Source organism: Eubacterium sp. 1001713B170207_170306_E7, from assembly GCF_015547515.1.
Taxonomy (GTDB): domain Bacteria; phylum Bacillota; class Clostridia; order Eubacteriales; family Eubacteriaceae; genus Eubacterium.
In genome coordinates, this window is the sequence record NZ_JADMVE010000004.1 from 342,966 (window position 1) to 400,636 (window position 57,671).

44 protein-coding genes (2 of these 44 cut by a window edge) are annotated in these 57,671 nt (G+C 47.9%); 10 read left to right on the forward strand and 34 right to left on the reverse strand.

The annotated features are described in order from the left end of the window. A protein-coding gene (locus tag I2B62_RS12230) for a sigma 54-interacting transcriptional regulator (protein ID WP_195269349.1) crosses the window boundary here: on the forward strand, positions 1-863 show its 3' portion. 583 nt of this gene lie to the left of the window's left edge; only the last 863 of its 1,446 coding nucleotides appear in the window; its start codon lies off the left edge, out of view; the stop codon is at positions 861-863. Positions 864-922: 59 nt separating this feature from the next. Here I2B62_RS12230 and I2B62_RS12235 read toward each other — a convergent pair whose 3' ends face one another. From I2B62_RS12235 to I2B62_RS12280, 10 genes are all read right to left on the reverse strand, one after another. After that, positions 923-1,987 carry an alpha/beta hydrolase gene (locus tag I2B62_RS12235; protein WP_195269350.1) on the reverse strand — a complete coding sequence of 355 codons (1,065 nt, stop codon included), beginning with the start codon at positions 1,985-1,987 and terminating at the stop codon, positions 923-925. A 15-nt stretch (positions 1,988-2,002) separates the two neighbouring features. Further along, a complete protein-coding gene (locus I2B62_RS12240; protein WP_195269351.1) occupies positions 2,003-2,725 on the reverse strand; it encodes an alpha/beta hydrolase in 723 nt (240 codons plus the stop codon). Then, on the reverse strand, positions 2,712-4,427 hold the full coding sequence (locus tag I2B62_RS12245; protein ID WP_195269352.1) for a phosphatidylglycerol lysyltransferase domain-containing protein: 1,716 nt from the start codon (positions 4,425-4,427) through the stop codon (positions 2,712-2,714). Before I2B62_RS12245 ends, I2B62_RS12240 begins: the two co-directional genes overlap by 14 nt. Further along, positions 4,424-4,870, reverse strand: coding sequence for a hypothetical protein (locus tag I2B62_RS12250; protein ID WP_195269353.1), 447 nt, complete (start codon positions 4,868-4,870; stop codon positions 4,424-4,426). The genes I2B62_RS12245 and I2B62_RS12250 overlap by 4 nt, the downstream gene beginning before the upstream one ends. A gap of 188 nt (positions 4,871-5,058) precedes the next feature. Continuing rightward, positions 5,059-6,072 (reverse strand): tetratricopeptide repeat protein, encoded by a 1,014-nt coding sequence (locus I2B62_RS12255; protein WP_195269354.1) that lies wholly within the window; start codon positions 6,070-6,072, stop codon positions 5,059-5,061. A gap of 144 nt (positions 6,073-6,216) precedes the next feature. Next, complete coding sequence (locus tag I2B62_RS12260; protein ID WP_195269355.1) at positions 6,217-6,756, reverse strand: Uma2 family endonuclease; 540 nt, start codon at positions 6,754-6,756, stop codon at positions 6,217-6,219. Positions 6,757-7,075: 319 nt separating this feature from the next. After that, positions 7,076-7,915, reverse strand: a complete 840-nt coding sequence (locus I2B62_RS12265; RefSeq protein WP_195269356.1) for a GTP pyrophosphokinase family protein — start codon at positions 7,913-7,915, stop codon at positions 7,076-7,078. Between the two features lie 78 nt (positions 7,916-7,993). Beyond that, complete coding sequence (locus I2B62_RS12270; protein WP_195269357.1) at positions 7,994-8,962, reverse strand: TIGR01212 family radical SAM protein; 969 nt, start codon at positions 8,960-8,962, stop codon at positions 7,994-7,996. Positions 8,963-9,043: 81 nt separating this feature from the next. After that, a complete protein-coding gene (locus tag I2B62_RS12275) occupies positions 9,044-9,454 on the reverse strand; it encodes a hypothetical protein (RefSeq protein WP_195269358.1) in 411 nt (136 codons plus the stop codon). Between the two features lie 282 nt (positions 9,455-9,736). Further along, positions 9,737-13,207 (reverse strand): S8 family serine peptidase, encoded by a 3,471-nt coding sequence (locus I2B62_RS12280; RefSeq protein ID WP_195269359.1) that lies wholly within the window; start codon positions 13,205-13,207, stop codon positions 9,737-9,739. A gap of 277 nt (positions 13,208-13,484) precedes the next feature. Between I2B62_RS12280 and I2B62_RS12285 the strand changes: the two genes are divergently transcribed. Further along, entirely contained in the window at positions 13,485-14,261 is a 777-nt protein-coding gene (locus I2B62_RS12285) for a PP2C family protein-serine/threonine phosphatase (protein ID WP_243259508.1), read from the forward strand. A 132-nt stretch (positions 14,262-14,393) separates the two neighbouring features. Beyond that, a complete protein-coding gene (locus I2B62_RS12290) occupies positions 14,394-15,551 on the forward strand; it encodes a glycosyltransferase (RefSeq protein WP_195269360.1) in 1,158 nt (385 codons plus the stop codon). A 243-nt stretch (positions 15,552-15,794) separates the two neighbouring features. Here I2B62_RS12290 and I2B62_RS12295 read toward each other — a convergent pair whose 3' ends face one another. Next, positions 15,795-16,685: an alpha/beta hydrolase gene (locus tag I2B62_RS12295; RefSeq protein ID WP_195269361.1), complete on the reverse strand. Its 891-nt coding sequence runs from the start codon at positions 16,683-16,685 to the stop codon at positions 15,795-15,797. Positions 16,686-16,851: 166 nt separating this feature from the next. Here I2B62_RS12295 and I2B62_RS12300 point away from each other — a divergent pair, with 166 nt between their 5' ends. Then, complete coding sequence (locus I2B62_RS12300) at positions 16,852-17,379, forward strand: TetR/AcrR family transcriptional regulator (RefSeq protein WP_195269362.1); 528 nt, start codon at positions 16,852-16,854, stop codon at positions 17,377-17,379. Positions 17,380-17,466: 87 nt separating this feature from the next. Here the strand turns inward: I2B62_RS12300 and I2B62_RS12305 are convergent, their stop codons facing one another. The 9 genes from I2B62_RS12305 to I2B62_RS12345 all read right to left on the reverse strand — a co-directional run bounded on the left by I2B62_RS12305 (position 17,467) and on the right by I2B62_RS12345 (position 27,925). Beyond that, a complete protein-coding gene (locus I2B62_RS12305; protein ID WP_195269363.1) occupies positions 17,467-20,739 on the reverse strand; it encodes a response regulator in 3,273 nt (1,090 codons plus the stop codon). A gap of 27 nt (positions 20,740-20,766) precedes the next feature. Continuing rightward, complete coding sequence (locus I2B62_RS12310) at positions 20,767-21,159, reverse strand: LysR family transcriptional regulator (RefSeq protein WP_195269364.1); 393 nt, start codon at positions 21,157-21,159, stop codon at positions 20,767-20,769. 132 nt (positions 21,160-21,291) lie between these two features. Further along, positions 21,292-22,233, reverse strand: a complete 942-nt coding sequence (locus tag I2B62_RS12315; protein ID WP_195269365.1) for a DMT family transporter — start codon at positions 22,231-22,233, stop codon at positions 21,292-21,294. A 9-nt stretch (positions 22,234-22,242) separates the two neighbouring features. Further along, positions 22,243-23,682: a trimethylamine methyltransferase family protein gene (locus I2B62_RS12320; protein ID WP_195269366.1), complete on the reverse strand. Its 1,440-nt coding sequence runs from the start codon at positions 23,680-23,682 to the stop codon at positions 22,243-22,245. Positions 23,683-23,693: 11 nt separating this feature from the next. Beyond that, entirely contained in the window at positions 23,694-24,320 is a 627-nt protein-coding gene (locus I2B62_RS12325; RefSeq protein ID WP_195269367.1) for a corrinoid protein, read from the reverse strand. 29 nt (positions 24,321-24,349) lie between these two features. Then, on the reverse strand, positions 24,350-25,147 hold the full coding sequence (locus tag I2B62_RS12330) for a dihydropteroate synthase (RefSeq protein ID WP_195269368.1): 798 nt from the start codon (positions 25,145-25,147) through the stop codon (positions 24,350-24,352). A 145-nt stretch (positions 25,148-25,292) separates the two neighbouring features. Further along, a complete protein-coding gene (locus I2B62_RS12335) occupies positions 25,293-25,940 on the reverse strand; it encodes a cobalamin-dependent protein (protein ID WP_195269369.1) in 648 nt (215 codons plus the stop codon). Between the two features lie 29 nt (positions 25,941-25,969). Continuing rightward, complete coding sequence (locus I2B62_RS12340) at positions 25,970-27,232, reverse strand: PocR ligand-binding domain-containing protein (protein WP_195269370.1); 1,263 nt, start codon at positions 27,230-27,232, stop codon at positions 25,970-25,972. Positions 27,233-27,325: 93 nt separating this feature from the next. Beyond that, positions 27,326-27,925 (reverse strand): D-Ala-D-Ala carboxypeptidase family metallohydrolase, encoded by a 600-nt coding sequence (locus I2B62_RS12345; protein WP_195269371.1) that lies wholly within the window; start codon positions 27,923-27,925, stop codon positions 27,326-27,328. A 147-nt stretch (positions 27,926-28,072) separates the two neighbouring features. Between I2B62_RS12345 and I2B62_RS12350 the strand changes: the two genes are divergently transcribed. Beyond that, positions 28,073-28,945 (forward strand): DMT family transporter, encoded by an 873-nt coding sequence (locus I2B62_RS12350; protein ID WP_195269372.1) that lies wholly within the window; start codon positions 28,073-28,075, stop codon positions 28,943-28,945. 43 nt (positions 28,946-28,988) lie between these two features. On the opposite strand, the gene I2B62_RS12355 is transcribed toward I2B62_RS12350, so the two are convergent. The 14 genes from I2B62_RS12355 to I2B62_RS12420 all read right to left on the reverse strand — a co-directional run bounded on the left by I2B62_RS12355 (position 28,989) and on the right by I2B62_RS12420 (position 50,180). After that, positions 28,989-29,225 carry a DUF2922 domain-containing protein gene (locus I2B62_RS12355; RefSeq protein WP_195269373.1) on the reverse strand — a complete coding sequence of 79 codons (237 nt, stop codon included), beginning with the start codon at positions 29,223-29,225 and terminating at the stop codon, positions 28,989-28,991. A 14-nt stretch (positions 29,226-29,239) separates the two neighbouring features. Further along, a complete protein-coding gene (locus I2B62_RS12360) occupies positions 29,240-29,467 on the reverse strand; it encodes a hypothetical protein (RefSeq protein WP_195269374.1) in 228 nt (75 codons plus the stop codon). An 86-nt stretch (positions 29,468-29,553) separates the two neighbouring features. Then, the gene (locus tag I2B62_RS12365; RefSeq protein WP_195269375.1) at positions 29,554-30,198 is read right to left on the reverse strand and encodes a sigma-70 family RNA polymerase sigma factor; all 645 of its coding nucleotides are present in this window, start codon (positions 30,196-30,198) and stop codon (positions 29,554-29,556) included. Positions 30,199-30,356: 158 nt separating this feature from the next. Further along, positions 30,357-30,761 (reverse strand): hypothetical protein, encoded by a 405-nt coding sequence (locus I2B62_RS12370; RefSeq protein WP_195269376.1) that lies wholly within the window; start codon positions 30,759-30,761, stop codon positions 30,357-30,359. A gap of 8 nt (positions 30,762-30,769) precedes the next feature. Next, a complete protein-coding gene (locus I2B62_RS12375) occupies positions 30,770-31,537 on the reverse strand; it encodes a phage antirepressor KilAC domain-containing protein (protein ID WP_195269377.1) in 768 nt (255 codons plus the stop codon). A 280-nt stretch (positions 31,538-31,817) separates the two neighbouring features. Continuing rightward, positions 31,818-32,372, reverse strand: coding sequence for a hypothetical protein (locus I2B62_RS12380; protein ID WP_195269378.1), 555 nt, complete (start codon positions 32,370-32,372; stop codon positions 31,818-31,820). A 148-nt stretch (positions 32,373-32,520) separates the two neighbouring features. Continuing rightward, positions 32,521-33,732, reverse strand: coding sequence for a nucleotidyltransferase family protein (locus tag I2B62_RS12385; protein ID WP_195269379.1), 1,212 nt, complete (start codon positions 33,730-33,732; stop codon positions 32,521-32,523). Next, positions 33,729-35,432 (reverse strand): ABC transporter ATP-binding protein, encoded by a 1,704-nt coding sequence (locus tag I2B62_RS12390; RefSeq protein WP_195269380.1) that lies wholly within the window; start codon positions 35,430-35,432, stop codon positions 33,729-33,731. Before I2B62_RS12390 ends, I2B62_RS12385 begins: the two co-directional genes overlap by 4 nt. A gap of 103 nt (positions 35,433-35,535) precedes the next feature. Next, positions 35,536-35,973: a S24/S26 family peptidase gene (locus I2B62_RS12395; RefSeq protein ID WP_243259510.1), complete on the reverse strand. Its 438-nt coding sequence runs from the start codon at positions 35,971-35,973 to the stop codon at positions 35,536-35,538. A 10-nt stretch (positions 35,974-35,983) separates the two neighbouring features. Further along, positions 35,984-37,033, reverse strand: coding sequence for a radical SAM protein (locus tag I2B62_RS12400; protein WP_195269381.1), 1,050 nt, complete (start codon positions 37,031-37,033; stop codon positions 35,984-35,986). Then, positions 37,033-37,296, reverse strand: a complete 264-nt coding sequence (locus tag I2B62_RS12405) for a PqqD family protein (RefSeq protein WP_195269382.1) — start codon at positions 37,294-37,296, stop codon at positions 37,033-37,035. The genes I2B62_RS12400 and I2B62_RS12405 overlap by 1 nt, the downstream gene beginning before the upstream one ends. Position 37,297: 1 nt before the next feature. Further along, positions 37,298-38,170, reverse strand: a complete 873-nt coding sequence (locus tag I2B62_RS12410) for a hypothetical protein (protein WP_195269383.1) — start codon at positions 38,168-38,170, stop codon at positions 37,298-37,300. Positions 38,171-38,363: 193 nt separating this feature from the next. Continuing rightward, complete coding sequence (locus I2B62_RS12415) at positions 38,364-48,605, reverse strand: right-handed parallel beta-helix repeat-containing protein (RefSeq protein ID WP_195269384.1); 10,242 nt, start codon at positions 48,603-48,605, stop codon at positions 38,364-38,366. Between the two features lie 345 nt (positions 48,606-48,950). After that, entirely contained in the window at positions 48,951-50,180 is a 1,230-nt protein-coding gene (locus I2B62_RS12420) for a site-specific integrase (protein ID WP_195269385.1), read from the reverse strand. Positions 50,181-50,686: 506 nt separating this feature from the next. Between I2B62_RS12420 and I2B62_RS12425 the strand changes: the two genes are divergently transcribed. From I2B62_RS12425 to I2B62_RS12445, 5 genes are all read left to right on the forward strand, one after another. Beyond that, a complete protein-coding gene (locus I2B62_RS12425) occupies positions 50,687-52,135 on the forward strand; it encodes a sigma 54-interacting transcriptional regulator (RefSeq protein ID WP_195269386.1) in 1,449 nt (482 codons plus the stop codon). Between the two features lie 249 nt (positions 52,136-52,384). Beyond that, entirely contained in the window at positions 52,385-53,812 is a 1,428-nt protein-coding gene (locus tag I2B62_RS12430; RefSeq protein ID WP_195269387.1) for a trimethylamine methyltransferase family protein, read from the forward strand. A 17-nt stretch (positions 53,813-53,829) separates the two neighbouring features. After that, positions 53,830-55,119: an MFS transporter gene (locus I2B62_RS12435; protein WP_195269388.1), complete on the forward strand. Its 1,290-nt coding sequence runs from the start codon at positions 53,830-53,832 to the stop codon at positions 55,117-55,119. Further along, positions 55,116-56,558, forward strand: a complete 1,443-nt coding sequence (locus I2B62_RS12440; protein WP_195269389.1) for a trimethylamine methyltransferase family protein — start codon at positions 55,116-55,118, stop codon at positions 56,556-56,558. Before I2B62_RS12435 ends, I2B62_RS12440 begins: the two co-directional genes overlap by 4 nt. A gap of 93 nt (positions 56,559-56,651) precedes the next feature. Beyond that, positions 56,652-57,671, forward strand: the 5' portion of a protein-coding gene (locus tag I2B62_RS12445; protein WP_195269390.1) for a BCCT family transporter. The gene runs 513 nt beyond the window's last position; only the first 1,020 of its 1,533 coding nucleotides appear in the window; its start codon is at positions 56,652-56,654; its stop codon lies beyond the right edge, outside the window.

Sequence of the window (57,671 nt, forward strand, 5' to 3'; positions counted from 1 at the left end):
GTAAGGAAGTCTTTGCCCAGAGTATTCACAATGACAGCAGCCGCTCCGACCACCCTTTTGTGGCCATCAACTGCTCTGCCATTCCCGAAAATCTTCTGGAAAGCACACTTTTCGGTACGGTCAAGGGCTCCTTTACCGGCGCAACGGACGCAAAGGGTCTTCTGGAAACCGCTCGCGGCGGCACGCTGTTTTTGGATGAAATCAACTCCATGAACATGAACCTTCAGTCCAAGCTGCTGCGTGTGCTGGAAACCAAACGCTACCGCAAGGTGGGCGGCAACAAAGAACTGGACATGGATGTCCGGGTGCTGAGCGCCCTGAACCAGGATCCGCTGGAGGCTGTGGATGAAGGCCGGCTGCGCTCTGACCTCTACTACCGTCTTGCAGTTTTCTCCATCACACTTCCCAGCCTGAGCGAACGGCGCTCTGATATTATGGAGCTGGTGCAGTCCTTTCTCTCCTCCGAGGCCGTGGCAATGGGCAAAAGCCTGTATCAGGTTTCGGACGAGGCGGCCGACATACTTCTCGGCCACGACTGGCCCGGGAACATCCGTGAGCTCAAGCACACGGTCACCCACGCCATCTACATGGCCCAATACCAGGATACCGTGCTGACGACCGAACTGCTGCCGTCATACATCAAAAAAAACCACACTGAAAAGAAGCTCTATGACAAATTCCTGGCCGACCGTGAAAATGATACCGACCTGAAGTCAACCCTCAGCCGCATCGAAAAGCAGATTCTGTCCGAGGTGCTGACAAAGAATGACTTTAACATCAGCAAAAGTGCCAAGGAGCTGGGGATCTCAAGACAGAATCTTCAGTACAAGCTCAAGGTCTATCAAATCAAACAAAACGGCTGAAAGCAGCCTTAAAACGCAAAAAAGAGGTATACGCCAAAACAGTGTATACCTCTTTTTTTCTATTTCGCAAAGTCAATGATGGCCTGATTCACCGCATCAAACCCTGTATTGGTGGGCAGATGGGCGCACTCCGGTATGGAAACGTAGGTGACATTGTCCCGTTCCCGGGCCAGCTGCCGGAAAAAATCTGCAGGCGCGTAGATATCATCTTCGGCCTGAAGCACCAGCAGCGGCACATCCAGGGTGCGCATCGCTTCCTTTTCATCAACCTCATAGATTTGGCGCTTCAGATTTTTGTAAGCTCCGCCACCGTATATCGAGGCGTAATAGGCCCTGTAAATATCCATCAGGCTGTAATCCGGACTGTAAAACACGCGTGTGAAATAGGCCAGCAGTCTCGTGTTGTTCAGAAGCTCTCTCCAGTAGACCATACGGCTGGTCTTAAACGTCACCAGCTCCTCGAGAACAGCCATGGAGTCGGCATCATCCTTCGGGTAGTTTTCTTCCAGCTTTTTCCGCTCGCCTGCGGACAGGTCTGCGGTGAGCAGCGACTGATAAGCCAGCTCCCGCGCGTCCCGCATACTGGTAATGGGCCCCAGGCTGATGACCCCGGCCAGCTCGTCGCCGATGGTTTTCGCCGCCTCGATGCTCAGGATGGTCCCGTTTGAATAGCCGAACAGGTAAACCGGGCGGTCCGGATATTCGGCCTTAACTGCCCGAACCAGGTCGCAGGTCATGGTGACCTGGTCCTCCAGGGTCACGCGCTCCGGGTCCGGGGCAAAGTTTTTCCCGCAGCCCCATAAATCCCAGTATACCACAATAAAATTCCGGGACAACTCCGGAGTGTCGCCGCGGTAGCCGGTTCCGTAAATAATGGGCGACTGGGGGCCGCCGTGAAGCATAATCAGCACCGGTAAATCCGCGTCTCTGCCCTCGATCAGCACACTCTGCTCCTCACCGCCGAGATTCATGGTCTCCAGGCGGCTGACCGCATTGGCGGAGACTGCCTCCTGGTAAATTCTGTGCTGGGCCACTACCCTCAGCCCCAGCAGCAGCCCCGCAATGACCAGAAGGACCAGCGCGGCGCGGCCCATCATCTTTTTGATTTTCTTTTTATCTTTCATTTTATCAAAATCCTCCTACAGGCCGCAGGATTCTAAAAAATCGAGAATCTGCTTCATATAGGTGCCGGTCCGCCGAAACAGCGACATGTGCCCGGCGCCCTTTAAGAGCACCAGATCCGCGCCGGGAATGGCCGCCTCCATTTGCCGGGAATGCTTTGATTTTACCAGGTCCCGGGTTCCCGCCAGCAGCAGCACCGGAAGGTCAATCCGGCTCAAAGCCTCCTCGGTCAGCCGTGGCGACCAGCACATCAGGCCATAGCGCTGGGCGCGGCTGCCCACAGGCAGGCCCAGCCTTTCCATAAAATGCCAGAACCGGTAGGCCAGCCGAATAAACAAGCGCGGCAGCGAACGCATGCCGCCGGGATAGGTATTCCCGCTGACGGCCACCAGCGCAAGTACCCGCTCCGGCTTTTGGGCCGCCAGCTCAAGCGCGATATTGGCGCCGTCACTGAAGCCAAAGAGCACCGCCCGTGCCAGCCCCAGATGGTCCATCACCGCCAGCACATCGCCGGCCATAAGCTCTGTGGTCAGCCTTGGGCCGCCGCTTCCTGAGCGGCCATGGCCCCGGCTGTCAATGAGAATCAGCTGGTATTCTGGCAGAAAATATTCAATCAGGCTGTCAAAATCACCCTGATCACCGCCGTTGCCGTGAAGCAAAACCACGGGGACGCCGTCCCCCAGAACATGATAGTAAATGGCCGCCTCCCGGGAAGCGACCCAGCCGTCAAGGTCCCTCATCGGCCTTTTCTTTATTCATCTTTCCGTGGACAAAAGCCTTTGCGTAATCAATCACACCCTGCGGGTTCTGAATTTTAACGATGGCGTAGGCCATTTTCGGCGTCATGATTTTAGGCATATAGGCAAAATATCCGGGCACCCAGAGCGGATTATACTTTGATTTGGCCCGGTAAAGCTCTTTAAAGCCGTAAACCTCATTCAGATTTTCATACACAAAATTCAGCAGGCGGATGGTCGTGCTGTCAGCTTTTCCCTCTTCGGAGAGATTGGCCAGAGGCGCCAGCCCCATGGTTGCCCAGTGAATCCCCTCTGCCTGGAAGGTTTTAAAGGCCTCCGTCATGATCAGCTCGTTGACGCCCCGGGCAGCGTCCTCGGTTCTCCGCGTGACATCTGCATAGTAGCCGTCCATGCCCGCAAAGGGAGTGAATACAATAAAGCCGACAATTTTGCCCTCGGCGTTCTCGGCGTAAAAATAGCGCTTATCCATGGGATTTTCCAGACCGACACCGCCCAGCGTAAAGGACAGCTCACCGCTGTTTTTATCCTTCAGCCAGTCCTTTGAAACAGAATCAAAGGCGGTCTCAATGGCTTCATCTCTTTTTTCGAGGGGATGGTACTCACGCACGGTCACGCCCGCCTTGGTGGCCTTGTTGACATTGGCCCGCACCTTGGCGATTTTTCCGCCCTGCAGAGTGAAATCGGTCAGGTCGAACCGGGCCTCCTCGCCGCACTTAATGCTGCCAAACCCCATTTCCTGATAGACCTTCAGATAATGGTCGGTGATGCCGAGAAAAACCAGGCTGAAGGCATTGCCTTTACAGAAATCCCGGAATTCCTCGAGCAGCTTCGGAAAATCCGAATCGGCACAGATAGGATCTCCGCCGACCACCACCACATCGTCCACCGTGCCGTAGGCCACCACCCCGTCCACTTCTTTCCCGAAATAAAGGGTTTTATCGTCCTCAAGGGTGAGATAGGACAGAGGATTCTGGCCGTATTTTTTTACCAGCGCCCGGGCGTGCTCCAGGTCGCTGCTGGTTGTCATTCTTTTTTCAAGGAAGGGCTTCACCCCGAAGCCGATGGCCACAAACACACAGATCCAGCTGAACCAGATCACAAAGGTGTTAAACTCAGCGTGAGACGCGACGCCCGTATTCTGGAAGGTCCCAAGCACAAAGATGGTGCGGTAGGTCTGGACCAGGCACTGGACAAAGCTCAGCCCGCCCGACGGATCGAAAATATTCTGATCGTCAAAATAGATGGACGCCGCGCTCAGAAAGATGGCGTAAATGCCCATAAACACAAAGACCAGACCGACCTTCATGGCCTTGCGGTCCGACGCGCGGTTAAAATCCCGGGCTGTCACCAGCAGTATCAGCAGTACCAGGGCTTCGATGATGATAAAAACAAGCGATCTGGGACGGTAGCCCCTGACAATATGTCCCGCCAGGTTCACCCCCAGCAGCACGAGCGTAATAACCCAGGCAATCCGCTTTCTTTTATACAGGTTGTAGGTGGTTACCAGCAGTACCACGGCCAGCACCCGCTGTACCAGCTTGCGGCTGTTGATGACATTGCTGATAAACTGCTCCAGCGCCTGATTGGGGATAAAGCTGAACACCAGCATCGCAAAGGCCAGCATAAAGGTCAGCGCGATAGCGGTATTGACGATTCTGTTATGATTTTTCAGCGCTGTATTCATGCCTGTCCCTCCACTTTTTTGTCCAAGACCCTGCCGTTGACCACAACAGCGGCCATGTAAAATACCGGAACAACCGCGACGATAAAGTCAATAGGGTCAAGGGTATCCACCACGAACAGAAATGCGTAGTACATAACCAGCACCACGAGTGTCCACAGTCCGGCCCGGAAGCAGCGTTTCAGACCCTCTCTATCCTTGGCGGCGCTGCGAAAGCCCCAGATGCCAGCCAGAAAGCTCTCGATGGCAAGCACCAGGCTGAAGACGCCCATTGTCATCAGCAGCTCAGAAATCTGCTTGGCGCCCAGCTCCACATCCAGGACGGCCAGCCGCATAACCGCAAAGCCGCCAATTTCCAGAAAGGCCGTGAGCAGCATGGCGAGCCCATACAGGATCACCAGCACCGAGGCTGCCTTTTGAAGGGTGATACTTTTTTTCTTTGTCATTTTTCGCTCCTGTTCATTCTTATTTTGTCGCTCTCATTATATCAGATAAAGATCCTCAAAAGAGCCTCAAACCAAAGCCTGGCCTTTTCCCCGCCGTTAAAAAGAGGGGTATACGCCCAAAGAACGTATACCCCCATAGCTTTATATCTTCTTACATTTTGACGGGACATCCGTCCTTTATGGTGTCTTTACTGGTTTCCCGCCTTTTCGATGAGCGATTCGGCTTTTTCAAAATCGACCTTCAGGCCCGCATGTCCCTGAAGATAGAGATCGCCCAGAAGCTCCAGCGCGTCCGGAACCCCAAAATGAGCCGCGGCCTTAACCCAGTCCACCACTGTTTTCACATTATTGGTGGCAAAGCGGTCCTCCGGTGCCTGGCAGATTTCATACTGGCAGTAAATACTGCCCATCTCGATGCCCTTGTTCAACCATTTTTTAGCCCGGAACATCCCGGTTTTTCCGCTGACGTAACGGCCGTAATATCGGTATAGCGCGTAGGCTGCCTCGGTAAAGCCTGCATTCATGGCTTCGTGGTACAGCTCGCAGGACTCAGCGTTGAGGTTGACCCCCGTCTCCGAGCAGGTCATGTACTCATGGGCCATGCCGGCATAGAAGAACGCCGCGCCGTTTCCAGATTCCGTCGCTTTTTTGAACCAGTACAGGCCCTCTTCTGCGCCGACCCTGGTACCCCAGCCCAGAAAATACATTTTTCCAAGCAGCACCTGGGCCGAGATATCACCGCTTGCAGCCAGATCCGATACGTTTTTGAACACCTTCGCACCGTGGCTGAAAAGCAGCCTCTCAAAGCCCTCCCGGTCTTTTGGGTCCGGCAGGGTATTATAGTGAATGGCTTCTGCATTTAGTTCATTCTGAAAGCTTGCCCTGAGTACATGAACGTAGCGGTCCTTAAACAGGACACAGAGCGTCTTGTAATCACTTTCCAACGTTTCCAGAATTTTTTCATTGTCCCACTGGCATCCGATCATCTCATCCAGATTATGGCCGATGACCTGCCCTTCAAGATAGTAGGCAGAATTGACTAACCGCCAGAAGTAGCTGTAGCTTTTGCTTTCCGGATCATAGACCACACGGGCGTAGTCCAGTAATCGCTTGTATAATCCTATGACTGCTTCACTGTAGATTTCAACCCATTCATCCATCGTATAAGTGACCAGTACATCTTTTTTTTCTTCAGCCGCCATTTGCAAACTCCTTAAATTTTCCATACTATACGCATTATTCTATATATTATATCAATTTTTTTCTAAAACGGATACATTTTTCAGGAAACTTAATAAAAATTAATGAATTCATTGAAAGTAAAAAAAGAGCCTTTTAGAAGCTCTTTATTCTTCCTCGGAACGGTCCTTGAATATTTCCGAGTAAGAAATAAAATAATCCTTATAGACGGTTATCTTGATCCTCTGCGGGCTGTCGTATACCGTGGGAATCCATGGGTTTTTCACAAAATTATAGGAAAGAATCGCCTGCTTAACCGGATCGATCACCCAGTATTCCTTCACACCGGCCGCCATATAAATGTTCATTTTCTCAAGATAAGCGATTTCCATGTTTTCTTTGGACGCGATTTCCACCACCCAAGCAGGAAAGCTCTCGTCCTTGATCTGCATGGCGATCTCCGGTCTCAAAATGGTGTTTGGCAGCACCTCCGCGTCGATCACGAGCGGGTCGTGGGGCATGGCCAGCTTATCCAGAGGTCTGTGGGTCAGCACATACCGGCTGGAAGCAGCGTGCAGATAGCGTACGATATCCTTATGCGCTTCATTAAGCTCTGGTTTCTCATAGGCCACACCGTTAATAATCTCAGAGTTTTCCCCCCTCAGGGCGTCCTCGTTGCCTTTTTCCAATCTTAATAGTCTTGTCATATTGATTCGCTCCTTAGTATTCATACCTTGCTGAATTATTATCATTTCGGTTTATTCATTATAGCACTTTCTACCAAACTATTATACCAAATTATGGACGGTTTTAACATTAAATGTTGCTGAAGTCTGATTTTGGCATTCGCTTTCTTATGGCTCACCCGCTCACGTGATTTTTTGCTTTTTTAAGGAACACAAAATCCATAAAAATCTTTTTATCCTTACAGGAGAATTTTTATGGATTTTGCGTTAGCTTCGTTATCGCTCACCCGCTCACGCTCCATGTTCGCTGCCATTTTTATCACTAAAAATGGACTCAGCGTCAGTTCTCCTCTTTAATCCGGCTGATTTCGGATTCCAGTTCTTTTTTCAGCAGTATGAGCTGGATCAGATCCTCCTGTTCGGAAAGTTCCTCGAAATCGCGCTCATAGGCCACGGCCTTGTCGGCCTGGTCGAGCTTGTATAAATTGTCGATATTGTCGAGAATGCTGTTGACCGTGCTGGATTTCATCTTGAACAGTTTCTGGGCCTGCTGGATCTCGTCGCGGATCGCGGACATTTCCTGGTCCAGGCCAATGACCGAATCCGCCGTATTGTGCAGCCGGGTCTTGAGGGCTTCCGGCAGCTTTTCCTTGTATTTGTAGCTGAGGGAGTGCTCGATGATGGACCAGAAATTCATGGCCAGGGTACGGATCTGGATTTCAGCGTAAACCTCCCGGTAGCCCAGAGCGCAGAAAACCGGATAGCGGATAATCAGGTGGTAGCTCTGGTAGCCGCTCTCCTTGGGCGTTCCGCAGCCCGATTTCAGGCTGGACTGGTCCTCTCCCTCCATATAGTTTTTGACACCCACGATGTGCATGTCCTTCCCGTCGCGCTCATGGATAATATCGACCACCTCATAGATGTCCTCCACAAACTGACAGATGATACGGATACCGGCAATGTCTTTGATATTTGTTTCCAGGTCCTCGACATCAAAGCCGTATTTATTGATTTTTTCAAGAATACTTGAAACGGTTTTCACTCTGCCTCGAACCGACTCGATGGGTGAGTTTTCCCCCAATGTCATCGATTGGTTTTTCAGGCTGTTAAATTTCAGGACCAGCTCATCCACCGCCTGTCGATAGGGGATGAGAAACTCCTGCCAGTATTGTGTACTCAATACATTCACCTCTGGTTTCACAACTTCATAACAGACTGCCGGAAAACGGATTTCCGGCAGTCTGTTGTCTAATCTATTTTACAATAACGCATCACATTTTGCACGTATTATTTCCTGTTTTTTATGAAAATTTTTACCCTGCCACTGGTCCTCAAGGCGCATGCGTTCCTCCAGGCTTTCCTTAATTTTCCACCAGCTGGTATTCCAGTTAGTCATCACGCTGTCCGCCTCCGGCGCCCTGCCGACAATGCGCTGAACGACCATATCCGGCCTCAGATGCGTCAAGAATAAAAGACACCGCTCAATGTATTCTTCCTTTGGAAAAAGGGCGATTTCCCCCTTCAAATAGCTTTGCGCGAGGGCCGTTCCCTTTTCCACGTACAGGGCGTGGCATTTGACAAAATCAGACCCCACCGCCGAGACTACACCGGCGGTTTCCACCACGTCGTCCCGGTCGTCCCAGGGCAGATCCAGGATCACATGGGTGCAGAGCTGGAGCCCATGGCTTTTGACCGCTGCCGCCGCCTCGATATAGTCGGCCAGGCTGTGCCCGCGGTTCAATATCTTAAGGGTTTTATAATTGGCGGTCTGCAGACCCAGCTCGATGGACACATCCAGCTGCTTTTCCTGCTGGAAACGGCTCAGGAAATCCAGCTGCCCGTGACTCAGGCAGTCCGGCCGGGTTGAGATGGCCACGCCGGCAATGCCCTCGCCGCTGCCCACCGCCTCACGCACCCAGCGCTCAAGCTGCTGCGCGCTGCAATAGGTATTTGTAAAGCTTTGAAAGTAGGGAATAAACAGCTTGGCCTTGTAGCGTCTGGCGATGTAGTCCCGGTTTTTTTCCACCTGCTCGGCCACGCTCAGGGCATCGGAAAGGGTTTCGTTGCCGCCGCCCTTGGCGCCGCAGTAAATGCAGCCGCCCCTTCCCGCGGTGCCGTCGCGGTTCGGGCAGGAAACCGGCACGTTGACCGGAAGCTTATAAACCTTGCTGCCATAGCGCTCTCTGAGCCACTGTGAATAAACCCTGTAAAGCGGGTGTTCTTCCATGATGTTTCCTCCAATTTTTGACAAAATAAAAAAAGACGCCCGCAGTTTTACCAGCAAATCCTGGGAGCGCCTTTTGATTTCTTACAGATAATTTTTCACGCAATCTGGAACAGTGCTCTCTTCGCAGCTCAGGCTGAGCACAAATTTAATATCCTGTTTTTTCTGGATTTTATCCAGCTTTTCAAGGATTCCGGAAATGTCTTCCGGACCATCTGCATCAAGAATTCTCAGTAAATTATCGATATAAACCACATCGACATCATAATTTCCGGCGATTACTCCACTGATAAAACCGTAAAGCTCATCTTCCCCTTTAATTTCAAAATCCTCAGAATTGATAAAACGAATTTTGGTATCAACAGTTACTCTGTATTTGTCTCTGTCGTTGATGAATAAGATATCGCCCTTTGCATTTTCAACTTCTCCGTTGGCCATATCAATCATTTTTTTAGTCTTTCCGCTTCCCTTTGCTCCATATACAAATTCAATCATTTAAGACACCTACTTTCTATGTTGTTACTAACATTATACAGGTGAAAACGATAAAATACAATCCCTTTTCGCCATATTTTAATTATATTATTTTCACAAATAAGAGAAAATATTTTACCATATCTCCACTTTAATTTTCTCACATTAATCTTAATCTGAGCTTGCAAGTGTTTATAATATCGAAAACTTTTTCTTCTGTCAACCGTTAATTTCAATTTCTGTTCAAACGGGATGCCGGAAAAAGAACGGTGCGCGAAAAGGGCTCCGCGCACCGTTTGTTCTTTAGTTCATGCGTTTTCTGTAAACCGCGCAGCCGCCCAGAAGCAGGGCCAGAAGCGCCAGGCTCAGGAGCGCCGCGTACTGCGGCTGACCGGTAATACCTGTGTTCACACCCGCGGCCTTGGCTGTTGAGCCGCCGTCGCCGGTGGGATCGGTTGTTCCGCCGCCGCTGATTTTATCACCCGGCTGGTCTACCGTATCCACTGCCGTGGCAGCAAACACGCGGTGTGCTTCGTTCGTGTTGGAGCCAGCCAGCACGTAGAAGTGCCCACGGTAAGCCGTAGCGGCTGGCGTAATCAAAGCACTGTCGGCAGCCCGCTTGCCATAAACCTCAAGGGCTGTTCCGCCCGAAGAGAGGGTGTAGGTGTCAGCGGTGTCGGCCTGGTTAATGCCTCCTGCCAGCAGGTAGCCCCCCTTAACCGCAGAACCGGCAAAGCCGTACTGCTGTTCCTGTGTGACGCCAGGCTGCTCGATGATACGGGTGCTGCCATCGGCTGCTACCAGCTCGACATCCTGCACAGCGCCCAGGTTCCATGCTGAAGCAATGCCGCCGCTGACCAGGTACTCACCGTTCTGGTAAGCGACCTGGGGGCGCGTACGCCCTGTCTTCAGAGTGATGCCCGTGTCGGTAAGTGCACCGCTTTCCACATTCAGTTCATACACTGTGCTGGCATCGCTGTTGGTACTCATATCAAATCCGCCAAAAAGCAGTACACGGCTGCCGTCGCCACCCATGCCGGGCAGCAAAACCTTATTCAGCGCTGCGGTCTGATCCTCACCATATTCCAGCTGCTGCCAGCTGCTGCCGTCGTAGAGCGCGAAATAATTCTGGTTGGTGGTCAGGTCGGTCCCATTGACCAGCAGCTTGCCGTTCCAGGTGGTGGCAGTAATGCTGGTGACCTGAGCGGGCAGTGCCACTGTGCTCCAGCTTTGTTTTTCAGGGCTGTAGCGCCAGATCATATCGGTGGTAGTACCGCTGATGAGGTTGCCGGTGGGCAGGTAGTACAGACTGCCGTCATAGCCTACCAGATGGCCGTTGTCCATGGTATAGAAGGCCTCGTCCTCGGGCAGGGGCAGACTGGTCTGATCGTAGTAGACACGGTCGGTCCGAGCGCCCAGCGCAAAGTGATCCTGGCCGGTTTTACCACTGTTGTCCACCACGACCTGGGTCATGCCGCCCGCAAAGCCCTCAGGCTTATCAACGATTAAAATCGTTTTGCCGTCGTCTTCGGTCTTTGTATCCTTAACCGCGGCGGCAGTGCCGCCCAGTGTCACGGTTGGGCTATTGCCAAAGAAGTACCCTTCAACGGTCACCGTGTTGCCGTCCTCTGACGCGCGGTTGATGACCGGGTAGGGATCGCTGGCTGCGCTCAGGTCAATCTGTCCGCCAGAGACGCAGAGGTCTGTAAAGTCGTTGCTGCGCTTTACACTGCCCACAAGGCGGGCAGCCAGGTTTTCGGCAGTCTGATCCGGATACTGGCTGGCCATAACCGCAGCGGCTCCAGCCGCTGCCGGGCAGGCCATGGAGGTGCCGTCCATATAGATGTAAGGCTGGGCGTCGCTCCCGATACCAAAGCTGTCCAGAACCACAGTGCCCGGCTGCGGGTCAAGCTTCATGCTGCCATGGTGGGCGTTTATTTTGCCTGTGACAACGGCGATCTGAACCGTAAAATGCTCGTAATCTGTATTCGCAGGCAGCTCTCCTGAAAAGGCCGCCCATCCGCCGTAAACACCAGCTGCCTGACTGCCTATGGATGCCCACTCTCCATCAACCGTTTGGACGCTAACTGCTGCTATTGCGGCTGCATCCACATTCTCGTTTTCAAGCACTGCTGCCCGGGCACTGAAGTAGCGCTTCTCGGACTGGTCCGCCTTTACAAGCGCGGAAAGATCCAGCGGTTCGCTCAAAATCCACTTGACTTCCTTGGACACATCCGTTTTCAGACAGCCCGGCCCGTCGTAATAGCTCTCACTCGAGTTTACCCACTGTGTATCTGAGAACTGCCAATAATTATCTTTATCTTCAAAATTTTCGTAGAAAAGACGTTTGGCGTCAAACTCGGCATAATACTGCTCGGCGCTCACCAACCCCTCATCTGTGCTTTGATTCTGATGGAAGGTGGAGAGTACCCGTGAGCCCGGCGCCATGACATCAGTGGTCCGCTGCCCATAGCAACTGAAGCCTGAACGGCGCCCCTGATAATCGGTGGAATCCACGATCACCGCATAAGGGTTATCCTTAAGGGCAGTGGCCATAAAGCTGGTGTTGTCGATGTCCAGATCACTGTTGCCCGAGGCAAAAACTGAAATGGCTCCCGCCTCACCCAGGGTCTGTACCGCCCGGCTCAAAGACTGGGACTGCCCGGCAATTCCCCAGGAATTGCTGACAACTCTCAGGTTCACATCTGCCTCACAGGCCTGTACCATATAGTCGTAACCCTTTAAAATGCCGGCCGTGTCATCTGGGCGCTTGACCACCATGATCTGGGTATCTTTTCCAATGCCCGACACGCCAAAGTCATTCCACTCGGCGCCGATGATGCCCGCACAATGGGTGCCGTGGCCGCTTTCATCGTCGTTGATATCCGTATCATCATCCCCGGATGGGTTGTAGCCGTGCGCTCCGCCGGGAAGATTTACATCAGCGGGTTTTGTCCACATTTTGCCTGTCAGATCTGGATTATTGACGTCCACACCGCTGTCAAACACAGCCACCACGGGATCTGTATTGGATGCGGCAGTATTCTGGTTGTTCCACGCGTCATAGTTCACGTCAAATCCAGATTCGCCGCCAAACTGCCCGATGTTGTCAAAGCCCCACTGGTAATCTGTCATGTTGAGAGCTTTGCGGTTTACCATATTGTCCGTGATCACTCTGGCCGGTGCTTCATCTGTACTCTCATCGGCTTCTGCATCGATCTTTTGGGATTCATCCTCTGTCTGAGCGGTGTTTTCTTCCTTCAAACTCAGATCCTCATCGTTGGCTTCTGGGGTTGTCTCTGGCGCAGCGGCTTCACCGACGGTAGACAGCGCCTCTGTCAACCCTTCTGCCAAGGCCGAATCGTCAATATATTCCTCTACCTGATAATTGGGCTCAGCAAAAACAACCTGGTCGTACGCTTCGAGCTCAGCGATGAGCTCCGCTGTGGTCCGGCTGCTGTCCCTGACCAGGGCCAGTACCTGCCCCTGGGGTTGTGCAGCGGCGCGCAGTCCGTAGGTCTGCGGCGAAGCAGCTTCTTCTTCCTGCCCGTCACTGACTGTCATCAGCACCTCGGCGCCAGCCAGCAGCTCCGGTACCGCGCTGCGGCGCAGCATGCCGGATGCGGGGGCATCCATACAGACAATGGCCTCGCCCTCGATGTAATCACCTGAGAGCGAAACCGCATCACTGCTATCCTCTGCCAGTGCCGAGGACGGCACCGCGCTGATAACCAGAAGACAGCTTAACAGCAGAGCCATTAATTTTTTCTTCATTTTTACATTTCCTTTCTTCTGCCGGAGGTCCGGTAAATCTATTCTGTTATTATATCACACCCCCTGTTCCCGCCCGAAACCGTTCGTCACGAGTTTTTACCGTTCATCACTTTTTCTAAATATTTTTTTAAATATTGAATTATTCCTTCTTTATCAAACTTTGCCCATTACTATCTGAAATTCTACTTTATAAAAGAACTTTATCATTAATTTTGTTTAAAAGGCGCATAGAGTATGCTATAATTCATCTATAAGTATATAAAGTGAGGTCAGAAATTTGGAATCCATCAAAGAATACAGCGAGCTAGTAAATCTTTTCGATAAACAACTGCAGTTTGCCCAGAATATCCAAAAGAAAATCATCCCTCAGCCCAGTGAGTTTATATCGGATATGTATCACCTTTATGCAATGCTCAAACCCTTCCGGAAAGTTGGCGGCGATTTTTATGATTTCCATAACCTGGACGACGACAAGGTCAGCCTGATTCTGGCCGACGCAACCGGACACGGCATCGACGCAGCCATGATCACCAGTATGGTCAAGCTAATTTATTCCTACGCCATGGAAAATGAGCAGGTGCGGGAGCATCCCAGCATGCTTATGCAGCGCATGGAGCGCGATATCGAGAAGCAGCTGACATCCACCTATTTTAGCGCCTTCGCGCTGGTTCTGGACCCCGGCGCGGGCACGCTGCGCTACGCCAACGCCGGCCACCCCTCGGCTATTCTGGTTAACGGCGGTATCACACTGCTCAAGCCGAGCCTGCCCCTCATCGGTCTGCACCAGCTCATGTCCAGCATCACCTATCAGGACATTACCGTTCCTTTTAAAAACGGCGATAAATTCATCATCTTTACAGACGGCCTCATCGACGCGCAGAACAGCCGCAATGAGCTTTTCTCCATGGAACGCCTGACCGAGATCGTAAAACAGCATATGGCCCAGCCCATCAACACCATCTGTCAGGAAATCCTGAGAGAGTACAACCAGTTTACCGAGGACACCGACGATATGGACGATGTCTGCCTGCTGGGCATCGAGTATGACGACTGAGTATTTCTGACGAAATTCTGAACAAATATTAACAATTTATGACGATTCGCTGTTTCTAATGGAACTCTAATAAAAGCCCGATAGAATAGACTTAACCGAAACGTAAGACTATGAAGAAGGAGGCGGAATCAGATGAATCGCAGCAAAAAAGTTTTAATCCTGACCTGTTCCCACGGATCAGGCCACAAAATGGTGTCCGCAGCCCTGAAGGACGCCTTTGAGCAGAAAGGCTACACTGCTGTTGTTCGTGATCTGTTCAATGAAACCAACGGGGTCGTCAATACCATTATCGAAAAATCCTATCTCCTTTCCTATAATATCGGCAGCAGCTTTTATAAAAAAATGTACTACGATATGGAAAAGGATGCTCACAGCAAATTTATATACAGGCTCTGGACGCTGACCGAAAAAACACTGCTGGATATGGTGGCTGAAATCCAGCCCGACTGCATTGTCAACACCTATCCCTACACAGTGTCCTCCATTCTGAAGAAGGCCCACTATCCGGACATTCCGGTTTATACAGTGGTCACGGACTTCTGTATTCCGGCTGCCTGGCAGCACGAGCACACAGACCGCTATTACGTGGCCTGCCAGAATGTGGAAAACCATCTGGTGGACTACGGTATCCCGGAGGAACACATCTTAAAAACCGGTATCCCCATCCGGGAAGCCTTTTACGGCCATTACGACCGGCACCATCTCCAGGAAAAGTACCACCTGGACCCGGACAAACGGACTCTGATCATCTGCGCCGGCACCTACGGCGTGGTCAAAAACCTGAAAACCATCTGCGAAAAGGCTGACAGCCTGCATAACCTGCAGACCATTGTGGTCTGCGGCAAAAACAAATCGCTCTATAAGGAGCTGTCCGCAGCCTCCTTCAAAAATACACAGATTTTTGGCTTTGTCTCCGACATTCACGAGCTTTACTACTGCGGTGATTTCATGATGACCAAGCCCGGCGGCATCACCCTGAGCGAAGCCGTAGCGACCCGCATGCCGCTGATCCTGCACAACCCGGTACCGGGCCAGGAGGGCGAAAACGCCGAGTGGTTTAAGAAATGCGGCGCTGCCATCATCACCCACACCACCACCGAGCTTCTTGTTGCCATTGAAGCCTTAAAGGACAACGAGGTCAAGCAATACGCCATGAAGAGCGCCCTGCGTAAAATGTACTACGGCCACTCTGCCGAGCGCATCACAGACGATATTCTGGAACAGCTGTCGTTCTCCGAACCGGCAGCCGCTTTTGAAGAAAACGCCCTTTTCCTTTTAAAAGAAAACTAAAAATAGAAATGTAATATACCAGTAAAATGCGTGTATAGCAGAGTTTTATTGATATTAAAGCAGCATAAAAGAGAAGCAAATGATTATAGCTTCTCTTTTATTATTCTGTCATTTTAACAGGAACATAGGCTAACTTTTTTGATAACCATTCTGCGGTTTGTTGAAAAACCATTTTTTCATTATCTGTAAACGAAGCTATTAAAACTTTCCCATAGTATCACCTGTCATTCATGTATCCAAAAATTATTTCACAATTTTATCAAAAAATCTAATATAATCTATGATTGCTTTATCAAAAAATTCGCCTATATAAATACCAAAATGCCCGCAATTGTATTCTTTAATCGTTGCTTTCTTTGAAAGTTTTGCACACTTTAGCGTTGCCTTTGCTGGAGCCAGAGTATCTTTTTTGCAAACTGCATAATAGATTGGTGATTCAATATTTTTTGTATATCTGCTAGGTGAATATTTGAGAAATTCTATAAATGTCCTTGCCGGTGTTTTGTTTACAAAATTTGAATTTTGAGGAATTTGCAGAAAAAATTCTTTGTAATCAGAAACAGCCATAAAAGCCAATTTCCCCCGCTTATCAGCTAATTTAATCATAACTGGATGATAACCTGTAACACATGACAAATAGTCAACTATGACGCAAGGCAATGCCTTTATGACCGATAATGGAGAAGCAGTTCTCATTGTAGCCAAGGTATTTGTATATGGACACTGAGCGATAGACGCAATAATATCCATTCGTTTGGATGAGAGTGTAATGACATGCCCTCCGCTGAAAGAACTTCCAAACAAAAGTGTTTTACCACCATCAACCCTATCATCTTTTTTGATGAAATCTATGGCAGAGTTCCAATCCATAAGTTGATCTTTCACATTAATTTTCTGTCTTTCGTTCCCATCACTTGCGCCAAAATTTCGATAATCGAATAGAAAGCAGGCATATCCAGCAGTAGCGAATTTTTCCGCATACGCGTCCAACCGCATTTCTCGTACCCCACCTAAACCATGCGCCATAACAATAACGGGACATTTTTTATCCACATTGGGCAGATAGAGCCACGCACTACACCTTGTTCCATTAGAATAAAAATCAATATCTCTACGAATAAACGGATTGTTCATTTTTTCCTCTATTCTCCTGCTTTATGCAAGTTTCTGTATGTACGAAGTCCGAATTGACATACAGATTAATTTTTGATATGATACATAATGTATCTGATACTAATTGTATCATTTTTAATGACTTAGTCAATCACCTAACCTGAAACAAAACAAGGAGAAATGTCCTATGGATAAAAGAAAAATTGCAAATCAAAAGGTAAAAGATAATTTATTAGAGGCGTTGATAGATTTAGCACAGCACGAAAAATGGTCTTGCATTACCGTAACATCCTTAATCAAAAAATCTGGCGTTGCAAGGTCATCCTTTTATCGCAACTTTTCTTCTATCGAAGATATTGTTGATTATGGCATTGCACAGATAAATGAAAGATACAATCAAGAAAATCCCTCGCCTGACGAAAATTTTCGGGATAAAAATCTAATGTATTTTAAATTTCGATTTTTCAAAGAACATGCAAATATTGTGTTAACTTTTCACCACGCACAAACACCTCAAAATTTGCTTACAATTATCAATGACTTTGTAGTTGATATTTATGGCGATATGCCCGTAAGCTCAATTTCCAAATATGAATTATACTATTATTCTGGAGCATTTTATAACATGGTCATTCATTGGTTAGAGAGTGGCGCCAAGGAAAGCCCAGAAGATATGGCAGAGGAATTTCTGCGGATAGCAAATGCACGATTCTAGGAATCAATCATAAAAAATGGAAGGTTTAATTTCCTATATAAAATTAAAAACGGAAGGCTGGAATGAGACTCCAGACCTTCCGTTTTTTTATGAGAGCTTTTTGAGCTCCTCAAAAAGCTTATTGATGTCAATGGGTTTGACCAGATAACCGTCCATGCCCGCACTCAAGGCCTGGCGTCGGTCTTCCTCAAAGGCATTGGCCGTCATGGCGATGATCGGCACAGCTCTGGCATCGCTGCGGTCCATTTCCCGGATGGCTTTTGTGGCGGCAAGCCCGTCCATCACCGGCATCCGGATATCCATTAAAACAGCGTTGTAGAAACCAAGGGGCCGGACCGCAAATCGCTCAACAGCCTCCTGGCCGTTTTCAGCCGTCTCCACATACACGCCTTGCATTTCCATCAGGGTTTTTGCAATCTCGAGATTCAGCTCATTATCCTCCACCAAAAGCACCTGAAGCCCATCCAGGCTGTCCGCCTGACGGCGTTCCTTGTGCTCGTTAGGTTCAATGTTGAGGTGCATAAAGGTGTCGTAAATCACCGACTGGAACAAGGGCTTGGAGATAAAGCTGTTGACGCCCGCCTGGCGGGCCTCCTCCTCAATATCACTCCAGTCATAGGCGGAGATGATGATAATGGTCGTATCCGGCCCCACCAGCTTCCGAATCTGGCGGGTCGTCTCGATGCCGTCCATATCCGGCATCAGCCAGTCGATCATAGCCACGTCATACTGTCCACCGGCCTCCATCGTCTTTCGTATCTCCTCGATGGCGCGAGCGCCCGAATCGACCCAGACCGGCGAGATGCCAATGTTCGACATGATGGCCGCTGTCTGCTCGCCGATCATGGCGTCGTCGTCCACCACCAGCACCCGGATATCCTTCAGGGCGTCCTCGGACATGCGGCGGCGTTTTTCTTCCTCGTTGTCATAGACCGGCTCCAGAGGCACGCTCAGCTCAAAGGTGGTGCCGCAGTCCTTTTCGCTGCTAACCGCAATGGTACCGCCCATAATCTGCACAATGTTATAGACAATGGACAGCCCCAGGCCGGTGCCGATTTTATTGCGGGCAGTTCCGGGGTTCTCCTGCTCAAAGGGCTGGTAAATCTTCTTCATAAATTCCTCAGACATCCCAACGCCAGTATCACTGACGCTGAGCCCCAGGTAAGCCAGCCCGTTTTCACGCTTCTGCTCCCCGATGTCCACTGTGATACGGCCGCCGCGCGCTGTAAATTTCACCGCGTTGGAAAGCAGGTTCATCATGATCTGGTTCAGCCGCAGCTCGTCGCCGATGTAAAAACGCTCCATGGGCTCGTGGTGGTGAATCACAAAATCAATCCCGCGCTCTCTGGTCTGCGGGTAAATGATGGTGTTGATCTCATTGATAAACTCGGCGAAATCAAACTTGCGCTTGGCCAGAATAATCTTTCCGCTCTCAATCTTGGACATGTCCAGTATATCGTTGATCAATGTCAAAAGGTAACGCGAGGAGGAGTCAATTTTCTCAAAGCAGTCCCGCACACGGTTGGGTGTATTGATCTTAAGCTGGCCGATGGTGCTCATACCGATGATGGCGTTCATAGGGGTGCGGATATCATGGCTCATGCGGGATAGAAACTCCGATTTAGCCTTGTTGGCTGCCTCGGCGGAAGCCAGGGCATCCCTCAGCAGTTTTTCCTGTCTTGCCTTTTCAGCCCGCTGCTCATCCAGCACCTTCATGAGGCCAATGACCAGCATGTCGGTGCTGTAGGGATTGTCAACCCGGATAACATGCAGCGATATCCAATGGTAATCGCCGTCGTCCCCCAGCATCTGCAACTCCATATAAGCCTCACGGTTTCCCTTGTCAAAATGCGCGCTCATGGCCTCTCTGGAAAGCATTCTGTTAAAATCCTCATAGTAGCCGGAATCGACTCTTTTTCCGGTCACAGCGATCAGATCGTCAAAGCTGCCTGTCTCCTCGAAATGAACCACGTTTTTTTCCTGGATAAAACACTCGTAGCTGTTCTGGGTCAGATTAATGCTGATGATGAGCGGATAGGCGGTACAGATAGCTGCCCGCAGAGACTGGTTCTCGATGAGCTGCTCCTGCTCACGCTCACGCTGCAGCATGCGCGTTTCGGTGATATCATTGAAAACTGCCTGAATAACCTCATCGCCATCGCTGTTGTTCAGCCGCTCCATGGACACACTCACAAAGCACTGCTCACCGTTTTTACGCCGTCCCTCCCGCTCGTAGGAGATCCTGCCGCCGTTTTGTGAAATATCCTCGACAATCTGTCTGAACTTATCCTGCTCTTCCTCCAGTACAAAGGGAAAGGGATCCTCTACCGAATGCCAGTATTCCTGCTCACCGTAGCCGTAAATCTCCCAGGCCCGGCGGTTCGCGTTAATGATTTTATGCTCAGGACTGGTTGTAAACTGGATGATGCCGCAGGGCACTGTGTTGTACAGCTGGGTCAGGAAATCAGCCTGGCGTTTATTCTCGATACTGGCCTGCTGGATCAGCAGATCCTGATTGCGCTGGTGTGTGATATCGGTCACCAGGCAGTAAATCACCACCTCGCCGTCACGGTCGACAACACATTTTCCGATATCCAGCACCCAGACCACAGAGCCGTCAGCCTGCCGGATCCGGTACTCTACCGAATAGGATTCATTTCGGTCCAGACAGGCCTTAATCTCACGCGCCACTCGGTCATGGTCCTCAGGCAGCACCATCGCCAGGGTCAGGCCGCCGTAAGCTCTGGCCAGGCTTTCCGGGCCGCTGTAGCCATAGAGCTGGCAGAGCCCGTCGCTGATCCATTTAGCACTGTAGCCCTCGTCCATATGGCAGATCGCCATGCCGCCTGGCAGTTGGGACATCATGAGCTCAATCTGCTGGTTCTTTTCCTGCAGCAGCTCCTGCAGGTTTTCGTAGGCCTCTCTGGCGGCCTTGACCGGGAACAGCTCATCGTCCTCGATGGCCGAAAACGGGATGGAATTGTGGATATGCGCACATTTCAGCTCCCCATCTATGCGCTTAAACACAAAGGTACAGCGCTGCTGCTCCCGCAGGCTGGCCTCTGAGCCCTCCGCGGTCTCGATCCGGCTGATCCCCTCACAGATATAACAGTCCTCTGACAGCTGCTCCACCACATACTCCTCTTCGCTCATGACACAGGGCAGCAAGTCTTCCTGGCCCTCCCTGAAGCAGGCGGCCACAGCCTCGGCGCCCTCCGCCTTCTGTAACTCGCCGCCGCCCAGCCATACGATGTTGGGCGCAAAGGTGGAGATCAAAAATTCGACATCACACTCACAAAAATAACGCCTGAGTATCTCATCCGCAAAGGCGATAATTTCTCTTTTTTCTTCCGTTGTCACAAAGTTTCCTCACTTAAATCAATGATATTATAAATCCAGGGGGCCGAAAAGCTCATCAAATATACGTCCGACCGCCTCCTGGCTCCGACGCTCAAGCTCCTGATATTTTGCCAGAAGCGTTTCCCCCTCCGGTGTCAGGCTGGCGCTTCCGCCGTTTCTTCCACCCTGTTGGCGCTTTGTAACCTGATAACCAAGCTCCTCTTCGATGGTGTTGATCATTTTCCAGCCCTTGCTGTAGGAGATGCCCATCTGCTCACAGGCCATCCGAACCGAATCCGTCTGTCTGATCTGCGTAAGCAGCTCTGCCGGACCCGGACCAAAGAAAATCCGCTCTCTGGCCAGCCGCAGCTTAAGCGCCGGATGCAGCTCGGCATCTGGCCCCTGCTCTTTCCGGCTCACCAATGTTTCTTCACGATTCATCTTGTCTCCTCTCCTGGCAAAAGGTTTATTTTCTTATTATATCATGTTTTTTATATTTTTGACAAAAGCTTGGAATTTATCTGCAAGAAAAAAGACACACTGAAATTTCCAGTGTGTCTCAGGCTTAATTTTTTATTCGACATCCACTTCCTTCAGGTCTGTCTCGACAACCATTTTACCTGCATCGTGATCCAGATTTTTCTGGTCCTTATTGAGGATCAGAACTGAAGCGATGATGATCACACCGCCGATAACTTGGTTAAAGGTGGGCATGGTGCCGTAAAGGATCACGCCGACCACGATCGTCACAATGGGCAGGAAATTCATAAACAGATTGGAAAAGGTAACGCCAATGTTTTTGATGGCGTAGATGTTCAGGAAATAGGCAAAGGTCGAGTTGAATACGCCGAGGATTACCAGGTTGATGAGGACGTCCCCTTTTACCAGATCGCCCAGGGCCACCGGATACAGGAACAGGAACGGCAGCGTTGTCACCGCGCCCACCACAGCCTGATAGTTCAGGACAACGGTTTTCTCATACTTGTCGGACACCTTATCGGCGATAAAGCAGTAAACCACCCAGGAGATAATGCTCAGCAGGCAGATAGCATAGCCCATAAAGTTGGTTTCAGCCAGGTCGCTGGGGTTGATGCCCATCAGGACATACACGCCCACCAGCGATACCACCACCGCCAGGATACTCAGCTTTGTCTTCCTGCGCTTAAAGAAAACAAAATCAATCATCAGCGAGAACACCGCCGCAAAACCAAAGAGCAGCGAGGAGACCGTTGCGCCGATGTACTTGACGCTCATGACTGTAAAGACATGGAAGAAGGTACAGCCCACGAGACCAGAGAGAATGACCATGAAGATATCCTTTTTCTCGATGTGCATATTCATCTTCTTAAACAGGTTATACAGCGTAAACAGCACTGTCATGATGGTGAACTGAAAGGCCACGATCACGGTGGGATGCATGTATTTGACAATGACATCCCGCGCGATGTAGGACACGCCGTAGATAATGATGACCACGGCCATGGCGATAAAGCCAAGGTTGCGTTTACTTTTCATCCTGCCACCTCATCGTTTGATGGCTTTCGCTTTTTCCAGCGCGCCGTCCGCGATGGCGTCGATCTTCGCGCATACCTCCGCATCCAGTAATGTGGTATCCTTGACCTGTTCCAGCAGCTCTACAGCACGCTCGGCACATTTTTCAAGCATATCTTTTCCGCCATCCTTCTGCCAGGACTTCCAGTTGCCGCGCTCGGTCAGATCGCCGGTCCACAGCTCTTTTCTGAAATTCTTGGCGGTGTGCTTGGCGTTCAGGTAGCTGCCGCCGTGACCGGTTTTACGGATATTGTCCAAGGCGATGCGCTTGTCGCTGAAGTCCAGGCCGCGCACCAGGCGTCTGAGCTGGGACATGCATTCGTTGGAGTAGGGCAGGTCCGCGTAGTCGACCACCAGGTCAATATCCAGCTGCATGGATACCAGGAAGTCTGTTGTCAGTGCACCGACAGTGCCGACCATGCCGGTTTCAAAGCCGGCCTGGGCGTCAAGCAGCTTGGCGTCACGCAGGTTGGTGGGCATCTTGGTCGGCAGGTCCAGATAGCGGCCCAGCTCAGCCATGATACTCTTCATGATGGCGGTTTCCGGCGAGGACATCGACACGCTCATGGTCTGCATGTCCATGCTGCGGACATAGCTGGAGTAGAGCACAGAAACGCCCGGGCGCACCAGCTGAGTCAGGGCGATACCCGCCAGGGTTTCCGCGTGGGTGTGGATAACGGCACTCTCAATCGTGATGGGTGAGGAGATGCCCAGAATCCCACCGGAGCTAATGACCGACGGCGCGTTTAACCGGCTGGCTTCCATGAGAACATTCAGCGGATTTTCATCCAGCTTCATCGGAGGTGAGGTCAGGACCCAGAAGGAGATAAAGGGACGGTCCTCAAAGGCCACGTCATCGCCCAGGGCCAGCTGCGCCATCTCAACAGCGTCGCGCACACCCTCCTTGCCGACGGCCCCGCCGGTAATATGCTTGGTGGTATTTTTGATGGTACCCGCCCAGGTATACCAGTCCGAGCTCTCCAGAGGCACATCCTGCGGCGTAATCAGGCCACTGGCAATGGAGACATTGTCCATGACCTCGAGGATTTTAGTCAGGTTCGTCAGATCCTGATCCGTGGCCGAACGCTTTGTCCTCGTGTATGGGTCGATGACCGAGGTAGCCATGGTCATGGCCGCCAGTGAGGGCAGGGCTTCATTGACCTTGACGTCGTTCTTCGGGTCTCTGCCGTAAAGGGTAAAGGTGTCCCGTTTGGGCACGGTTTTCAGTGCATCCTCAATAATTTTTCTCGGGATTTTGACAATCTCGCCCTCAACGGTGGCGCCGGCCTGTTCAAAATAGTCTCTCGCCTCCCTGGCGCAGAGCTCAATGCCCATGTCCTCCAGAAGCTCCAGTGCCAGATTATGAACGTATTCCAGATCCTTGTCGTTCAGATAACGTAATTCCGGTCGCATATTCTTACCCCCTATGCACTCAATAATTCTTTACAGAAAACCACAGCGGCCCCTGCGTCCTCGGCGTAGCCGTCCGCGCCGATTTCATGGGCAAACTCATCGCTGACCGGCGCGCCGCCTACGATCACTCTGGCGCTGCCGGCGCTTTGCTTGAGCAGCCGGACCGTTTCGCGCATGGCCGGCATGGTGGTGGTCAGCAGTGCAGAGATGGCGATGATATCCGCGTCCTTTCCGGCCTCCAGGAAGTTTTCCGCCGCCTGGTCGATTCCGATATTCACCACCTCAAAGCCAGAGCTTTCAAGCATCATGGCCACCAGATCCTTGCCGATGTCGTGCAGGTCTCCCTCGACGGTTCCGATGACAATTTTACCCAGAGTAGACACATCTCCTGCCTGCAGCTGTGGCTTCAGGTGCTTTAAGCCCAGCTGCATGGTTTCGGCGCAGAGCAGAACCTCCGGCACATAGAGCTCGCCGCTTGCCATCAGCGGCCCTACCTGGTTCATGCCCTCGATGAGCGCATCCGACACAATTTCCTTAGGTGACACGCCCGCGTCCACAGCCGCGTCAATCATTTCAACAATCTCTTCATCTTCCCCTTCAAGTACCAGTTCTCTGATTTTTTCAATATAGTTTTCCATGTTTTTTCTCCCTTATTATCCCTTATTTTTTATACAAGCAAGCCCTTCCGATGGGCCTTTAAATACTTCCGGCATCCCTTATCCCGGTTCAGCAGCGCCTCTCCGGCTGTGATCATGCTCATCATTTTGGCGTTTTTCGGATCAAGCACCGCGCCGTCCAGCCCCTCCGCCATACACATGGCCAGATAGGTGCGGTTGAGCAGTCCCCTTTCCGGTATGCCAAAGGAAATGTTGCTGAGGCCGCACATAAAATGTACCTCCGGATAAGACTCTCTCAGCGCCCGGATGGTCCGCAGGGCCACGTTGCCCATATCCGCGCCGGTGCTTACCGGCTGGATCAGCGGATCAATATAAATGTCGCCGACGGGGACCCCGTCCTTTTCCAGCTGCTCGATGAGCCGGCAGCCAATGCCGATCCGCACCTCTGCCTCAGGACTGATACCGTTGGCGTCGTCAATGAGCAGCGCCACGATCTTGGCCTGATATTCCTTTACCAGACCGATCATTTCCTGATACCTTCCCGCCTCGGCAGTAATGGAATTAATCATCGGTACCCCCTGGTGCAGTGCCAGCGCCGCTTTCAGCGCCGCCGGATCCGGGCTGTCAATACAGCAGGGCAGCTTAACGACCTGCTGGACTGTCTCGACGAGCCACGGCAGGGCCTCTACCTCCTCATCGACCAGCGTACCGCAGTTCACGTCAATATAGTCCGCCCCCAGTTCTGCCTGCGAAGCCGCAAGCTCCTGAATGGCCTCCGCGTTGCGCTCCCGCACAAATTCGGTAACCCCCTTCAGGCTGGTGTTAATTTTTTCTCCAACAATGATCAACGACTGTTTCCCTCCCTTTTCGTAAATTGTTTGTTTTGTTGGTATTATAATATCACCATTCCTGGACGCTAATTTTTGCATAATCCTGCTATTTATAGCTCAATCCTGCTATTTTTTAGATTTGCTTGTTTTTTAAGGGAAAATTTCAGGCTGTTCTCAGCTTTTTCAGTATCTTTTCCAACACCTCCTTGAGCTCAGAGGAATCCGGTGTGTAGTAATCCGCTCCGATATCCGCCGCAAAAGCCTCTGTCACAGGCGCGCCTCCCACAAAGATGATCCGGTTTTTTCGTAAATTTTCTTCTTCCAGACGTTGGATCACGGTCTGCATCTGGTTGATGGTGGTGGTGAGCAGCGCGGACATCATGAGAATCTGGGGCTGCTCCTTCTGCACACCCTGCACAAATTTCTCAGCCGACACGTCAATCCCCAGATCGATGATCTCCACACCCAGGGTGGACACCACAATCTTGATGATATTTTTGCCAATGTCGTGCAGATCGCCCGACACCGTGCCGATCATAACCTTGACCTGACGGTTCTTCACATCCGCCTCCAGATAGGGCTTGATGGTCTTGAGCCCGGCCTGCACCGCCCGGGTGGAGAGGATAACCTCCGGCACCAGCAGCTCCGCCTCGCGGAATTTTTCAGCCACCAGCTCAATGCCCTGAATCAGCCCGTTGTTCAGTATTTTTTCCGGCGGATACAGCTGTGCCACCGCCTCCCGGGTCAGCGTCACCACATCCCGGGTTTCGCCCTCCTCTATGGCTTTGTTAATCGCTTTGTAATAGTCCATTTCATATTCTCCTCTTTTTTTCGGTTTGCCTACTCGATAAAGCGGTTCCGGTATTCTTTCGGCGTGACGCCCAGATATTTTTTAAACACCTTTGAAAAATAGCCCGGCGACTGGAAACCGCAGTGCACGGCGATCTCCTTCAGGGTGAGCTCCCGTTTTTCCATGAGCCGCACCGAATTTTCCACACGCACGCGCGTAATATAGTCGTTCACCGTGTAATTAAAGGTCTCACGGAACAGATGGCTGAGGTAGGAGTCGCTGAGGCCCACCTCGGCGGCAATCTCCTCAATCCTCAGCACCTCCCTGTAATGGGCGCCGATATACTCCCGCACAGCCTTCAGCACGCTGAGGTGGGAGGTCTCGCTCAAAATAAAAATGTCCTCCATAAACTCGCCCACCATGGCAGTAATCCTGTCAAAGAGCAGCTCAACCTCACGGATAGCGCCCGCCTCCATAAAGAGCTTTTCACTCTGCATCACCGCGATGTGGCTGTCCAGCCCCGCCTCCACAATCGCCCGGGATACCAGCGACATAAATTCCAGCACCCTTACCTTGACCCGGTCCAGGCTGTAGCCCGCCAGCACATAGGTATCGGTCAGAAAGCCGGGCAGCCCCTTCATCACCTTGTCCCGCTGCCCGGTGCGGATGGCCTGCAAAAGCATTTTCTCTTTTTTGAGATGGCGGTCATACTCAAAGGGGTCCTCCAGAAATTGGTTCTTCCGCTCATCCATATGGTTCAGGATCACCCTGCGCCAGGCTTCTGTTTTCAGGCGCTCGTCATAGCCCCCGGCGCTGGCCTTGGACAGGTAATTGAGTATGGCCTGGAGCATGTCCGCCACAGACTGGCTTTTATGGGGCGACAGCACCTTGAGCTTTTTGGCCTTTTCACACAAAAGTCCAAAATTTTCAATGTCCTGGTTCATCTCCTCCAGCTCCTCAATAAAAAACTCGTCGATCTCCCACAGCAGCACCTGGCCGCAGATCAGGCAGCCCACGCTGCAGTCCTCCACCAGGATGGGAACCGCCCACATGACCAGACCCGCATGGCACCTGAAAAAATAAGGCTCCTTCCACTTGGCCGCCTCCTGACAGGCCTGGCGGTAGGAGGCTGTGCAGGCTTCGCCGTTACAGGACCGGACGTACTCGCAGAATTCACACTCCTGCAGATTCTCAAGCGACAGAAAGGTCTCGCCCTCAGGGTCGATCCCTTTTAAATAAAGTCCTGTGGCGTTGGAAAAGCACTCCAGCATGTAGCGCGTATACTTTTCATCTAAAAACTCAAACCCCTTCATCCTGTTCCCCCTTACCCTGTAATCGTTATGCCTATTATAACAGAAATCATAAAAAAAAGCTGCGGACGCAGTATTTTGCGTCCGCAGCTTTTTTTATTCTGTCAGCTCTACATGCACGTAGCCGCTGCTGTAATAGGGCAGGACATTAAGCCCCACCGCCTTGGCCATAGCGGCCAGATCCCCCACTGCCACCCCGGGGCAGTAAAGGTCCGCAGCACGGCCCCGTTTGTGAAAGGACCAGGAAACGCCGCCGACCTCCTCATTCCTCTGCGCGCAGCGCACGCCTGAGGTCAGGATCACAGGCTGCCCGCAGGCACAGCGCAGGGCCTCCACCCGTTCGGTGAGCCCGGGATCAGGCATCACCGGAAAACCGGAGCAATAGCCCGCGCAGTCGCAGGCGTACTCCCAAAGCCCGAAGTGCTCCGAAACCATTGGTTCTTCCGGCGCCTCGGGCTCTGGCTCAACCGGGGAAGGCCCGTCCTCCGGCTCCTTCTTTTGGGTCTCAGAGCTCTGGGCCTCCCCGGTCTCCGGCAGGGTTTCCTCCGGCGAACCAACCTGCTCATGGGCTGTTGGCTCAGGGCTTTTCACAGCTGCTTCCCGCCCTTGGCTGCACGACTGGAGCACAGCGGCACCGATGACCAGACACACCACCAGCCCCATAAAGATCAAAATCCGCCTGTAAAATTTCTGCATTCTGTAAACCTCCTTCTATGATTCACTACGTCTGTATAGTGGCATAAAAAGCCGTTTCTTACGGTTTGGGATTGACAAAAGCGCAGACCGCCGATACAATGGTCTGAACGATCCCTTACTTTCCTGCCCGATACCAAAGGAGACCCCATGAACAAACAAAAGCTGCTCTTTGCCCTGGCCATGCTTATTTTTGGGAGCATCGGCCTCTTTGTCCGCACCCTGCCCTTCACCTCAAGCCAGATCGCCCTGGCCCGGGGGCTCATCGGCAGCGCCTTTCTTTTTGTGTCCAGCTTCATTCTTAAAAAGGGACTCTCTCTCAAACGTATCCGAAGCAATCTGAAGGTTCTGCTCCCGCTTGGCGTCATGCTCGGTTTTAACTGGATCCTGCTTTTTCAGGCCTATAAGTACACCAGCATCGCCAATGCCACTGTCAGCTATTACTGCGCGCCCGTCTTCGTCATGCTGCTGACACCCGTGATCTTTAGGGAGCCCCTGACCCACACCAATGTGCTCTGCATCTTTGCGGCCATGGCCGGTATGGTCTGCATATCCGGCGCGGGCGGCACCCTGGACCGCCTGAACCTCATCGGCATTGCCTATGGCTTTGGCGGCGCTGTCTTTTACGCGGCCATTGTCCTGACCAACAAATTTTTAAAAGATATCTCGGATTTTGAAAGCGCCTTTACCCAGCTGTTTATCGCCGCTCTGGCGCTTCTGCCCTATGTCCTGCTGACGGACGGCATCCACCTTGCCGGGGCTGGTCCTACCGCGGTTCTGCTGCTGATTCTGGTGGGTGTGGTGCACACTGGCTTTAGCTATCTTCTGTACTTTGCCTCACTGCCCCGGCTGGATAACCGCACCATTGCCACCTTCAGCTACATCGACCCCATCTCAGCTATTTTACTGTCAAGCCTTTTCCTCGCCGAGCCCGTGACTCCGGTGCAGGCAGGAGGGGCTGTGCTCATACTTGGCGCGACCCTGGTAAACGAGTTGGCCGGGACAAAAAACAAAAAAGCCTGATTTCTGGTATTAAAAAAAGAGCGGTCTCCCGCTCTCTTTTAATTTACGCTTCCTCGATGGGTATATCCGTGGTTTTGGTCTCTACCTTCCTGGCACCAGCCACTGCCGACAGGCCAAAGCCCTCTGGTGCGAAGATGTCCTGTGTCAAAATCGCTTTGACCCCGGTGTTGATCTCGGCGTCGGTAATGTCCTCCCGCAGGTCTGGAATGGTGAGATTAAAATTCTTGCCGTCTGCGCGTTCATAGGTTACAATCAATTCTTTACTTGTCTTTTCTGCCATTTTCTATTTCCTCCTTATTCGCCTGTTCTCATCAGTTCTTCGGATACAATTTTTTCCTTTTTCTCCATGATCGGCTCCTGCATCTTGGCGATGGCTTCAGCCGTTGTCACAAAGGCTTCATCGGTGACGTCTGTTCTCAGATCACCGTAGGTTTTTGTCTTTTTCACAATTCTTCCACCCTCTTCACCGAAGTTCAGGATTGTTTTCATATCCACCGCACGAATCACTTTCTTAACTGCCATTTTTTCTGGCCTCCTTTGTTTTATTACCGCTTGCTGCGGCTCATGGTTGTATAATGGCAGGCACCATAAAATCTTACGGTTTCTTTTTAAACTTTTTTCATGAGGCAGGACAGACGCCGCAGTCCCCGGTGAAGCAGCTGGCTCACAGCATTCTCGCTCATCCCCCACTGGGCTGCCAGATCCGTGACCCGGCGGCCCTCAAGGTAATGTGCCCGGATGGCCCTGCGCTGCCGGGGTGCCAGACATTCCACCAGCGGCTCCAGGCTTTCACTCCGGCGGGCCCGCAGAGCATCGGCCTCCCGGTTCCCGATCACCTCCTCCACGCTGCTTCCGGGCGCGGCAAGCTGTTCCTTCAGCGCAGGGACTTCGCCGCCGGGATCGCTGTCCAGACTCAGAGCTTTCTTCTCTGAATGCCTTTCGGCCTCCTTGGGCTTCTGGACAAAATGGTAAAAGAGCTGGCGTTTGATATAGGCGGAAAAGTACACGCCTTTTTGGGGCTCGTAACACCTGAGCGCGGTCAGAAGCACCAGGCAGCCCTCCTGCATGGCGTCCTCATAACACGCCCAATCGTAGACGTAACGCTTAACCATGCTTTTGATCAGAGGGGTGTAGGCGATAAGCAGCTGTGTCTGGGCTTCGGAATCGCCCAGCTGCCCACGTCTTACCAGGCTGTTGATCAGGTCATACTGTTCATCTTTCTCGTTTGCACTCACATCTTCAATATCTATCATTAATTTGGCCTCCTGATTTATAAAAGAATAATATAGGTATTGTTAATAAAGTATTTATGGTGGACATCTGTGACCCCCTGTCCGCACCAATTTTGGTCTTTTCAGCCTTTTAGGTGTCTGTGCTGTCCGGCAGTCAAATTTATCCACAGTTATCCACATTATCCACAGCCGTTATCCACAATCCTGTTGACAATCACATAGACCTCGAGAGGCTGCCCTGAAACCGTGGTGCGGACAGCGGGCGCGACGTTGTCCGCAAAGGGAATGAGCGTATAAAGGCCCTGGGATTTTCCCTTCACCGCTTTCTGATAACGGATAAGGCCCGCGTCCTCCAGCTCCTTGCGGTGGCGGGCAATGTTGCGGTAGGTGTTGTCCATGACCTGCTCCAGTTTCTCGGGCCGCACGAAAAACTGTACACGCCAGAGCCAGTCGCCGTTTGCGGCAAGATAGGCGCAGCGGCTGCACCGGTACAGCAGGTACTGCCACAGGTTTCTGGCCCCCTGGCTGAGCTTGTGTTCTGTGAGCCACTCAAACCAGGCATTCAGCTCATTAAAGTATTCCACAGGTCTGCCTACCGGATGGCTTCCAGGCCTTTTTCCATGAAAAGGCGGATAAAATACGCCTGTCCTTTTGGCGTCACGCAGGTGGTGTGGTCCAGAAACACCACGCCGGGCTCAGGCTCGAAGATACTCTCGCGCACCTCGAACAGGCCAAGGTCCATGGCCCGCTGGGTAGGGATGTTGTTTTCACGCTTGCTGTAGCACAGGTAGCCGTTTCTGCGCATCCAGCTCATGAGGCGCTTCTGCCCAGTATTGATCTTCCGGCCGTTTTCCAGCCGGATGTTCTGGACCAGCGTGGTGAGCTTTTTCATGGAGATATTGGTCTCAGACATCTGGATTCCACGCGCGAAACGGGCCAGGTCGTTTTGCGCCGCCAGCGCCTCCTGAAGCTTTACAAGGTTCTGAGTCTGCGACACAAGGGCGTCGGCCAGGCGGTCCTCGTGCAGTTTCTCCGCTCCGCTCATACGCACGGCGGGCAGCACCTCGTCATAGATCCAGGCCTCAAAGCGTCTGGCGGCTGGCAGCTTGCTGGATACCACCAAGCGGTACAGATCTCCCTCCGGAATAAAGAGCATTTCCATCTGCTTGTCCGGGCTCTGAGGGTGGGCGGCGAACCGCTTTTCGGCATGCCGGCAGTGACGGCGCACCGCCTCGGACGGACGGGCATATCCCAAGGCTCTGGCCGCGTCGGCCCCGTTTACCACCACATGTCCTTTTTCGTCGATCACGCGGATCCTGCCAAATTCATCATTCACAAATTCCTGTAACTGTAAATTCATTTCTTCCTCCGATAATTGGATTTTGAAGCGCTTCCTGTACTTAAGTAATCCCAGTATACAGCAGCCCGCGGTTTGGCGCAGATGTCAAAAAGGCGGTTCACTGCTTTAAAGGCAGTGCTTTTGGCTTTTTTTACTTCTCATTGTCGTGTTTCCTGCGCAAAAAGCGCTTTATTGAATTTTTTCCGCCATTTTTACCTGAGCTTTAAAAAAGGCCTAGAAAATTGAAAAGCGGTGTACGCCGTTTTGGCGTACACCGCGATATCCTGTGTTTTTGTGCTGACTATTTCTTTTTATAACAGAAATGTGCCATTGCTTCTTCAAAGAGCCTCCTGCTCAGGCGCATGAGCCTGCTAAAGCGCTCAGGGTGGCTGTCCTGCTTTCTGGGAAAGAAAAAGCCGCAGTATTCCAGACCCTTAGCGCTGACCACGCCGCCGCACCTTTCGTACATGGTCGCGTTGTAGCAGCCATAGGCGGTATCCCGGCCCACCTTTTCGGTACGGCATTTTGTCTCGACCATCACATCCTCTGTCGCCTGAATATAAAAGGGCAAATGCCCGCCCTTCTCAAGGTGCAGAAGCTTTTTTGTCTTTTCCCGGGCCAGCTCCCGCGTCATACAGAAATGGGCCAGATAGGCCGGAAGCACCGCATCCCGGTAGGACGCCGTGACCATGACCGGGGCGCGGCCCAGAAAGGCCACGGCCGTTGCATCGCCATGCCCGTCCTGATAAAGAGGCTGCATGAAAGACACCACATAATCCTCCAGCACCCTGTCAAAGGCCTCTAAATCCATCACCTCAATACGGCCCTCTTCAATGAGCGCCATCACATTTTTCATAACGATCTCCTTTTAAAAAATATTTACACAAAAAAAGAACAGAAGGGCAGAAAATAGCCCTACTGTTCTTCAGGTGTCAGTGCAATTAATCCTGTCGGGGGCACCGGCCCCCTATTCAGTTCGTTCTCTCAGAAAAAACACGCTTTTTTTACAGGCGGCTTTTTTCCTCATGCTCCGGCTCCTGTAAGCCAGACCGCTCATAAAAGCCCTTGGCTGTTGCCACCTCCTGCTCCGAGGTGCTGCGCACTGCCCGCACACGGTGCAGCGTACGGCCTGGCCGTTTGACCATGGCGCGCACGCCCCGCATCACCCAGGCTGCGGGCAGCAGCACAGGCCTGCCCTCCACCCAGGGAAAGACCATGCGCATGTGGTCCATGCCCGGAAACAGGGTGCGCCAGAAATAGCGGCGCTGGATGGCCGAGAAGCGCTCCCGCTCATCATAGACACTGGCAAAGGCAGAAAGTTCCATGTTCTGTGTTGTGCCATAGGTGCCATTGCCCAGAATAAAGCGGCCCATCTCATCAGTGACCGCATCGCCCGGGGGCCCGTCAAACCAGACCTCTGCCAGGCGGGCAAGGTTATCCCCAAAGGCCTTCAGGCCCATGGTCTCAAGTCCTTGGCCGATTGCCTCCCAGTCCGCCGTCTCTTTGTAAAAGCGCCGGTATACCCACAAATCCATAACAGAACGGATGCCGGTGCCGCCCTGGGCGTAATGCTTGGTCAGGTGCGCTACCATGTACAGGTAAAAATCCTCCGGTGTCATGGCGTACACACACTGGAAGCCCTCCTTTAGCGCTGCCCGGTCAAAAATATGGTCGAAATACCCGCCGAAGCTGTATTTTTCCGGCAGAATATTGCGGTGTATCTCCAGATTCATATAGGGCCTGCGGTAGTAGACATCGTGATTGCCGCCCTCATGCTCGCAGGAAAAGCCCATGCCGGTCAAAATCTGCTTAACCGCCTTTGTATTGGCGTCGTCCACCAGGATATCCACATCGGCCATGAGCCGCATATCTGGCCTGGGGTATGCGTATTTGAGCACAAAGCCCTTGAGCGGAAGCGCACGGATGCCCCGCTGATCAAGGTCTTTGAGCAGTCCGGTCACAGTGACATGCTGGGTGGCCTCCTTGGCAATACCCGAGAGCCTGGCCTGCTTAAACCGCTGCCGGACGGCCTGCGGGGGCTGCTCCTCCTCCGCAAGCTTTTCCAGCCCGTAGTCGGCCATGCCCGCCACCGAATGCCGTCTGGCTTCTTTATAGATCGCTTCCCAGTCGCAGCCCGGCTCTAGCGGTTCGGGTTTCCGGTCCTTTAGTACCGCCGCCAACAGCTCTACCACATAACGTTTTTCATCTCTGATCATTTTACTTCTCTCACCCTTTTTTCCATAATTATTTTTCCGTCTGTAATGCGCAGCACCACATCACAGACGGTGAGGGCTGCGGCCTTGTGCGTTACGATGAGGCAGGTACGGTTTTTGAGACCCTGGATATTTTTAAGCACCCGCTTCTCCGTCTCCCCATCCAGGGCAGAGGTTACCTCGTCCAGCAGCAGCACCGGTGCACCGCCCAGCAGCGCCCGGGCAATGGCCAGACGCTGAATCTGTCCCTCGGACAGGCCAAGCCCCTTCTCGCCAATGACCGTATCCATTCCCATTGGCAGTTCTCGGATAAAATCCATGGCACAGCTGTGCTCAGCCGCCTGGATGATCTCCTGCTCTGTGGCTTCAGGGCGGATAAATGCAATATTTTCCCGGATGGTGCCGGACAATAGAAAATTGCCCTGAGGCACATAGGCGAAAAGCCCGCGTGTCTGCCGGTCCACCGCGATCCGGAAGCCGTCGTCCATCCTCAGCCCGATATGCCCCGAGTCCGGCGTGAAAACCCCCAGCAGCAGCTTGAGCAGCGTACTCTTTCCAATGCCCGAAAGCCCCGAAATCACGGCAAAGCTGCCCCGTTCCAGATACAGATCTGCCTGATCAAGCACCCTGTCTCTGTCATAGCGGAAGCACACCTGCCGCAGCTCAAGCCCCACCATGTGAGCGTAAAGCGCATCGGCGTCATAGGGCTGGCTGTCCACGGCCGGTTCGTCCGGCAGAGCCTCGATGTCCATCATCCGCTCCGCCGAGGCCAGCGCCCCGTAATACTGGGGTAGCATGCCCGAAAGGCCCACAAAAGGCGACTGCACCTGGTTGACCAGCTGCAGCACCGCCGTCAGGGTTCCAAAGCTTATCGTGCCCGCAATCAGCCCCTGACAGCTCCACATCAGCGCGTACAGGTAGCCCAGATTAAAAATAAAGCCGATGCCCGTATTGGCCGCCACACTGATGGTGTTCTTTCGTATTTTTTCGCTGTAATTGTCCTGCTGAAGCTGCCGGCCCTTGGCCTCCATGGCCCCCTCCACCTGAAAGGTGCGGATAACCAGAAAGCTCGAAAGCAGCTCCTGCAAAAAGGAGCGCACCTGTCCATCAGTCTCCTGAACCCGCTTGTGCAGAGCCTTGAGGCGTTTCCTGAAAAAACGTGTGACCACAAACATGACCGCCCCGGCCAAGGCAAAGATCAGCGAGAAACGCCAGTCCAGCACACAGAGCACCCAGAAGGCCGACACGATCTTGGTGATGAGCCCGGAAAAGGTCGGTAGCAGCGAGGTCACGCCGTTTGCGATGGCCTGCACGTCGCTGGTGAGCCGGTTGAGCAGGTCACCGCTGTGGTAAGCCATGACAGCCCGGTAATCCTTTTTTAAAACAGCGGACAAAAACCGCGATTTAAAGCCCATTTCCAGCTTTCCCTGGATTGCCGCCTGGGCGTGGCGGCAGTAGGCCTGGAGCAGTGCCTGAAGCACGATAATACCAAAGAAAACCGTACTGCGCCAGACAAGCACCTCCGACCCCTCTGCCGTGGCCCCGTCAATGACGCTCTTTGACGCCAGCGCGAAGGCCACCCCCATACAGGCCAGCCCCACATTGGCTAAAACCAGCAGCACACAGGCCAAAATCTGCCCTCTGGCATTCTGGTAAAGCCAGGAAAAAACTTCCCGATCAGTGTAAGTGCGTTTGGTATTCACAAAATCTCCTGTCTCAAAGCCCCAGCCCTCTGCACCCCCGCCATCCCTGAAAGAACGGAATCATCAGAGGTAGAGACATTGAGGGTACAGAGGGCTGGGGCTTTTATTTAAAACACCGCCGCAAACGGCCGGGCAGCCCCCGCCCCCGCAGCACAACATACCGCACCGGATACAAAAGCCACCATATCCGGCAGTACAGACGGTACCAGGGGTTTTTGCAGGATATGTAACGGCCATCACGCCAGAAACCCTTGACAAGGCCGATGATCTGGTCGGAACGGATGCCTGTTTCGTTCACAAGCTGATGATCTCCCCGGAGGGTATACGTTGAATCCGCGTGTACCTTTACCACCCGATGCAATACGTACTGGCCATTGTCTCTGATGTAAAACGGCAGATCGTACTTGCGCAGACGGTTCGGTGGTTGTACAATACAGACCTGATCCTTGCGGTCGCGGAGGGTGGGCAGCATACTGGTACCGGCGGAGGTGAAAATGACTTCGCCGCCTCTGCCAAGCTTTTCCTGCATCAGTGGATGCATATCTTTTAATCTAATTCTTTTTGATTTCATTTAACACACGGTTATTGTGAGCCAGTGCTTTTAAGTAAGCGCTGCATTTTGCTGTACTGCCTGTTTCAGAATAAAGATTTGCCGGGCATTTCGTGCAGTAAGCATATTCTTCGCAACTCAAACAGTCTTCACAGGCCTCAGCATTCTTTACTTTTTGCTTTAACTGCTCCCATGCCACTTCAAAGCCATCCTTAAAAGGTTCGGTATAAAAGCCTGTGAACATGGGACAGGTTGTCATCTTACCTTCGCTACTCACAAAGAAAGAACTTTTTCCGGCCATGCACCGGAAGCACTGCTCATGACACTCTCTGGTATCCTGCTCTTGTATACCTATCAGCCCCTGCTCACAGAATAACTTTTGAAATTTTAAAACCTTCTCGGGCGGTATACGTTTAAAGCTATCCATCTGACCAGGGCAGTCCCTTTCCGGGCCCATGTATCCGCTAAAACGGAAAGAAAGCCTATGGTCTTTTACATACTCTGCAATCTGCTCATAGTCTCCCGCAAGTGCTGGCAGTGCATTGGTTTTTGTCTGAACTGGCAAGCCCGCTTTCTGTAAATTATCGATTGCTTCCATGACCCTATAATAGGCATCGCCATTGCCGCAAATTTGCTCGTAACGCTCGGCTGACATTCCATACAAGGTAATATCGATACTGTCTGGGGGGCGTTTTTTGAACAACTGCAAATAGCTGTCGTTTAGAAGGGTACCGTTGGTGAAAACACAAATTTTGGTTCCCATATCGTAGGTTTTTGTATAGATTTCTTCAAAATCAGGCCGCGTTAAGACTTCACCGCCGGTAAAGTTAATATAAAACACATTATTTTTTATGCATTTTGTAATAAACTCTATCCATTCATCTGTTGACTTTTCGTCTAATAAATCTAATTTGTTACGTTCTCCATTCAAATAGCAAAACTCGCACAACAAATTACAACGTTTTGTGATTTCTAAAGTGGCACTAAATGCTTTCCCTTTACTCACACTCTCTTTAGCAAGATATTGAATAAATTTTTTATATATACTCATTAATCTAAGAATCCAGCTTCATCAATTTTTTTTATAAATTCTTCAACATCTACTTTTGCGTTTTTCTCAGAGACATCATAATTTTCCAATATTTTTTTCACCAAATCTTCTTCCGATATAGCAGTTTGCATATTCTCCCAGAGAAAAGCAGCTACTTCATTTAGATTAATGATCCCGTTTAAATCAAAAGCATTTTCTCCAACTGGTATTACTATATGCTCATCTGCGATATTTCTTAATATAAAACCATCTTTAATTTTCATTTTATCCTCCAAATACTGCTTCATAAACAGTTTTCACTGCATCATTATCAATCCTACACCTCATTTCATATACTGGAATCTTTCTTATTATTTGATCAATAATGCAGAGTATTTTATCCACTTTTTCATTATTATATTTAGGTATAATTGCTTGAAAAAATAACTGGTTAACAGCCTCTTTATTACTTAATTTTCGTATCGTATTTTTCTCACCCTGTTTCAAAAAAACAATAGCCGCAATTGGTGCTTTTATATTCGAATTTATTCTGCTTGATCCTGCCCATGGTGTTCCATATGCATAAAACTTATCAATTACTTGACGAATAGCTGGTGTATCATCATTAAAAATATTCACTCTATCTTTTCCAAAGTACTGTAACCATAAGTTGGTATGCGTCGTTTTTCCAGTTCCGCTCGGAGCTGAAAAAAGTATTGCTTTATTATTTACTGATATTGCCGAAGCATGGAGGCAAAATCCATTATACTCTACCAATGCTTTTGAAAAGACATAGCCGGTTTGATTGTATTCCCAATCTTCCAATGTCATATTAGGCTCCTTTTTTGTTCTTCCTGATAAAAAGATTTTTGTATCGTTGCTCTTTTTATCAAATTCAATATTTAAAATACACTTTTTATTTTCTTTATAAAAAAAGCTAATGGTGTCATTATTTTCCATAATATAAGTATCTATAATTGAATCCGGTTTAAGTACTATATTATTCTCTGGTATTATTATATTTTGAACTTTCTGAGAAATAATTGTAAAGTCTTTATTATCTAAATAACCATCTTTATATTTTTCTAGTTCACTCTTTAGTATTTTACCAAAACAATCTATCTCTATTGATATGTCTGCAATTTTATATTTATTCATATTAAGCTAGTGTTTAAGAGGGCAATTATGAATTGCCCTCTTAAGAATTTTTAACCTACAATGCAAGAATCATCACAACTTGTGAATTGCAGATTAGAAGCTGCAATAGATTCAACTATTTCAAATTCTACTATTTCTATTTCAGGTTTAATATATTTTTTCATTTGCCGCACCTCCTTTCAAATTAGAACATTTATTTCTGTTGTTGTACTGTAATGCTGCTGTATGTTGTTTTGATTTGTCCGTTTGCAATATCTTCATAAGTTAAATATGCACGAATTGTCGCACCACTGTTTTGGGAAATACCGCCTAACATAATAGATGTCGTTCCACTTTCGGATATTGACTGTAATTTTCTCGTCGTCACGTTTTCTCCATCAATGACAAACTGGCTTTCATCAGGACTTATTATAAATTCTTTTTTATAAATAAATCCAGCCTCTACAAATTTAAATCTAGTTGTATCTACTAAATTATTTGTAGCTGTAAATCCTAATATTCCATTACCTGGAGAAACAAGCACAGTACTTAAGCTGACAGTAGGTTCATCTATAACTGGTTTTTCATTCTGATAAACCGCATACAAATGTGTATCCTGTGTTACTGTGAAGTTATATTCAAGGTTATATCCTACATAATCGCTTGTGGCTTCTGTCTCATTACCAAATTTCCATCCGGCAAATATCTGATTCGCTTTCGTTTCTTCGGCAATGGCTGTTACCTGATCTTTATAAACCACTTCGCGTGTTGTTTCATCTGTACCTTTAAATTTAGCATCATGCAATGTCACGGTATAATTACTCTGCTGTTTTTCAAAGACTGGATAAATGTCCATATCACATTTTACAACAGTATCTTTAGTAACCAGAACCGGTGTACCATTTTGATCGTAGTACCAGCCTTTAAAATCATATCCTGATAATACCTGAGCTGCTGGGAAGTCAGTTATTGTACTGCTCGCTTCAGTGAGGTAAGCTTTGTTATAAATAACCGTATTATAAGCATCTCTGAAAGTTACCGAAGCAAGTTCCGGATCTGGCGTATAGAAAACAGCGGCTAAATTGATCGCACTGCTACCTGCTGTAAATTCATAATCTAAATTTTCAGAGACAATTCTGTTGCTTGTCGTATCATACCAATATTTAAATTGTGTATTGACTGCTGTTGCATTGACACTAGCTCTCAATTTTACGGTATCACCAATATTGACAGATGTTAAACCTGCTATACTTGGCGCCGCAAACAATTCATATTTGGTTCCGTTAAATTTATAGACTTTTCCACCGGTTCCATTGAGATTAACAGATAACTGAACCTTTGGTTTTGCAGAGAATGTAGCCTTAATTATAGTATTGTCATTTGCAACTTTGATGGCTTTAGTTATACGATTATTATCCTCAAACGTTTTTTCATTAATATACCAGCTATCAAAGGTATAATCCTTTGTTGGCGCTGCTGTTACTGTTACAGTATCGCCTGCATAGATATGACCATCTTCTGGTTTCGTCATTGTTACAGTTCCCTGCGCTTCATTACCGCTGACAGCTGTCACATTCGTGAGTGGTGTGATAATGCTAGTCGGTGCCTCCCATTGTAACTGTGGATAAGTATTACCTTCGGCGTTTGGTACATAGGTCCAGTTTGGTGATTCTGCCGGTTCTTCACTGCCCGGATTGCTGCCATCTAAGATCATGGCGAAGCGCGCTTTTTGCATATCAGCTGCGGATACAACGTGATTTGTGTAATCGGTGGTTGTGCCCTGGTAGTATGTGTTGGTTAATGTGCCTGGAAAACTTCCATCATTGGGCACGATTCCGTTATGAATTGTATAACAGTTTTCATATGTTCCATTACCTATTGCATAGGCACTTAGTGTGCCGTTCGTATAACAATTTTGCGCTGTGCCCTTATTGATTTCGATCAATCCTGATCCCAATGCCGTTAAATCTGAACTTTGATTTACATAGCTTATCTGTTTAACAAGACCGTTATTATATCTAACCAACGGACGCGGCGAGACAAATTCAAGGTCTTTGATGAATGAATTCTGTCCAATTTGTTCAAATAATGCGTTAGTCTGGTTTGAACTCATAGTGATGGTGTGCTTATTACCATTAAAGGTACCCGTAAAACCATTTGACCAAGAATCATCTGAATTTTTATAGTTCACCCCAATGCCGTTTTTTCCATTTTTATCTGCAATAATCATTTCTTCTGGCAATGTCAAATCTGCTACCAGTACATAATGTTTGTCAGCATGAATTGAATCTGCCATGTTTACTTTATCACAGAGTAACTTGAGCTGTTCTGGCGTCGCGATCTGGTACGGGGCTTCTAGGGAACCATCACCTACATCGAAAGTGTCAGTACGATGGGTTGCGGTCCAAATGTTGTAGTCTGATTCGGTTGTTGCTGCTTTGTATTCAAAGGTCGCGTTGCTGCCTTTTACAAAAGAATTCTGATCCGACAGATTGTTTTTTGCCTTAATGATAGACTGATTTTCGCCATCGTTGACACCACTGCCGTCTAACTGCACGGTAACATAATGTTTTACATCGCCGTCGAAGGTTTCTGTCTCACCAACGGGCACGACGAGTTTCCCTTTTGTGCTGCCTGCAAAACTTCCTGTAAAGACGACATCGCCGTCGGTTTTAATGTTGATACCATTGATGGAGATATCCTTGGTATCTAGTTCATATGGTTGACCAATTGTGCTCATGTCAATATTCTCTGTAATCACTGCACCATCCGGAATCACCAGAGTGTCTCCACTTTCTGGTTTAACATTTAACTCAGCATAAGGTTTATAATCCTTTCCGCCGTTAGGATCCATGTATTCTTTTTTATAAAGTGCATTGGCCACAGAATTAGCCGCATTTTTAATTGTTCCATTTTCATCCACTACTTTTATACATGCTTTCCAATCTGGACTATCATTGGTTCCAGCATTGTAAACTGTTTGTACGTTTGATCCGATAACAAGTGCACCTCTGCCAGTATCCTGTTCCTGCCGACAAGCCGTACCTGTTGTCGTATCTGCGGGTATTTCCATTTTTCCTGCATTCATTGTAAAAGAAGAAGTGCTGTCACTGCGCATATCAACCAAATATTGTAAACTTTTTGCTCCATTTACATATTCAGTGCTAAGAACACTGTCTACACCGTCAACAATTACATGATTATTTTGGGCTGATCGGTCGAATACGATTGTTCCATAACTATTGTAACCAGTTCCTTCTTCAAAAGATGTACGTCCAATCAATGTTGAGTTCATAACATTGATTGTTTTATTATCTCCTTTGATATTCATTGCAGCATAACCCGTCAATTTAGAGCGGTCAACAGTTAATTCTCCAGCGTTGCTTGCATTTCCGTAGAAATTCAGCGCATAATACTTGGTATCAATTTCTGTATTTTCTATTGCAGATAAAATACCCTCGGCTGCATACAGAATACCTCTGTCGTAAAAGTTATCAGATAATATTTTTGAATTACTCATATTTACAACGACATTATCCGCATTTGCAACAATACCAAGATGTCCTTTTTCTCCATCTAATTTAATATAGCTATTTGTTACATTTAATGCTGTACCTTGCGCTGAGCTTTTTAACCAAATGCCATTGGAACGCTTGTTAAATTCATTAGTTGTGTCATTCCCATTTGTTCCTTCGCCATTTTGGTATAAATAACAATTATCTAACTTTATTGCAATAGCTGGCGTATCAGTTGATACTAAAGCCGTAGCTACAGCGCCATTATCTTTAATTGTTAATCCCTTCAAAGTAGAATTTGCCTGTACTTCTATTTTTCCATTGATTACCACGCCGGTTTCCTGTCCTATAGCTTCGACAGCTTCCGGCTGTTCTTCTTCGTTCACAGATGCGTTAACTAGAACCGTATCATCTGTCAGACCATTGATCATCAGTTCCTTGTCGATTGTCAGGCTATCGGCTAGTGTGTATTCGTTCGCGGCCAGATTGACAATCCCCTTTTCACCAACTAAGTCTTTAACTGCGGCTAATATTTTGCCATTTTCTGTTGGGTCTTTCTCTCCATAGATGGTTGCTTCTGTCTGGTTGTCATAGTTCGTTGATGTCAGTTTATTATCTGTTTTATAGGGTCCACCATAATAGATCCCCTGGAATACAATGTTATTGCATCCCGGTGCATATTCTAAGTCTCCTTTAAATCCAACCTTAGATGTATTATTTTCACCCAAAACAGTGGCTGTTCCTTCATAGCTGCCAATAATACCACCAAAATTCAAGTTTTTATCTTTACGGTTTTGTGCTGTTACCTTTTCAATTGTCACGTCTGCATTACAATTACTAATGCTTACATTATTGGCAATACCAATGATACCGCCGATATCGCGGGCGCCTTTGACTGTAGAATTTTCAACAAAACAGCTTGTGATGCTTGCCTGTGTCGACCACATTGCTTGTCCCACAATACCGCCTGCTTTGTCTCCATTACCGCCTGTTGCGATATCGTTATTAACGGATTCAATCGTTGTGCCATTTACCCGACAGCCGCTAATACTTACTTTCGCTGTACCCTGGATCACTTGACCCAAAATACCCGCTACGCGGCCATATCCGGTTACTTGGCCAGCATTGACTGTAATCCCGGAAATATTAATATCTTTGCCTGCTCCCGCAACGGTACCGCCGACTAAAGCTCCAACATTTTTGCCCAGTGGGTTGGGATCCGGGCTGTCAGTAACAGCTGCTGAAATGGCTGTTACATGAGGCTGATCTAATATAACACGGCTGATTTCAGCCCCTGCTCCAATGGCTCCAAAGAGGCCTAAATAATTTTGTCCATCTTGACCGGTTACGCTCAACTTGGATAATTCATAGCCTTGACCGTCGAATTTTCCAGTAAACGGATGATCTTTCGTGCCAATCGGTGTCCAATTTCCAATACTGCTTAAATCAATATCATTTTTAAGTTTTATGGTTGCGTTGCCGTCTGCAAGCACCTTGCCAGTATCTCCTCCGATATTTACAATTTCTGCAACCCGCTGCAGCTCTTCTGCTGTTGCAATTTCGATTGTAATATCGGTACCGGATGGGTCTAGAACAGTCCAAGTGATATCCTGCTCTGTCAGAATATTTGCTTCTGTGCTTGTATTATTAAAGACAAATGTATCGACGTCTTCGCCGCCCATCAGTTCACGCGCTATAATCTTCGGCGCTGCTCCGTTATCCACTGTGTTTGCTGCGACATCTGTTAATGTGATTGTGTTTCGATAAGCGTTATTTTCGTAAGGCTTAACTTGTTCCTGATATCCTTTTACCTGATTGTCAATGCAGTTGATAACTGTCGCATCGGCACACATATTAAAGGTACAATTCGTCAATGTCACTGCACTTGGATATGGCCGAATATCAATACCATTTTCTGTGGTACCATCAGCTGCTGCTCTTTTGTCAGTTGTGAACGTTGTGTTTGATGCTTCAAAGCTGACTTTTTCGTAGTTTTCCTGCAGCGCAACAATAGCATATCCTTCAACTTGATAGTTGTTGTCTTTTGCGATGCCTGTTAATTTTGAATCTTTTACTGTAATATGTGTGTTTGTATCGACTGCAATTTCTTTACCGCCATTCAACTCATTATATAAAGTTCCGGCAGATGTCATAATGGCTGCCCAGCCAGTTATTTCGCTATTATTTTGTACAATTAGCTCCTGTTCGATATGGCGTAAGCCAATCCCGTAGGCGGTGGCAGTTATTTTTGCATTATCAATTGTAACTTTATCGCCTTTTCCTTCTAGTCGAATACCCGCTTCATAGCTGTAATTCGTGTTGTCTTTATTGGATAGATTCTCAATCGCGGCGTTTTTATAGGTTAAACTTGATCCATTCTTTGTAACGACAGCGCCACTTCCGGTGATGTCTTTTCTGACAGAAACGCCATCCATTACAACGTCTTTCGCACCGTCAATGGTCACCTGACCGTTGATCTTGGCGGTGCCCTGTGCCCCTGCCGAATTTGCCACTTCAATGGTGATGCCGTCGCGGATGCTCAGATCACCGTTGTAGGTATAGCCATTCTCGGTATAAGGTATGGTGACCGTGCCGCCATTGCCCACTTCGTTGATGGCGGTCTGCAGGTTATCGTAGAGCTTGGTGGTGCCGCCGCTTGTTTTTCCGATAATCGGGGCATCGGTTTTCACATAGGGGTGTCCCGCTGTGGCGGTGTTATCATAGGTTGTGTAGATAACAGTTCCTTCTCCTAAAGCGCCCTGTAATCTCAGGGTTGCCAGATTATTATGAACGCGCTTCATGTTTACGTTGTAGACTGGCAGCTCTGCACTATCGGCAGTGTGGGTGTTTTCGGAAACGGTTGGCATAAAGCCTTCCTGCATGATGGCTGGCAATGCCTGTACCTTGGAATTCATACGAATTGGCAGGATACGGATTAAGGCATCGGTGCCATTGATATTTTTGGTGGTTAAGGTGTTACCACTAATAACACTCTCGTACTGGATATTGGTCCAGGTCGAGCCAACAGCCATCAGGTCTGCCAGGCAGGCGTCATCGGCTGTCAGGCTAGCTGTGTTGTCGCTGATGTCATAAGCGCCGGTAATCTGGCTCAGCACAGCGCTGAAATTGCCAGTTATGGTGTTTCCTGTAAAGGTCAGCTTACCTGCCAATGTTTTCTGTTTGCTGATATCTCCTGAGTAAACAGTCCACGCCTTTGCTTCTGAAGTAAAGGTGGAGTCTGTGATGGTTACAGTGGCGTCTGCTGGCAATGTGTTGGTATCAAAGATATAATAATTGTCATTGACACTTCCCGCCACATTTACGGTACAGTTTTCCATGGCAAAGCCTGGCTTGTATACCGAGAACGCGGCACTGGAACCTGTGCGGTTTGGCTTGGTGACCTCAAAGGTAATGTTTTTAAGCTTTGTAGCCACACCGGTAATGATGGTACCGCTTTTTTCGATGCTGCCACTTCCATTGCTTCCGTTATAGTCTAAGGACACAACAGATGCCTTAGCTCCTGTCCCCTGGATGGTGATGTTATCTGGCAGGGTAACGTCATAGCCAATGCTAAAGCTGTTGTTATCCGTGCTTTCACCCAGGTAGATGGTGCCGCCGTTTGTCAAAGTTGTAACGGCGTCTTCGATGGAGCCGTAAATGGTAGCGATTTGATTATCGTCTAAGGTATAAACCTTATTGGTCAGGTCTGATGTGACCGACCAGACCGTGATGTTGCCCATTTTGGTGGCAACATAGGGAGCGTCCGCTGCCGTTGTCGCCGCTACTGTTACATCTTCTGCATTTTCCGAATAAATCGGCGCCGCCTCGGTCAAGTTGCTGTCACCGCTTAAAGTAAATTTCGCTGAATTGTCCGTTTTTTTGTCAACATTGACGCCGCCCCAGGCGTTTCCGCTGGTTTGCAGGTCGGTCGCTGTCACGCTTGAGCTGTTGACAATGACGCCTGCGGCTGCGTTGTTTGTGGAGATTACCTTGTCTAATGTGATATTATCTGAATTATAGATATTGATCCCACTGCCGGAGGCTTTTTTGGTGCTGTCAACCATGATATTTTCTGCTCCCTTAACCGTCAGGTTTTTCAGGGTAACATTCTTTGTATTCTCAATACTCACGAGCATCGCGTCGCTGCCATCACCGGTTGATACCCAGGCTGCTTCACCTTTTGTGATGATCACAGCACCAACCCCTTCTAAGGTTAGAGGCTTGGTGATGTTCAGTTTTGAATCGAGGGTGTAGGTGTCTTCAGCCACTTTAACCGTGCTGTTTTCATCCTTGACGCCATCCACTGCTTTTTGCAGGCTATATGCCTGGGCATTATCACCTGCAACAGCCACCGCCAATGTTCGATCGATCACAAAAGTGCCGTCTTTTGCCAGCGTGCGGTCCAGTTGATTTTCGACTACTGCGCCGTTGTTGTCCGCGCTTAATTGGCCGGCATCATAATGGGTTGATGTCTGGCTGTTTTCAATAATCGCAATATCAACGGCATTGCCTTCTTCAGTGCCAAAGGTGCCAAAGGTATTTCCGCTCATTACATAATTGGAGTTTGCGGTAATGACAAATCCTTTGGTTCCTTTTACCGTGTTGCCGCTTAAGGTACCGGTACCTTCAAAATAGCCCGGCTGACGAATATTGGTAAAGGTACAGTTTATAACGTTTAAGCCCTGGTTGTCGGCGTTTGGCACGACACCGCGAGTAACTTCATTGAAGCCTGTCTGATAGTGCCCTGTTACCGTGCAGTTTTCAATGGTCACATTTTCTCCTGCAACTTCAAAAGCGGTTAAATTGCGGGCACTGTTATCTTCTGCTCCTGTAAACTGTATGTTTAAGTCTGTCAGTTTTACACTGGCTGCATTTATTTTGAATAACGCGGCGGCCGTTTCCGTATTTGTACTGATGGTGACCTCCGCTGCCGCCGTAATGGTCATGGGTTTGTCGACCTGAATGGCGCCACCGGCTGCTGCATCAACGATAATATTATCATTGATGGTAACCGTTCCGTTATCCTGCGCATTTGATACAGCTTCGGCCAGTGATGAATACTGAGTTGTAGTTTCTCCATTTTTAACAGATATTGGCGCATTGCCGTTTTCTCCGCTTGCTTTTTTAAATGGATAAACCTGAATCTGTGTGCTTGATGCTTTGTTGCTGCCAGCATCTATATACACATTAAGTATAGTGTCGAAAGCTGGTGAATCACTATTCCAGTAATTATTGGTCAGGTTCACGGTATTATTTCCGACACCTGTAATTTTTACGATATCTTGGTCTTCTGTGTTTTCTGAGTAGTCTTCTTTTGTACATTTGTTTTCTGTAATGGTAAAGACCTTACTATCTGGGCTTGGCCCGTCAATTCCTTGTGTGTCAATACGAATGGCTCTTCCGCCTTCTTTGTCGTTGTTCGCATCCCAGTTTGTAACTGTATTATTGGTTACAATAACCTTTCCGCTATGGGCATTATAATTTGCGCCACCACTTACTTTAGCCAACTGAAATAAGATCCCGTTATGGTTCACATTCGCAATGCTGTTGCCTGTCACTTCGGCATCGTATGGATTTCTTAAATTGATGCCAGCTGAGCCGGCGCCATCAATTATATTATTTTTAACAATTACGCTGCCGCCAGGTGTCGTTGTTCCATAGGTATCTCCAAGCTGGTCAAGCACAGCAATGGCGTTATCTTCTACATTATAAAATTTATTATTTTCGATCGTGACTGTCTTTTCATCTGCCACGGTCAAACCAGTATTTTTAAAGGTAATTCCTTTAATCGAAATGGTGTTGTCTCTTGTTTTGGAATCGTCATAGCCAATATACATCCCTTTGGTTAATACTGATTCTCCTTTAACAAGTGCGCTTGCATCAGCCGCACCTACGATGTTTACCGATTTTTCCTGATTATGCGATGAATTTGGAAAGGGCTTTACTGCTTCATCATAGGTACCAGGCGCCAAATAGACGGTTCCTCCTTTTTCAACTGCTTGAATTGCAGCCGTAATAGAGGTATAAAGTGTTTTGACATTATTGGAAACCGTGTAAGCAGTATCTGAAATGGGCGTGTTACTCCAACGCTGAGCAGTCCGATTATCTGCGCTGACATAGGTATAATTTTCATATCCACTGGCGTTGACCGTGACATCCCCCTTATCAGATTGTATCTGTATAGCATCCCCCAGCACACTGTCACTGCTCATGGTAAAATTGCCAGCATAAGTATCGGATTTTTCGACATTGACCGAATACCATCCGTTATCCGCAGTCATCAGATACTGGGCGTCTACAGTAGAACCATTGACGATCAGACCGGCGCCGCTGTTGTCGGTACTGAAAATATTATTTAGGGTAACACTATTGGAACGGTACACATTGATGCCGTGGCCATAGGCCGTGCCGTTGTTTTCAAGGCTAATATCGCGTGCGCCACTAACCGTCATATTTTCAAGATTGACCGCGCCATTTTCAACACCTTTAACAACGATCAGAGACGCTGAAGATTTATCACCGTCTGCTGCCCATGTATCCGCGTTTTTCGCGATGATGGTGCCAAACATGTCGGAGCCGCGCAGGGTAATGGCTTTATCAATCACTAATGAGTTTGACAACTCAATATAGCCATCAATCTCAATGACTGCCCCTGGATCTGCAGCTGCAATAGCGTTGCGCAATGATTGCTCATCTGTTATGACTGTATTTGCTACTGCTTTGCTTGATCGCAGCCCGGGAACCTGCACTTCTTCTGTATCCTGACTGTTGACCGCCGACGGGTTGTCCGCCGTGGTATCCGTCAGATTGTCTGTTGTAATTTCCTGTTCGGTTTGCGTAGTCGTTAATTCTTCCGCAAACACTGAGAAATTCATGGACATGAATACCATCAATACTGTTAGCAGCATTGACAGGGTTTGTTTTAATTTAGACTTTCTCACTTTCTTTTTCCTCCTGTTTGAATCCCTGATCCCATAGACTTCCACACATTCCTGTTTTTGGCTCCACCTCTCTCTTTATATTAAAGTAAATTTAATTTTTATATCGTACACTATGTACGATTTGGGCTAAGAAATGGGCGGAGGAATAGGCGCCTCCTCCGCGATTACAAAAAGCTTTATATTCATGAGCACACAGCTCCGAATACCGTGATTAAAGGGTCATTTATGTGCAAAGCAAAGAAGTCGTGAATGTATTCGTGAAATCGTACCATTTCACGAATTTTAGACTCTAAACTGCTTATTTAAACCAATCAAACAAAATGCGACCACTTTTCTGACCACTTTCTATTCACCTTTATCTATTGGAAATTCTGATATTTTATTCATTTCGATACGGTCTTGCTCTGTAAGTGGATGGATATAACGTTTTAACGTTATTGCTATATTGGCGTGCCCCAGAATTCTGCTCAGAACTGAAATTTGCATATTTTTGCCTGCGGCTCTTGTGGCGAAAGTATGCCTTAAAATATGAAAATTTCTTTTTCTTATACCAGCGGTTTCTAAAATATGCGCAAAATAGGCCTGGTAAACTCTCGGATCAATGAATGACCCTTTCATATTTGAAAAAACAAACGCACTTTTTTCACTGAGATTTATTTCATAATCTTTCAGCAAAGAGTGAATTTCGTCGTTCATCGGAATAATTCTTTCAGAATAATAGGATTTTGTCCCTTCAAAAATCATTTCCGTTTTCTTAAGATTTTCTCCCGACGTATTGACACGGTGTACTGCATCGCGAATCATAACAGTCTTTTCCTCAAAATCAATATCCTGCCACCTCAGCGCTGCCAATTCTCCAAGTCGTATACCGGTCTTTAGCGCCAGCAAAACAGCGGTTGCCTTTATGCTGTCAGAATCCTTTTTTAGAATCATCTCAAGCTTCCGGCACTCCGCTTTGTCAAAAACGTCTGCTGCCTTTTTTCTTGTTGTGGGAATTTTCACCTCCTGACAGGGATAGGAGGCAATCATTTCCAGCCGAGCTGCCTCTTTTAATGCGGAGGATAATATTGCAATGTGCCGCTTAACGGTTGCACCTGACAATTTGTCCTGTCTTATTTTGTTCTGCACATACGTCTGAACGGTTTCGTTATCCAGTTCACACAGACGGTAGCCGCCTATCTCTGGAATTAAATGGTTTTGAATCACACTGCAATACTGTGTATAGGAAGATCTTTTAAGCTCCGCTTTTTTACTGTTTTCCAGCCATTCCACCAGCCATTCCTGCAAAAACAGTGAACTCCCCTCTGAGTTTATAATTTTCGACTTTTTTAGTTTTTCAGTGATGACGCCCTCACTCTTTTTATGTTTTTTATTTTTTCTTAAAACTCTTTGAAGCTCAACTTCTTCAAAATTTTCTTTTTCACAACATTCTAATTTTTCAACTACCTTCTGGTAGGTTTTAGCATACAAATACCGATAGACCGCTTTGCCGTAAATATTGTTATAACCCACAATACACCGCGCTTCATAACGCCCGTCCGCTCTTTTTCGTACATTTTTTCGGTAATGCTTCATTCTTTTTTCCTCCCTTGGTACGACCATTTTTTTGACCATACTTTTGTTAATTATATCTAAAACAAAGGGTAAGAAATGGAATTATATGGTATTTTTTTTATTTAGCATGTAAAAAAGTGCGTGCAATCACTCGCCAAAGATGATATAATATCTTCAATTCATAATTCTAATAGTGTTTTTATCAGAATCAGAAGTATCTGGCACTCGTGAAATGGTACGATTTCACGAGTTTTTTCTTTTTCCAACAGAATCGTTAATCAATAAAATGCCTGATTCTGCAACAACTCTGTGGAGTGCTTATCAGCTAAAAAGATGGCTGGCTTTCCGGTATACGCCTGCATTGATGAATTTATTCTGTATTCCATTACCCCTTTTATAATAGTTCCTTTCATATACTCTATCCCTATACTTTTGTTGTATTGCCCACGCTCTTTTACCTTGATATAATATAACAAAAGCCGCATTCGGCACGCTGCACGACGCTTCCCAAAAACGGAGGAACTCCAATGTATAAAAATGATACTCTGCTCTATCGTGAATTAGAAGAAGTCACCACTATTGGCATTCAGATCGTTAACATCCATAACAAGGTGATCTGCTATTCAAAAGGATGTGAGCTGATTGAGGGGTATAAAAGAAAAGATGTCCTGGGAGAGGACCTGAATTCTCTGTATAATCAGAGGCAGGAACTGAAAAACAACTCAAGCCGTTCGGTTATTGTGGATACTTTTTCTAAAAAAAAGCCTTTGAAAGATATTTTTGTTTCTTACACCACCAAAAACAGTGATAAGATTATCAATGTTCTTTGTGACACTTACCTGCTTTATGATGATAATGACCGTATTAAGTCTGTTATTTGTGTCTATAGAGATATCTCGGATTACCTTAACCTGATTAGTTTAGTGAATCGTCTCAACGCCGAATTAAATTCAAAAAATGCCAGCTTAAATAATGATACACAATATACGTTCGATCATCTCATTGGCGCCAGTCCTAATTTCATTGATGTTATTGAGCAGGCAAAGCGCATCGCGGACTGTGATGAATCGGTATTGATCATCGGGGAAACCGGAACAGGAAAAGAGCTTTTTGCTCAGAGCATTCATAATGCCAGCAAACGGAGCAGCAACCATTTTGTCGCTCTTAACTGCAGCGCTCTGCCTGAAAATCTTATGGAAAGCACGTTATTTGGTACCTGCAAAGGCGCTTTTACAGGCGCGCTTAATCAGAAGGGGCTGTTAGAGGAAGCCGATGGCAGTACTTTATTTCTCGATGAGATCAACTCCATGGATATCGGTCTCCAGGCAAAGCTCCTTCGCGTGCTTGAAACGAAACGTTACCGCAAAGTGGGCAGTAACCGTGAACAAAGCTGCAATATCCGGTTTATCTGCGCGATGAATCAAGCGCCTCAGAAAGCCATCTCCGAAAAGACGATCCGCCTTGACCTTTATTTTCGCATTGCTGCTTTTTCATTGTCCATCCCTCCTCTCAGAGAGCGTAAAGGCGATATTCTTTATTTATCGAACTATTTTATAAAAACACTTGTGCCGCCATCTGGTAAAAAAATATCTGGTTTATCTCAAAAGACTAAAAAATTATTTGAAAATTATGCCTGGCAGGGCAATGTGCGGGAGCTTAAACACGTTATCATGCAAAGTATCTATTCTGCTAAAGAAAATGAAAGTCTTATTGAACCCAGGCATCTTCAGAATCACTCTTTTGAAAATATTCTGTCACACCCTGTGAAAGGTGACTTTCTCATTTCTGCTGCTTCTTCATCGGAAAGTGATTTAGCCAAAAATATTAACGCGTATGAGAAAAAGCTAATCCAACACGCTCTTGTAAAAAATGACTATAACATCTCAAAAACGGCTGAATACTTAAATATAACGCGACAATCACTTCACGGAAAAATAAAAAAGCATTCTATCATTACGAAAAAGACTAAAATTTAAAGTATTTTATATATTTTACAAAAATACTGTAAAATTTTCTGACTATTCCCTAAATCACCTGTTTTATCCCTCTATATCCTATGTAAAAAAAGCTGACACTGTCGATTTTTTTTACAATAATTGAAAGAATTATTGGCAAAATCCTGTTTTTTTGCGAATAATTCTTTTTTTTACGGCTTATTTTTGGCATTTATCTTGCTTTAGATTTAGTTATCCATTGCGCATTGAGTAAACACTAAGGAGGTTTGTATGCATTCTTATGAAAAATTCATTTCACTGAATGATATCGAAAAAATTCATCATGAATCTTTGCATATCTTGCAGGAAATCGGTATAAGATTTGAACATCCCCAAATCATTGAAATCTTTAAAAAGCACGGGATGCAAATTGATGGAAATACGGTTTTCTTTGATGAAAAAACACTGGCGAAATATTTGGCGCTTATTCCCAAATGTTTTACAATCCGTTCGTCAAAGGGCGATTCCGTCTATGGCAAGGGCATCTGCCACAAAATGCCTGCTGCTGGAAATATCTATATTCAGGATAACGGCACTGTTAGGAAAATGACAAATACGGATGTCATTAATCAGTTTAAGCTCTCTGACACCAGTGACTTGACGGATACGAACTACATGAACATTTTTTTAGAGAATAAAGACTTTACAAAAGAACAAAGAATTTATGCTGAATTGGCAATGCATCTAAAGTATTCGAACAAGGCAGGCCCCTATGTGCTGCCAAACACTTTTCAAATAGACAACATTCATGATTCATATGTCAAAGGCTTGCGTCTTATAAAAAATTTTGAGGCCATCCAAAACGATTATGTCTGTATCATTTCAATTAACACGCTTTCTCCTTTATGTTATGACCATGATCCGCTTGAAAAGATGTTAATTGCCGGTGAGGAAAACCAGCCCATCTGGATTTCACCCTGTGCCATGCCGCTTCTTACAGCTCCTCCCTCAGTGATGAGCATGATGGCTATGACGAATGCTGAAACACTTGCCGGGCTTGTTTTATCACAAATGATCAAGCCAGGCTTACCCTGTGTATACGGAAATACTTCAGGCTCGACCAACTTAAAAACCATACAGCTGAGCATTGGCTCTCCTGAAAGTGTTTTAGTCACTTACGTCACTAAAGCGTTAGCTGACTTTTATGGTCTTCCGTGCCGGGCCGGGGGCGCCTTAAGCGACTCAAAAGATTTTGATTTTCAGGCTGGCGGTGAATCCATGATGATGATTTACGCTTCATTAGATGCAAACCCCGACCTGTTATTTCATGCCTGCGGGATCATCGGAAGCTTTAATATCGTAAGCTTCGAGAAGTTTCTTGCCGATGAGGAAATGTATCATATGTGCAGCCGAATCCTAAATGGCGTAGACTGCAGCCCTGAAAAGGAATGCTTTGACCTCATTTCAAAAACCGGGCCGCGCGGAATCTTTTTAAAGGGTCGTACCCCGAAGATTTATCGTGATGAATTTTTTATGCCTAAGCTTTTTAACAAGGATGACCCCAACCAGTGGCAGCAGCACGGTTCTGTGTCTCTGAGGGATTCTATTCAAAAGAAAGTGGAACAACGGATTCTGTCTTACCAGCCTCCTGAAATCACGCAAGAACAGAGTTCACTTTTAAAACCTTATCTGCCGCAAAAATATATCGAAAAAATCTAAGAAAAAGGAGAAACAAAATGGCTGCTTCTATGTCAAAAGGAAAAAGAAATTTTTTGGTCTTTCTGATCAGTATTATGTGTCAGTTGATTTATATTGTGCCTTATATTCGGTTCTATTTTTATGACCAATACGTCACAGCCTATGAATTAACCAATCTTCAATTAGGGAATCTTGGGTCGATTTACGGACTTGTAGCTTTGTTCAGCTACTTTATCGGTGGCTTTTTTGCTGACCGCTTCAGCATTCGGAGTCTGATGGCTCTATCCTTTACGGTCTGCGCCGGACTTGCCTTTTGGGAGGCAATGTATCCATCCTACTCCTCATTGATTATTATTTACTCTCTGTTTGCTTTCTTTAATTCTGCCACAATGTGGCCGGCCTATATTAAGTTCCTGCGCGGTCTTGGCAGCGATGACGAGCAAAGCCGGCTCTATGGAACAAGCGAAGCTTTAAGAGGCGTTCTTGGCTGTGCCGCGGGACTTGGCTTATTGGCGCTTGTCGTTCAGTTTTCGGAAATCAAGGTTGGCGTTCAGACAATCATCATCACACTTGGCGTTTCATATATTGTTTTTGCTGTTTTGAGTCTTATTTTTCTTCCTAAATCAGATTCTGCCGAAAGAAAAGGGGCTCCTGCAGCGAAAAAAGATAAACAATCTACCTGGAATAACTTCATTGCGACGATCAAGCTTCCTGAAACATGGATACTGTCAATCTTTATGTTTGCCTGTTACTGCACATTTATGGCCGGTGTTAATTATTTAGGGACTTACACAACGCAAATCCTGGGAATTTCTGCTGAAATCTCAAGCGGCCTGGGAATTATCCGAAACTATGGCATTTTGGTCATTGCGGGTCTGTTAGGCGGCGTTCTGGCGGATAAAGCGAAGTCGAGGCTGATTTTTATTGTCTATCTTTTAATTGCTGTTATCATTCTTGCTGTCGTGATGCCGCTGTCAAGTGGCATGGTTACACTTTGTCTGATCATCAGCATGATTTTACCCTTATTCTATTATGGTATTAAAGCGGTATATTTTTCTGTTTTGGGTGATGCCGGCATACCGATGGCACTGACGGGAATGGCCTCTGGTCTTATTTCGTTCATCGCGCTGTCACCTGATGCTTTTATGACCACCATCATGGGGTCCTGGCTTGACAAAGACCCTGTAACAGGCTTTAACATGATCTTTGGATGGATGGTTGTCTGGGCAATTATCGCGATCGTTTTTGCTGTTATTCTTTATAAACGCGGAAAAAACAGAGCATTAAAATCTGAAACCACATTACAAAATCAAGGAGAAGTTTTATGAGCACAAAAAAATATAGTCACTATGTGTCACAGGAGATCATTAATAAAATTCACGAAAATTCTTTGGTTCTTCTGGAGGAAGTTGGCGTTTTGTTTGAAAATGAACGCGCACTTGCTCTATTTCGCCAAAACGGCTTTAGAATTGAAGGTGAAAAAGTTTTCTTTGATCGAAACACCGTTGAAACCATTTTGAAGCAGCTGCCGGAAAGCTTTGAATTAACCTCAAGCAAGGGTAACCTCACCATCGGAAACGCCAGCCGCATCACAATGCCCAGTGGCGGTCCGGTTTACATTTCGGATCAGGGCAGGGTGCGGAAAACCACGAATGAAGATATCATCAATATCTTTAAAATCTGCTGTACCAGCAAGGAACTAAAATATAACAGACTGGAATATCTGCCGGATACCACCGGATTCGATAAAAAGCAGCTTATCCACTACCATACCGCTATGAGCCTAAAGTACAGCACCCTTACATCCTTTATGCTGGTAAATACCTTTAATCTTGACAAACATGAAATCTATCAGCACACTTTAGATGATATTGAAATCATCAGACGCTATGAAGGCGTAACGGACAAGCAAAAACATGTTAATACTTTCTGCGTTAACTCCCTTTCTCCGCTGTGCTACGATCATGACCCATTGGAACGTGTTTTTGCCTACGCAGAATCCAACCAGCCACTGTGGTTCTCCCCTTGCGCAATGCCCGTGTTAACAGCGCCTTACAGCGTAATCTCCACGATGATTCTCGCGAACGCTGAAATTCTTGCCGGTATTGTTCTTGCCCAGCTGATACAGCCTGGACTGCCCTGTATTTATGGCAATACCTCCACGGGCACAAACCTGAAAACGCTGCTCCTGACCTTTGGCGCTCCTGAAACCATGTTGATGATCTATGCTTCAAACGCTATGGCTGATTTTTATAAAATCCCCTGCCGTACTGGCGGTGGCCAGTCTGATGCCAAGGATGTCGATTATCAGGCAGGACTTGAGTCCATGTTTATGATACAGTCAACAATGGAGGCCGGTACCGACTTGATTTTTCACGCTACCGGCATGATGGGCAGCATGAACCTGTTCAGCTATGAAAAATTTATTCTGGATGAAGAAGCCGTTGCTTTTGCGAGAAGAATGGTCGATGGTATCGACGGCTCAGATGAAAAGCTCTGTATGGACACTTTACGAAAAGCCGGCCCCAGAGGCTCTTTCTTAACAGGAAAAACGCCTAAAATGTATCGGCAGGAATTTTATATGACAAAATATCTTAATAAAGAGGATGTCAACACCTGGCAAAACGAGGGTTCAATTTCCATTCTGGAAACGGCCCAGAAAGAAGTGCAGCGCAGGATCTCATCTTATGCCGCTCCGGAAATTACCAAAGAGCAAAATAAACTCCTTATGCCTTACCTGCCTCCTCAGTACCAGGATACTATTTGATTAAATAACGAAGCGGCCTCCCGCAAATTAAGCTGAAGCTTTTTATTGCGGGAGGTAACCTTCTATCAAGGTTTTTATTTAAGCGAGGCGAACATGAAAAAGAAAAAAGTAAATTCTATTGTTTTTGTGCCGGCAATTATTCTATTCTGCTGTTGTATCTTTTTAGCTTTTTATAACAACAATATTTTTTCCATGTTAACCAGCAGCCTTTACTCATGGATACTCGATCAATTTGGCTGGCTATTCATTCTGACAACAATGGCCGTGTTTGTAGCCTGCATCGCTCTCTACTTTTCTCCGCTTGGTCACATCAGAATCGGCGGTAAAAAAGCAAAACCGACCCTCTCAACCTGGAACTGGTTCTCCATTACGCTCTGCACAACGGTTGGCTCGGGGATCGTTTTTTGGGGCGCTGCCGAACCTGTTCAGCATATGCTGTATCCTCCCGTATCTTCTGGTATTGAAGCGCTGTCTCCCGACGCCGCTGTTTTCGCAATGTCGACGGTGTTCCGCCACTGGACACTACTGCCTTACGGCCTTTACACACTCATGACGGTTGTTTTTGCCTTTGTCTATTATAATATGAAAAAGCCCTTTTCTCTGGGCTCGGTTATTTCACCAATCACTTCGGAAAAGCATGAAAAATCAATAGGCAATATCATTGATTTTATCTGCGTATTCTCTTTGGTCTTTGGTTTATCCGCGTCGCTATACACTGCCGTTTTAAGCATCAATGGCGGTTTAAATAAAATTTGGGGTGTTGATTCAGATCTTCTTACCTGGGGAATTATTATTGCCATCATCAGCTGTATAACACTTACAAGCGCCGTTTCGGGTATTAACAAAGGCATTAAATACCTTTCTAATATTAATGTCTATATTTTCTTTATTATTCTGGCTGTTATTTTGATTTTTGGCGGAACCACTTTTATCTTTGGTTTTGCGGTTGAAAGTCTCGGCGATTTTATCGTTACGTTTTTTAAAAACTCTCTGTTTACCGGTACTGCCGCAAACGACCCTTGGGCAAAAAGCTGGACAATGTACTACTTTGCCAACTGGATGGCCTGGACGCCCATTACCGCTGTTTTTTTAGGCCGCATATGCTATGGACGA

Bases quoted from the DNA above. Each gene is read 5' to 3' on its own strand.
- I2B62_RS12235 (WP_195269350.1), bottom strand. From the start codon at position 1,987: ATGAAAGATAAAAAGAAAATCAAAAAGATGATGGGCCGCGCCGCGCTG.
- I2B62_RS12240 (WP_195269351.1), bottom strand. From the start codon at position 2,725: ATGAGGGACCTTGACGGCTGGGTCGCTTCCCGGGAGGCGGCCATTTAC.
- I2B62_RS12245 (WP_195269352.1), bottom strand. From the start codon at position 4,427: ATGAATACAGCGCTGAAAAATCATAACAGAATCGTCAATACCGCTATC.
- I2B62_RS12250 (WP_195269353.1), bottom strand. From the start codon at position 4,870: ATGACAAAGAAAAAAAGTATCACCCTTCAAAAGGCAGCCTCGGTGCTG.
- I2B62_RS12255 (WP_195269354.1), bottom strand. From the start codon at position 6,072: ATGGCGGCTGAAGAAAAAAAAGATGTACTGGTCACTTATACGATGGAT.
- I2B62_RS12260 (WP_195269355.1), bottom strand. From the start codon at position 6,756: ATGACAAGACTATTAAGATTGGAAAAAGGCAACGAGGACGCCCTGAGG.
- I2B62_RS12270 (WP_195269357.1), bottom strand. From the start codon at position 8,962: ATGGAAGAACACCCGCTTTACAGGGTTTATTCACAGTGGCTCAGAGAG.
- I2B62_RS12275 (WP_195269358.1), bottom strand. From the start codon at position 9,454: ATGATTGAATTTGTATATGGAGCAAAGGGAAGCGGAAAGACTAAAAAA.
- I2B62_RS12280 (WP_195269359.1), bottom strand. From the start codon at position 13,207: ATGAAGAAAAAATTAATGGCTCTGCTGTTAAGCTGTCTTCTGGTTATC.
- I2B62_RS12290 (WP_195269360.1), top strand. From the start codon at position 14,394: ATGAATCGCAGCAAAAAAGTTTTAATCCTGACCTGTTCCCACGGATCA.
- I2B62_RS12295 (WP_195269361.1), bottom strand. From the start codon at position 16,685: ATGAACAATCCGTTTATTCGTAGAGATATTGATTTTTATTCTAATGGA.
- I2B62_RS12300 (WP_195269362.1), top strand. From the start codon at position 16,852: ATGGATAAAAGAAAAATTGCAAATCAAAAGGTAAAAGATAATTTATTA.
- I2B62_RS12310 (WP_195269364.1), bottom strand. From the start codon at position 21,159: ATGAATCGTGAAGAAACATTGGTGAGCCGGAAAGAGCAGGGGCCAGAT.
- I2B62_RS12315 (WP_195269365.1), bottom strand. From the start codon at position 22,233: ATGAAAAGTAAACGCAACCTTGGCTTTATCGCCATGGCCGTGGTCATC.
- I2B62_RS12320 (WP_195269366.1), bottom strand. From the start codon at position 23,682: ATGCGACCGGAATTACGTTATCTGAACGACAAGGATCTGGAATACGTT.
- I2B62_RS12325 (WP_195269367.1), bottom strand. From the start codon at position 24,320: ATGGAAAACTATATTGAAAAAATCAGAGAACTGGTACTTGAAGGGGAA.
- I2B62_RS12335 (WP_195269369.1), bottom strand. From the start codon at position 25,940: ATGGACTATTACAAAGCGATTAACAAAGCCATAGAGGAGGGCGAAACC.
- I2B62_RS12340 (WP_195269370.1), bottom strand. From the start codon at position 27,232: ATGAAGGGGTTTGAGTTTTTAGATGAAAAGTATACGCGCTACATGCTG.
- I2B62_RS12345 (WP_195269371.1), bottom strand. From the start codon at position 27,925: ATGCAGAAATTTTACAGGCGGATTTTGATCTTTATGGGGCTGGTGGTG.
- I2B62_RS12350 (WP_195269372.1), top strand. From the start codon at position 28,073: ATGAACAAACAAAAGCTGCTCTTTGCCCTGGCCATGCTTATTTTTGGG.
- I2B62_RS12355 (WP_195269373.1), bottom strand. From the start codon at position 29,225: ATGGCAGAAAAGACAAGTAAAGAATTGATTGTAACCTATGAACGCGCA.
- I2B62_RS12360 (WP_195269374.1), bottom strand. From the start codon at position 29,467: ATGGCAGTTAAGAAAGTGATTCGTGCGGTGGATATGAAAACAATCCTG.
- I2B62_RS12365 (WP_195269375.1), bottom strand. From the start codon at position 30,198: ATGATAGATATTGAAGATGTGAGTGCAAACGAGAAAGATGAACAGTAT.
- I2B62_RS12375 (WP_195269377.1), bottom strand. From the start codon at position 31,537: ATGAATTTACAGTTACAGGAATTTGTGAATGATGAATTTGGCAGGATC.
- I2B62_RS12380 (WP_195269378.1), bottom strand. From the start codon at position 32,372: ATGAAAAATGTGATGGCGCTCATTGAAGAGGGCCGTATTGAGGTGATG.
- I2B62_RS12385 (WP_195269379.1), bottom strand. From the start codon at position 33,732: ATGATCAGAGATGAAAAACGTTATGTGGTAGAGCTGTTGGCGGCGGTA.
- I2B62_RS12395 (WP_243259510.1), bottom strand. From the start codon at position 35,973: ATGCATCCACTGATGCAGGAAAAGCTTGGCAGAGGCGGCGAAGTCATT.
- I2B62_RS12400 (WP_195269381.1), bottom strand. From the start codon at position 37,033: ATGAGTATATATAAAAAATTTATTCAATATCTTGCTAAAGAGAGTGTG.
- I2B62_RS12405 (WP_195269382.1), bottom strand. From the start codon at position 37,296: ATGAAAATTAAAGATGGTTTTATATTAAGAAATATCGCAGATGAGCAT.
- I2B62_RS12410 (WP_195269383.1), bottom strand. From the start codon at position 38,170: ATGAATAAATATAAAATTGCAGACATATCAATAGAGATAGATTGTTTT.
- I2B62_RS12420 (WP_195269385.1), bottom strand. From the start codon at position 50,180: ATGAAGCATTACCGAAAAAATGTACGAAAAAGAGCGGACGGGCGTTAT.
- I2B62_RS12425 (WP_195269386.1), top strand. From the start codon at position 50,687: ATGTATAAAAATGATACTCTGCTCTATCGTGAATTAGAAGAAGTCACC.
- I2B62_RS12430 (WP_195269387.1), top strand. From the start codon at position 52,385: ATGCATTCTTATGAAAAATTCATTTCACTGAATGATATCGAAAAAATT.
- I2B62_RS12435 (WP_195269388.1), top strand. From the start codon at position 53,830: ATGGCTGCTTCTATGTCAAAAGGAAAAAGAAATTTTTTGGTCTTTCTG.
- I2B62_RS12440 (WP_195269389.1), top strand. From the start codon at position 55,116: ATGAGCACAAAAAAATATAGTCACTATGTGTCACAGGAGATCATTAAT.